Here is a 56668-nt window from a genome sequence, read left to right on the forward strand (position 1 = left end):
GGCCAGAAAGGCGCGTGAGAGGCCGGAAGCGATGTCGAGCACCTGGTCGAGCTCCGCGGACCGCAAGGCCGGGAGATCGGCGTTCAGCGCCGCTACGGCGGCTCCTGGGTGTTCCTCCCGGACCGCGCGCGCGGCGTGCGCGAGCGCCGCGTTCAGCCCGCTGCCCGGTGGGTCGGGCACGATCCGGGCGCCCAGCGCCGACAGCTCGCGCCCGGCGAGCGGGTCGTCGGTGACCACGGTCACCCCCCGCACCAGACCGGCCGCCAGCGCCGCCGCCACGGTGTCCAGCGCGAACGCCAGCGCCAGCCCCGGCCGCAGCGCGTCCCCGGCCGCCTCGGAGAGCCGGCTCTTGGCCCGTGCCAGCGGTTTCAGCGGCACCACCAGCGTCCATGCCACACGGGCTGCGTTTGTTCCCACGGGCCTCATTCTCACCCGGTGCCCGGCTCGCCCAGGACGTGCGGGGTTACGGTGTCCTCGACATACCGGGTACCTGGAGCGACACTTGTGCGGCTGCCCGGACGGCAGCAAGCGAGCAGGTCAGCAGGGTCAAAGAGGAGGATGTTCCGAGTGTCCGGCCGCAGAATCGGCATCTGGTACCGCATGGCAGCGGTCTTGGTCAAACCGCCGCTGGTGGTTCTGTTCAAGCGCGACTGGCACGGAATGGAGCACATTCCCGCCGACGGTGGATTTATCACCGCGATCAACCACAACTCGTATCTCGACCCGCTCTCCTACGCGCACTTCCAGTACAACACCGGACGGGTGCCGCGCTTCCTCGCCAAGGCCGCCCTCTTCCGGGGCAGCTTCGTCGGAACCTTCCTGCGCGGGACCGGCCAGATCCCGGTCTACCGCGAGTCCACCGACGCGGCCAACGCCTTCAGGGCCGCCGTGGACGCCATCAACAAGGGCGAGTGCGTGGCGTTCTATCCCGAGGGCACCCTCACCCGCGACCCCGAGATGTGGCCGATGCGGGGCAAGACCGGTGCGGCCCGCGTCGCGCTGCTCACCAAGGCGCCCGTGATCCCGGTCGCCCAGTGGGGCGCCAACGAGGCCGTACCGCCGTACGCCAAGCAGAAGAAGGTCCGCCTCTTCCCCCGCAAGACCCTCAAGGTGCACGCCGGACCGCCGGTGGACCTGTCCGCGTACTACGGCCAGGAGCCCACCGCCGAGGTGCTGCGGGCCGCCACCGAGGCCATCATGGCCGCCATCACCGACCTCCTCGCCGAAGTACGCGGAGAGGCAGTGCCCGTCCGCGCCAAGGACATCCCGGCCGCCCGCCCCCACTCCGCCGACCAGCCGCGCCCCGTGGCCGAAGAGGAGAGCAAGTGACGCGCTGCGCCGTCTTCGGCACCGGCTCCTGGGGCACCGCGTTCGCCATGGTGCTCGCCGACGCCGGGTGCGAGGTGACGCTGTGGGGCCGCCGTGCCGGGCTGGTGGACGCGATCAACACCGGTCGCACCAACCCCGACTATCTCCCCGGTACCGAGCTGCCGCGCGGCGTGCGGGCCACCACGGACCCCGCCGAGGCCGCCCGGGACGCTGAGTTCACCGTGCTCGCGGTGCCCTCCCAGACGCTGCGTGAGAACCTCGCCGGATGGGCCCCGCTGCTGCCCGCCGACACCGTGCTGGTCTCCCTGATGAAGGGCGTCGAACTCGGCACCGCCAAGCGGATGAGCGAGGTCATCGAGGAGGTCGTCGGCAAGGCGTCGCCCGGTGCCGGGGTGGCAGGGCGGGTGGCCGTGCTCACCGGCCCCAACCTGGCCCGGGAGATCGCCGCCCGGCAGCCCGCCGCGTCCGTCGTGGCCTGCCGTGACGAGGGTGTGGCCCGCCGCCTCCAGACCGCCTGCCACACCCCGTACTTCCGCCCGTACACCAACACCGACGTGGTCGGCTGTGAACTGGGCGGCGCCGTGAAGAACGTGATCGCGCTGGCCGTGGGGATCGCCGACGGCATGGGCCTGGGCGACAACGCCAAGGCGTCGCTGATCACCCGCGGACTGGCCGAGACGACCCGGCTCGGTCTGGCGATGGGCGCCGACGCCCACACCTTCGCGGGCCTGGCGGGCATGGGCGACCTGGTCGCCACCTGCTCCTCCCCGCTCTCCCGCAATCACACCTTCGGCACCAACCTGGGCCGCGGGATGACGCTGGAGGAGACCATCGCGGTCACCCGGCAGACCGCGGAGGGTGTCAAGTCGTGCGAGTCCGTGGCCGATCTCGCCCGGCGCCACGATGTCGACATGCCGCTCACCGAAACCGTGGTCGGCATCGTGCACGACGGCAAACAGCCGCTGGTCGCACTCAAAGAGCTGATGTCGCGCAGCGCCAAGGCCGAGCGGCACTGACGGCAAGGGAACCGCAAGGTAATCTCAACGCGATATGAGCAGCCAGACCCCTTCCCCCCGCCCTGTCCCGGCCACCTCCGAGGGTGAGCCGCGGAAGCCGCGCGTCGCCGTCGTCTTCGGCGGGCGCAGCTCCGAACACGCCATCTCCGTGGTCACCGCGGGCGCGGTGCTGCGGGCGATCGACCGTGAGAAGTACGACGTGCTGCCGATCGGCATCACCTCGGACGGCCGTTGGGCCCTGACCGCCGACGAGCCCGAGCGGATGGCCATCGCCAACCGCCGGCTGCCGACCGTCGCCGGGCTCGCCGAGTCGGCGGAAGGCTCGGTCGTGCTCCCCGTCGACCCGGGCAACCGCGAGGTCGTCTTCAGCGAGCCAGGCTCGGTGCCCAAGGCGCTGGGCGACGTCGATGTGGTCTTCCCCATGCTGCACGGCCCCTACGGCGAGGACGGCACCCTCCAGGGGCTGCTGGAGCTGTCCGGGGTGCCCTATGTGGGCGCGGGCGTGCTCGCCTCCGCCGTCGGCATGGACAAGGAGTACATGAAGCGGGTGTTCGTCTCCTTCGGGCTGCCGGTCGGCCCGTACGAGGTGATCCGCCCCCGCGAATGGGAGAAGGACCCCTCGGCCGCCCGCCGCAAGATCGTGGACTTCGCCGAGGAGCACGGCTGGCCGGTCTTCGTGAAGCCCTCCCGCGCCGGTTCGTCCATCGGCATCACCAAGGTCGACGACGCCGCCGGTCTTGACGCCGCGATCGAGGAGGCACGGGCCCACGACCCCAAGGTCCTCGTGGAGGCGCTGCTGCGCGGCCGCGAGATCGAATGCGGGGTGCTGGAGTTCGAGGACGGCCCGCGCGCCAGTGTGCCGGCCGAGATCCCGCCGGTCTCCACCCACGACTTCTACGACTTCGAGGCCAAGTACATCGACTCCGCCCCCGGTGTGGTGCCCGCACCGCTCACCGAGGAGGAGACCCTGCGGGTCCAGGAGCTCGCGGTGCGTGCGTTCGACGCGGTGTCCTGCGAGGGCCTGGTGCGCGCCGACTTCTTCCTGCTGGAGAACGGCGAGTTCGTGATCAACGAGGTGAACACCATGCCCGGGTTCACCCCGATCTCGATGTACCCGCGGATGTGGCAGGAGAGCGGCGTCGGCTACCCGGAGCTGGTCGACCGGCTGATCCAGGCGGCGCTGCGCCGCTCCACGGGGCTGCGCTGACCTCAGGCCACGCCCTCGGGCACGGTCTTCTTGACGGCGCTCGCGAGGTCGATCAGCGGGTCGACCTCCGGCGCGTACTTCTCCGGCACCGTCACCTCGACATACGCCCGGCGCAGTACGGTGGTGAAGCGATAGCCGCCGTCCCGCTTCTCGGGCAGCCACTCGACGCCGTTGACTCCGGCGGAGCGGGTCGCGGTCGTGGCCGCGGCGGGCCGGGAGACCCCGCAGCGCAGCTGCACGGCGGGGTCACCCCAGACGGCGGTGAAATCCGAAGCGGGTTCGGTGGTGCGCCGCTCCAGCCCGTTGACGGTGCCGGGGAGCTCCTTGTGCAGCGCCCGGCACAAGGCGGCCGCCTGCTTTGTCGGCTTGGGAACCGCTGGGGCTCCGGAGTCGTCGGAATCCTCGGTGAACGAGCATCCGGCCACCGAGAACATGACCAAGGCCGCGGTGGCCGCCAGCGGGGCGAACTTTCGGGTGGAACTACGGTGTGCGGAATTCACCGTTCGATGATACGGGGGCTACAGATGGACCACCGGGCAGGTGAGGGTACGCGTGATGCCCTCCACTTGCTGGACCTTGGCGACCACCATGCGTCCCAGCTCATCGACCGTGTCGGCCTGGGCGCGCACGATCACGTCGTACGGTCCGGTGACGTCCTCGGCCTGTATCACCCCCGGCAGCTTGGCGATCAGGTCGGCGACGGTCGACGCCTTGCCGACCTCGGTCTGGATCAGGATGTACGCCTGTACCACGGAACCTCCAGGGCGGCTACGAGGATCATGTGGGGAGAAGGGACGCCACGGTACCGCGTCGCCATGCGGCTCGGGGAGACCCGCGCTCGGTGCGCGGCGCGGCGGGCAACGAGCCATCAGTACGAAGGGGCAATGGGATGAAGGGCACCGTGGGCGAGTTGGGGGAGTTCGGGCTCATCAGGGAGCTCACTTCACGTCTCACCACTACCCCGGCGGTGAAGCTGGGGCCCGGTGACGACGCGGCGGTCGTGGCCGCACCCGACCGCAGGGTGGTGGCGAGCACCGATGTGCTGTTGGAGGGCAGCCACTTCCGCCGGGACTGGTCCACCGCCTATGACGTGGGCCGGAAGGCCGCGGCCCAGAACCTGGCCGATATCGCGGCGATGGGCGCGGTGCCGACGGCGCTGCTGCTCGGTCTGGTGGTGCCGGCCGATCTGCCGGTGACCTGGCCGACCGAGCTGATGGACGGCATCCGCGACGAATGCCAGGTGGCGGGCGCCGCGGTGGCCGGTGGCGATGTGGTGCGCGGTGACACCATCACCGTCGCGATCACCGCGCTGGGCGATCTGCGCAACCATGAGCCGGTCACCCGATCCGGTGCCCAGCCGGGGGATGTTGTCGCGGTCACCGGCTGGCTTGGCTGGTCGGCGGCCGGACATGCGGTGCTCTCCCGCGGTTTCCGCTCCCCGCGCGCCTTCGTGGAGGCGCACCGTCGCCCGGAACCGCCGTACCACGCGGGCCCCGCGGCCGCCGGGCTCGGCGCGACCGCCATGACCGATGTGAGCGACGGTCTGGTCGCCGACCTCGGGCATATCGCGGAGGCCAGCGGGGTGCGGATCGATCTGCGCGCGGGGGACATCGACATCCCCTCGCAGATGTCGGACATCGGACAGGCGGTGGGCGTCGATCCGTTGCAGTGGGTGCTCAGCGGGGGAGAGGACCACGCGATCGTGGCCACCTTCCCGCCCGATGTGAAACTGCCCGCCCGCTGGAAGGTGATCGGCGAGGTGCTCAACCCCTCGGCGCTGCCCCAGGTGACGGTGGACGGCGCCCCCTGGCTGCACGCGGGGTGGGACCACTTCGGGGAAGAGAAGAGCGCCGAGTAGATTCGGCCGTATGTCGCTCTCCTCTCGTCATCAGCCTCCCGCCCGTCCGCCGCGGCTGGCACGCACCGCCGCGGGTCCCGTACGGGTGCTCACCGTCGCCGGGTCCGACTCCGGCGGCGGTGCGGGTATCCAGGCCGATCTGAAGACGATGCTGGCCCTGGGCGCCCACGGGATGAGTGTGATCACCGCGGTGACCGCTCAGAACTCGCTGGGCGTACAGGGCGCCTGGGAACTGCCCGCGGACGCGGTCCGGGCCCAGTTCCGCAGTGTGGTCGACGACATCGGCGTCCAGGCGGTCAAGACCGGGATGCTGGCCACCGCCCCACTGGTCGAGACCGTCGCCGCGCTGCTGGCGGAGCTCACCGTTCCGGTGGTCGTCGACCCGGTGGGGGTCTCCAAACACGGTGACGCGCTGCTGGCCACCGACGCGCTCGACGCGGTGCGCACCAAACTGCTGCCGACCGCCACGGTGGCCACGCCCAACCTGGACGAGGTCGCCCAGCTCACCGGTGTGCGCGTGGAGTCGGAGGACGATCTGCGGCGCGCGGCCGCGGCGGTCCTGGCCCTCGGCCCGCGCTGGGCGCTGATCAAGGGCGGTCATCTGACGGGCGACGCGGTGGATCTGCTCACCGACGGCACCGAGGAGCACTGGCTGCGGGCGCCGCGCTATGACAACCGCCATACGCACGGCACGGGCTGCACCCTCGCGTCGGCAGTCGCCACCTATCTGGCGGGCGGCGAGGACGTGCCGCGGGCCGTCACGGCCGCCAAGCAGTACGTCACCGGCGCCATCGCGGAGGGGTTTCCGCTGGGCGGGGGCATCGGCCCGGTCGACCACGGCTGGCTGTGACCCCGGAAACCGGGCCGGAATCCGGGCGGAAGGCCGCCAAGGGTACGCCCCAGAGCACGCGAAAAGGCCGGTCCACGTCATCGGTGGACCGGCCTGAGCACCGGATCCCGCGTGAGCGGGGAGGCCGTGCGCCTAGCGCGAGACCTTGCCGGCCTTGATGCACGAGGTGCAGACGTTGAGCCGCTTCGGGGTACGACCGACCACAGCGCGCACCGTCTGGATGTTGGGGTTCCAACGACGGCGGGTGCGGCGGTGCGAGTGCGAGATGTTGTTGCCGAAGCCCGGCCCCTTGCCGCAGACGTCGCAGTTGGCAGCCACGGGTTACTCCAAAGACGGGTCAGCCTCGCTTCTCGCGAGGAGACAGACACTTACGGGAACCCCGGACGTTGCCAAGATCTTGGGAGATCGGCTGCGCCTGGGGGAATGGCCCGATTCGCATCGGGCAACCGGAGCAGCATACAACGGCCACTCCCGTACAACGAAACTATCATGGCTGCCCCGGCACCCGCCGAGGGCGGCGACTACCCTGCGATGACCTGATGACCGACCCCGCCCCAGCCCTCCCGAGGAGGACGTACGTGCCGCCCACGCTCGACGCCGATGCGGTACGGACCTGGTGCGGGCTGGCGCTGGACGCGCTGGGCCGGGCCCGCGAGGAGATCGACGCGATCAACGTCTATCCGGTCGCGGACGGGGACACCGGCACCAATCTGTATCTCACCGTCGAATCCGCGGCCCAGGCCGTCGACGCCGCCTTCAACGGCCACGCCGCCTCGTCCGTCGCCTCCCGCCCCACCCTCGCCGATGTGGTGCGCGCCATGGCCCACGGCGCCCTGATCGGTGCCCGGGGCAACTCCGGCACCATCCTGGCCCAGCTGCTGCGCGGCATGGCCGATGTGCTGGCCGACGGCGCCCCGGGGGAGGCCGCGGGCCCGGGCGGCGCGCACGACGAGGCCGACGGGCTGCGGCGGGCCCTGCGGCGCGCGGTCGACCTGGCCTATCTGGCCGTCGCGCACCCGGTGGAGGGCACCGTCCTGACCGTCGCCGTGGCCGCGGCCGAGGGCGCCGAACGGGCCACCGGCGACATCGGCACGGTGGCGCGGGCGGCGTACGAAGAGGCGCGCACGGCGCTCCAGGCCACCCCCGGACAGCTCGACGCGCTCGCCCGCGCGGGTGTCGTCGACGCCGGAGGCTACGGCCTGGTCACCGTTCTCGGCGGACTGGCCGAGGCGCTGTCGGGCGAGGCCCCGGCGGCCCCGGCGGCCCCCGCGGCCCCGGGACGTCCCCGCACCCCCACCACCCGCACCCCCACCACCCGCACCGCCGACACCGTGCCCGTCGCCGCCCCGCGGTCCTCCGGGTCCTCGGACTGCGCCGCCGGGGCGGCCCCCTCCGGCGGGCCCGGCTATGAGGTGATCTACCTGCTGGAGGCGGACGAGACGGCCGTGGCCCGGCTGCGCGAGCGGCTGGACGCGCTCGGTGACTCCCTCGTGGTCGTCGGCGGCGACGGGCTGTGGAACGTCCATGTCCATGTGGACGACGCGGGCGCGGCCGTGGAGGCGGGCATCCAGGCCGGACGGCCGTACCGGATCCGCATCACCCACTTCGGTGCCGCGGGTGCGGGTCAGCCGGAGCACCCGGCGGCGGACTCCGGCGGGCGCCGTCCCGAGGAGCCGCGAGACCAGGAGCCGTCCGCCGTCCCGCTCGTGCCCCGCGCCGTGGTCGCCGTCGTCCCCGGCGACGGGCTCGCCGCGCTGTGCGCCGGGGCCGGGGCCACCGTGGTCACCACCCGCCCCGGGGAACCGCCCGCCAGCGGGGAGCTGGCCGAGGCCGTCCGGCGGGCCCACGCACGCGAGGTCGTACTGCTGCCCAACGACGCCGAGCTGCGGTACCGCGCGGCGGCCGCCGCCGCGCAGGCGCGCACCGAGGGCGTACGGGTCGCCGTCATCCCCACCCGCTCCGCGGTCCAGGGCATCGCCGCGCTCGCCGTCCACGAGCCCGCCCGCAGCTTCGACGAGGACGTCGTCGCCATGACCTCCGCCGCGGGCGCCACCCGCTACGCCGAACTGGCCGTCGCCGAGCGCCAGTCCTGGACCATGGCCGGGGTCTGCCAGGCCGGGGACGTCCTGGGGCTGATCGACGGCGATGTGGCGGTGATCGGCTCCGAGCTGGCGGCCACCGCCGAGACCGTGCTCGACCGGATGCTCGCCGCGGGCGGCGAGATGGTGACGCTGGTGCTGGGCGAGGAGCTGCCCGACGAGCTCGCCGAGCGGCTGGAACGGCACGTCCGGGAGGTGCACTTCGCCGTCGACACGGTCGTCTACCGGGGCGGCCAGCCCTCCGTGCCGCTGATCATAGGCATCGAATGACCCCGTTGCCTGATCCCGTCTGTCGGTGCGGTGGTGTGCAATGGACCGCGTGCCCGTGCTCGAAGAACCCCTGAAGAAGGTCCTCGGCGGCAACACCGCGAAGGTGATGGCCGACCACCTCGGCCTGCACACCGTCGGCGATCTGCTCCATCACTACCCCCGGCGGTACGCGGAGCGCGGCGAGCTGACCCGTCTCGCCGATCTGCCCCTGGACGAGCATGTGACCGTCGTCGCGCAGGTCGCGGACGCCCGGGTGCTGAAGTTCAACGCGGGGCGCGGACAGCGCCTCGAGGTCACCATCACCGACGGCAGCGGCCGCCTCCAGCTCGTCTTCTTCGGCAAGGGCATCCACAAGCCACGGTCCCAGCTGGTCCCCGGGACCCGCGGGATGTTCGCGGGCAAGGTCACGGTCTTCAACCACAAGCGTCAGCTCGCCCATCCGGAGTTCAAGACGCTGGGCTCCGACAGCGGCGCGGACACCGTGGAGGCGTTCGCCAACCAGCTGCTGCCGCTGTATCCGGCGTGCAAGCAGATGGAGTCCTGGCAGATCCAGCAGGCCGTGGACACCGTGCTGGGCCCCTCGGGCACCGAGGACGCCGTCCTGGCCGACCTGGTGGACCCGCTGCCCGAGGCGCTGCGGGAGGGCCGGGGTCTGGCCACCCTGCCCGAGGCGCTGCGCAAGATCCACCGGCCGCGCACCAAGGGGGATATCGCCGCCGCCAAGGACCGCCTCAAATGGGACGAGGCGTTTGTCCTCCAGGTCGCCCTGGCCCGGCGCCGCCGGGCCGACGCCCAACTGCCCGCCGCCCCGCGCCGACCCGTCGAGGACGGTCTGCTCACCGCGTTCGACGCCCGGCTGCCGTTCACCCTCACCGACGGCCAGCGCCGGGTCAGCGAGCAGATCTTCGCCGACCTCGCCACCGAACACCCCATGCACCGGCTGCTCCAGGGCGAGGTGGGCTCGGGCAAGACGATGGTGGCGCTGCGGGCGATGCTGGGCGTGGTGGACGCCGGGGGACAGGCGGCGATGCTCGCGCCCACCGAGGTCCTCGCCCAGCAGCACCACCGCTCGATCACCGAGATGATGGGCGCGCTGGCCGAGGGCGGCATGCTGGGCGGCGCCGAGCGGGGCACCAAGGTGGTGCTGCTCACCGGCTCCATGGGCGCCGCGGCCCGCCGTCAGGCGCTGCTGGACCTGGTCACCGGTGAGGCCGGGATCGTGATCGGCACCCATGCGCTGATCGAGGACAAGGTCCGGTTCCACGATCTGGGTCTTGTGGTCGTCGACGAGCAGCACCGCTTCGGCGTCGAGCAGCGGGACGCGCTGCGCTCCAAGGGCAAGCAGCCTCCGCATCTGCTGGTGATGACGGCCACCCCCATCCCGCGCACCGTGGCCATGACCGTCTTCGGCGATCTGGAGACCTCCGTCCTGGACCAGCTGCCCGCCGGGCGCTCCCCGATCGCCTCCCATGTGGTGCCCGCCAAGGACAAGCCGCACTTCCTGGCCCGCGCCTGGGAGCGGGTGCGCGAGGAGGTGGCGGGCGGCCACCAGGCGTATGTGGTCTGCCCGCGGATCGGGGACGAGGAGGACGAGACCAAGGCCGCCCGGCAGAAGAAATCCGGGGAGGCCGGTGAGAAGGGCGACGAGGGGGACGACGCCGAGAAGCGGCCCGCGCTGGCCGTGCTGGACGTCGCCGAGCAGCTCGGCACGGGCCCGCTGGGCGATCTGCGGGTGGAGGTGCTGCACGGCCGGATGCAGCCGGAGGCCAAGGACGAGGTGATGCGCCGCTTCGCCGCGGGCGCGGTCGACGTCCTGGTCGCCACCACCGTCATCGAGGTCGGCGTCAACGTCCCCAACGCCACCGCCATGGTGATCATGGACGCCGACCGGTTCGGCGTCTCCCAGCTCCACCAGCTGCGCGGCCGGGTCGGCCGTGGCTCCGCCCCCGGGCTGTGTCTGCTGGTCACCGAGATGCCCGAGGCCAGCCCCGCGCGGACGCGGCTCGGCGCCGTCGCCGCCACCCTGGACGGCTTCGAGCTGTCCCGGATCGACCTGGAGCAGCGCCGTGAGGGCGATGTGCTCGGCCAGGCCCAGTCCGGGGCCCGCTCCTCGCTGCGGGTGCTCGCGGTCATCGACGACGAGGAGGTCATCGCCGCGGCCCGGGAGGAGGCCACCGCCATCGTCGCGGCCGATCCGGAGCTGACCGGCTATCCGGAGCTGCGCATCGCGCTCGCCGCACTGCTGGACGAGGAGCGGGAGGAGTTCCTCGACAAGGGCTGACCGCGGCCGGAGGGGGCGGACCGGGTCCGACCGGCCGGGAGCGCGGCGGCCCCGTTGGCCCGGGACGCCATATCGTGGAGGGGCGGCGGCCCGTGACCGTACGGGCCACCGCAGCCCCGACCACCGTGAAGGACTGCCTCATCCATGACCCGCGTGATCGCCGGAGCGGCCGGCGGCCGACGGCTGGCCGTGCCCCCCGGAAACGGCACCCGACCCACTTCGGACCGGGCGCGCGAGGGCCTGTTCTCCACCTGGGAGTCGCTGCTCGGCTCCCTCGACGGCGTCCGGGTCCTCGATCCGTACGGCGGTTCCGGCGCGGTCGGGCTGGAGGCGCTGTCCCGGGGCGCGGCCCATGTGCTGCTGATGGAATCCGATCCGCGGGCCGCCCGCACCATCCGGGAGAACATCCGCGCGCTCGCCCTGCCCGGGGCGGAGCTGCGCACCGCCAAGGCCGAACAGGCGCTGGCCGGACCGGCGCCCGCCACCGGCCCGTACGACGTGGTCTTCCTGGACCCGCCGTACGCCCTGACCGACGAAGATCTCCGCGAGATCCTGCTCACACTCCTCCGCAAGGACTGGCTCGCGCCCGGCGCGCTGGCCACCGTGGAGCGGAGCACACGAGGCGGGGAGTTCGGGTGGCCGGACGGTTACGAGGGGCTGCGGGCCCGTCGTTACGGCGAGGGCACGCTTTGGTACGGTCGCGCCGCCTCGACGTGCGACAACGCGTCATGACCGGACCCGAGAGCGAGGAACCACTGTTGCGCCGCGCAGTCTGTCCGGGGTCCTTCGACCCCGTCACCAACGGACACCTCGACATCATCGGACGCGCCTCGAAGCTCTATGACGAGGTGTACGTCGCCGTGATGATCAACAAGTCCAAGCAGGGTCTGTTCACGGTGGAGGAGCGTATGGACCTCCTCCGCCGGACCACGGCGGAGTACGGAAACGTCTCCGTGGAGGCGTTCCACGGGCTGTTGGTCGACTTCTGCAAGCAGCGTGAGATCCCCGCGATCGTCAAGGGGCTGCGGGCCGTCAGCGACTTCGACTACGAGTTGCAGATGGCGCAGATGAACAACGGCCTGTCGGGCGTGGAGACGCTGTTCGTCCCCACCAACCCCACCTACAGCTTCCTCTCCTCCAGCCTGGTCAAGGAGGTCGCGGCCTGGGGCGGCGACGTCTCCCACCTGGTACCCCCGCTGGTCCTGGAGTCCCTGGCCGACCGGCTCGGACGGAAGTAGCCGCTGACGGGGCGTCAGCGGGTGTCCGGGAGGGGCCCGCTGGCCGTACAGTCGTCCCGTTCCTGTCCATCCGCATCCGATCAGTCTGCGAGCAGTCACAGTGGACGTGCAGAAGAAGCTCGACGAGATCGTCAAGGCCGTCGGCAGCGCCCGGTCCATGCCCATGTCGGCCTCGTGCGTGGTCAACCGGGCCGAGCTGCTCGCCCAGCTCGAAGAGGTGCGGGCGGCGCTCCCGGACTCCCTCGCCCATGCGCAGGAGCTGATCGGCGGCCGTGACCAGATGGTCGAGGAGGCCCGCCGGGAGGCCGAGCGGATCATCGAGGCGGCGCACGCCCAGCGCACCTCGCTGATCTCCGGTACCGAGGTGGCCCGGCAGTCCCAGGACGAGGCGGACCGGATCCTGGGGGAGGCCCGCCGGGAGGCCGAGGAGATCCGCGCCGAGGCCGACGACTACGTCGACAGCAAGCTGGCCAACTTCGAGGTCGTGCTCACCAAGACCATCGGCTCGGTGGACCGCGGCCGGGAGAAGCTGCTCGGCCGTGCCCCCGCGGACCCCTACGGCGCCGGGATGACCGACGCCGCCGGGCAGCCCGAGGAGGCGCCCGAGCGCAGCGCCGATCCGCACACCCTGCGGCAGCGGGCGGACGAGTACGTGGACACCAAGCTGGGCGCCGTCTCGGCGGTCCTCGGCAAGACGCTGGAGGCGGTCGGCCGCGGGCGTCAGAAGCTGCTGGGCGCGCGTCCGGCCGATGAGCTGGGTGCCCATATGGCGGCCCAGGACGCGGCCGCCGCCGGTCTGCACACCAGTGACGACGACTACCTCGCGGACCTCGCCCAGTCCGGGATGGGGCTCGCCCCGGACCTCCCGGCGGCCGCGGCCGTCCCGGGAGCGCCCGGGGCGCCTTCCGGGGTCCCTGTCGCGCAGCCCGAGCACGCCACGGCCGACGCCGGGTACTACGCGGCCGCCGCGGGCTATCCGCAGCAGCCTCAGCCGGACGCGTACGGCTACCAGCAGCAGTACGCGCCGCCCATGCCCCAGCAGGACCCGTACGCCGCGGCCGCGCAGACCGGCTATCCGCAGCAGGACGCCTACGGCTGGCCGCAGCAGGGCCAGCAGCCGGTCCAGGGCTACGACCCGGCGGCCGGGTACGCCGCCCCGGAGCACCAGCAGCACCAGCACCCTCAGCAGCACCAGCACCCCGCGCAGACGCAGCAGGGGGCCGCGCTCGACGAGACCAGCCTGTTCGATACGAGCATGATCGACCTCGATCAGCTCCGTCAGTACGAGCAGGGGCGCTAGACCGTCCCGGCCGTGGCCCCTCACCGGGCGGATTGGGTCTACGGCGGGCCGTCCAGTATCCTGGCTCTTCGGTCGCGAGTACGTCCGCGATCTCGGCTGCCCGCATCGCATCAGCGGGGGCGGCCCGCCGCAGCGTAGAAAGCAGGAAGCCCTGAACGCCCGCCTCGACCACCGTGCCCCCCTCGTGTTCGATACGCGCGAGCTGGGCCGTCGTCCCGGTGCGCTGAAGAGGATCTCCCGCTCCGTGGCGGCACCCAAGGACCTCGGTATCGAGGTCATCGGGGTGCGGGAGGGCGCGACCGTGGAGCTCGACCTCCGCCTTGAGTCGGTCATGGAAGGGGTGCTTGTCACAGGCACCGCCCGTGCGCCGCTCACGGGGGAGTGCGTAAGGTGTCTGGAGCCGCTGGAGCGAGAGCTCGAAGTGGATTTCCAGGAGATGTTCTCCTACCCCGACGCCGACGACCGGAGCCGCGACGCGGACACCGGCGACGACGCCGAGGAAGAGGAGACGCTCTTCCTCGAGGCCGACCTGTTCGACCTCGAGCCCGTGCTGCGGGACGCGGTGGTGCTCGCACTGCCGTTGCAGCCGGTGTGCCGGGAGGACTGCCCGGGGCTGTGTGCCGAATGCGGTGCGCTGCTCGCGGACGACCCGGACCACCATCACGACGTCGCCGACATCCGTTGGGCGACGTTGCAAGGACTCGCCGACACCATGAGGGACGGCGAGAAGGACAACGCACCCCGCCCGCGCGGGGATGACTCACAGGAGAAGTAGCCGTGGCTGTTCCGAAGCGGAAGATGTCGCGCAGCAACACGCGCCACCGCCGGTCGCAGTGGAAGGCTGCGGTCCCCACCCTGGTGGCGTGCGAGCGCTGCCACGAGCCGAAGCAGCAGCACATCGCGTGCCCGAGCTGCGGCACCTACAACCGCCGCCAGGTCCTCGAGGTCTGATCGGCGGGTGACAGGCTCTATGTCAGACGCCACTACGCCTCCCCGCAAGCGCGGGGGTGAACCTCGCGGGGGTCATCCGCGCGGCGGTGAAGCGGTCCAGGCGGACACGGCCTCGTCCCACACGATCCTGGAAGGGCGGCTCGGGTACCAACTCGAGTCCGCCCTTCTGGTGCGTGCGCTCACCCACCGCTCCTTCGCCTACGAGAACGGCGGGCTGCCCACCAACGAGCGGCTGGAGTTCCTCGGGGACTCCGTGCTCGGCCTGGTGGTCACGGACACGCTGTACCGCATCCACCCGGACCTGCCCGAAGGCCAGCTGGCCAAGTTGCGGGCCGCGGTGGTCAACTCGCGTGCGCTGGCCGAGGTGGGCCGGGGACTGGACCTCGGCGCCTTCATCCGGCTCGGCCGGGGCGAAGAGGGCACCGGGGGCAGGGACAAGGCATCCATCCTCGCCGACACCCTCGAAGCGGTGATCGGTGCGGTCTATCTCGACCAGGGGCTCGACGCCGCCGGTGAACTGGTGCACCGGCTCTTCGACCCGCTGATCGAGAAGTCCTCGAATCTCGGCGCCGGCCTGGACTGGAAGACCAGCCTCCAGGAGCTGACCGCCACCGAGGGCCTCGGGGTTCCCGAATACCTGGTCTCCGAGACCGGGCCCGACCACGAGAAGACCTTCACGGCTGCCGCCCGCGTCGGTGGTGTCGCGTACGGCACCGGCACCGGCCGCAGCAAGAAGGAAGCCGAGCAGCAGGCGGCCGAGGCCGCCTGGCGCGCCATCCGCGCCGCTGCCGACGAGGCCCAGGCGAAGGCCGAAGCCTCAGCGAAGGCCGAAGCCTCGGCCAAGGCCGAAGTCGAGGCGGACGCAGGGACCGCCGCCACGGCGGACGGCTCGGCCGCCGCCGACACGGCCTCCACGGCACGCTGATCTCCTTCCGCACCATCCGTACTGTCCCTACGGCTTCTCCCGCCCCGCGGTGGACGGCTCCGGCCGTTCCCCCGCGGGGCGGGAGGGCTTGAGGCCAAGGAGGCCCCTCTTGCCCGAGCTGCCCGAGGTCGAGGTGGTCCGTCGCGGACTGGAGCGCTGGATCAGCGGCCGTACGGTCGCCGAGGTCCAGGTGCTGCACCCCCGTGCGGTCCGTCGCCACCTCGGCGGCGCCGAGGACTTCGCGGCCCGGCTGACCGGCCGTACCGCCGGAGTGGCCCGTCGCCGCGGCAAGTACCTGTGGCTGCCCTTCGAGGACGCCTCCGAGTCGGTACTCGCCCATCTCGGGATGAGCGGACAGCTGCTGGTCCAGCCGCACGCCGCCGCGGACGAGAAGCATCTGCGGGTCCGGGTGCGGTTCGCCGATGACACCGGCACCGAGCTGCGCTTCGTCGACCAGCGCACCTTCGGCGGTCTCTCCCTGCACCACACCGTGCCCGGCGCCGCGGACGGACTGCCCGACGCCATCGCGCATATCGCCCTGGACCCGCTGGACCCCGCCTTCGACGAGGCGGCCTTCCACACCGCGCTGCGCCGACGCCGGACCACCGTCAAGCGGGCCCTGCTCGACCAGTCGCTGATCAGCGGGGTCGGCAACATCTACGCCGACGAGGCGCTGTGGCGCTCCAAGCTGCACTACGACCGGCCCACCGCGGCCCTCACCCGCCCGCGCAGCGCCGAACTCCTCGGCCATGTGCGTGAGGTGATGACCGAGGCGCTCGCGGTCGGCGGCACCAGCTTCGACAGCCTCTACGTCAATGTGAACGGCGAGTCCGGCTACTTCGAACGCTCACTGGACGCCTACGGCCGGGAGAACGAACCCTGCCGCCGCTGCGGGGCCCCGATGCGCCGCCGCCCCTGGATGAACCGCTCCAGCTACTTCTGCCCGCGCTGTCAGCGCCCGCCGCGGCCGGCCGCGGTCCCGCCGCTGTCCGTACGCGTCCCGTCGTAGGCCGCCCGGGCCTCGAGCACCTCCGGCATCCGCTCCTCGACCAGGTCGATCAGGGCGAGCAGCCGTTCCGCGACCGTGCTGCCCAGCGGGGTGAGCCGGTAGTCCACGCGCGGCGGGTTGGTCGGCTGCGCCTCACGGTGCACCAGTCCGTCGCGCTCCAGCGCGTGCAGCGTCTGGGACAGCATCTTCTCGCTGACGCCGTCGACCCGGCGGCGCAGCTCGTTGAAGCGCAGGGTGCTTTCGTGCAGCGCGCCCAGGGTGAGGCTGCCCCACCGCCCGGTGACGTGCTCCAGCGTGCCCCGTGACGGGCAGGCGCGGGCGAACACGTCGAAGGCCAGGTCCTCGGTCCCCGTCGCGGAATCTGCCGTACAGCTGCTTTCACGGTGCATGCGACCACCATACTCCCATGCAGCGCTAACTCAGAGGTTGCGCTTTCTGAAAGTTAGTGCTTCTCTGTGTCATGTCAGCCACCGTGTTCACGACGTCTGAGGAGCGCGCCACCGTGACCACCCCTGTTGTCTCCATCGCCTACCACTCCGGCTTCGGCCACACCGCCGTACTCGCCGAGGCCGTCCGTGAGGGCGCGGCCACCGCCGGAGCCACCGTTCACTTGATCAAGGTCGACACCCTCACCGAGGAGGACTGGGAGCTGCTGGACGCCTCGGACGCGATCATCTTCGGCTCACCGACCTATATGGGCACCGCGTCCGGTGCCTTCCACGCCTTCGCCGAGTCGACCTCGAAGCGCTTCTTCAGTCAGGGGTGGCAGGACAAGCTGGCCGCCGGATTCACCAACTCCGCCTCCAAGAGCGGGGACAAGCTGCACACCCTCCAGTACTTCACGGTCCTCGCGGCCCAGCTGGGCATGCACTGGGTGAACCTGGGGCTCCAGCCGGGCTGGAACGCCAGCACCGCCTCCGAGAACGACCTCAACCGGCTCGGCTTCTCCCTCGGGGCGGCCGCCCAGTCCAACGCCGACCAGGGTGTGGAGGGTGTGCACAAGGCGGATGTCGAGACCGCCGCACACCTCGGGCGCCGGGTGGCCGAGACCGCGCGCGCCTTCGTGGCGGGCCGGTCCGTCGCGGCCTGAACCGGCGGCGACGGCACGGCGGACGGAGGCCCGGGGCGCAGTGGACGCGCCCCGGGCCGCCGGGTCGTGAGGCCGGATCCAGGAAGGGCTACGGCCGAAGGTCTACGGCCTCAGAAGCCGAAGTCCTGGGTCCACCAGGGGCCGTCGCCGTCGAAGTGCGCGCCGACGCCCATGGTCGTGTACTCGCAGTTGAGGATGTTGGCACGGTGGCTGGAGCTGTCCATCCACGTGTCCATCACCTCCCGGGCGGTCGACTGGCCGCGGGCGATGTTCTCGCCGCCCAGGTCGAGGATGCCCGCCCGCTCGGCGCGCTCCCACGGGCTCTCGCCGTCCGGGTTGATGTGGTCGAAGAAGTCCCGCAGCGCCATGTCGTCGCTGAAGTCATCGGCCAGCTGGGAGAGTTTCGGATCGGCGGTCACCGGTGAACAGCCGACCTTCGCCCGCTCCTTGTTGACCAGCGAGAGCACCTGCTTCTCGGCCGCGCCCTCCTTGCCGCCGCCCCTGCCCGGAACGCTGGTGTCGGCCGGGGGGTTCTTGGGCTTGCCCGGCGGACGGGTGTCCCGGTCGTGGTCCGCGGACCCCTTGCCGCTGCCGCCGCCCTTGCCATCACCCTTGTCCCCGTCGTCCTCCTGGGAACCGTGCGAGCCCGACCGGTCGGACGGCGGGGTGGACGGTGTGGAGGGCTTGGACGGCCGGGTGGGCTTGGAGGGGGTGGTGGACGGGGCGTGCGGGCGGTCATCGGTCTGGCCCGCGGGAGCCTGCCCGGGCAGTGAGGGGGACGGCGACTGGGTGCCCTGGGGTCCCAGACCGGAGTCGACCGGGCTGCTTCCCGCCTGCACCTGACCGGCGGAGTCATTGCCCCCGCCGATCTGCTCACCGCCGCCGGGGAGCAGCCCGGAGGCCATCGCCACCGCGCCCACCGCGACGGCGGCGGACACGCTCAGCAGCCCGGTCCGCACCGGCGCGAAGGCGCTGCGATGCGCCCCTCGGTGCCGTCCGGCACGCGGGGGAACTACCGCGGGACCGGGGGCAGATCGTCGATGGCGGCCCATCTCCTGCCTTCCTTATGTGCTTGGTATGTGCTCGGCGGCAATTGTGTCACTCGTGTGGGCGACTCATGAACCACTCGTGTGGGTGAGTGTTGTTGACGCCGGACTGTACGCCATGAGGCCCCTATCTGGCGTGCTGACCGGCTAATTGGCCCGCTAGCGTGCAGTCATGAACGAAAGATTCCGTCTCACCGTGTGGGTCCGCGGCCAGGTCCAGGGAGTGGGGTTCCGCTGGTACACCCGGGCCAACGTACTGCGCATCGGGGACCTCGTCGGCTTCGCCTCCAACCTCTCCGACGGGCGGGTGCAGATCGTCGCGGAGGGCCCGCGAGCGGAGTGCGAACAGTTGCTCGACTGGCTGCGGGACGGCGACACGCCCGGCCGGGTCGACGGTGTGACGGAGATCTGGGACACACCGCGAGGCGGTTACGAGACCTTCGAGATCCGCTGACGGACCCATCGCAATGATCCTCTTCGGGGCCCTCCGGCCCCACCCTCCGCGCCAGCTGTGAGCAGAAATCGGCTGATGGTTGCCAACGGCGCCGCTCCGTGGAAGGCTGCGGAGTCACGGAAGATCTTCCTCACCGCGGGGCTCTTCCGGGGAGGCCGGCGTGACGTTCCGCCGTTGTGCTCCCGCCCCCCGCGGCCTGGGCAGCGTGTGATCGTGTTGACCCTCAAACCAATTGGTGAGACGCTGGAAGTCCCCGCGCACCTTAACTTGTCCGCCAGGCAGCACGGTAGTACGGGCAGACATCGCGGGTGCGATCCCTCACGACCCACACCGCTTCGGTCGGTCACTCATTGTGGAGGACCATCCATCATGGCAAAGGCGCTTCTCGGTTACGTCGGCGGCTCCGACCCCCGAGTCCTCGCCGAGATGCGACGGCTTCAGCAGCGCGTTCAGGATCTTGAATCCGAGATTATTCGGATCCAGGCCGAAAACGACGCTCTGTCCGCCGCCGCTCGTCACGGCGACTCGCTGCTCGAAGGCATCGACGTACCCCAGGCGGAGCCTGCGCTGGCCTGACCCGGCCCCAGGGCCGGTCGGGCTGCATCGTCAGCCGCTTGAGAATCTTCAAGGGACGCCTCGGCGTCCCTTCGTCGTGTCCCCCGCGTTTCTCCAGTTTTCCTTACCGACTGATGTGCCCCTCCCTCTCATCGGTGAAACCGATCTTTCCTGAAACCCGGAAAAAGCCCGGACGCGCCCGCGGCGCCCCGTGCCGGGGACGGTGCCGGTCGGAAGTCGGCAGGTAGAGTCCAACGGCGTGCACCTGAAGAGCCTGACCCTCAGAGGCTTCAAATCCTTCGCCTCCGCCACGACGCTCCGTTTCGAGCCGGGTATCACCTGCGTCGTCGGCCCCAATGGCTCGGGCAAGTCCAATGTCGTGGACGCCCTTTCCTGGGTCATGGGCGAACAAGGTGCGAAGTCGCTGCGCGGCGGCAAGATGGAGGACGTCATCTTCGCCGGGACCACCGGCCGCCCGCCGCTGGGCCGTGCCGAGGTCTCCCTCACCATCGACAACGCCGACGGTGCGCTCCCCATCGACTACGCCGAAGTGACGATCACGCGGATCATGTTCCGCAACGGCGGCAGTGAGTACCAGATCAACGGCGACACCTGCCGACTGCTGGATATCCAGGAGCTGCTGTCCGATTCCGGTATCGGCCGTGAGATGCATGTCATCGTCGGCCAGGGCCAGCTCGACGGTGTGCTGCACGCCGACCCCACCGGCCGTCGCGCCTTCATCGAGGAGGCCGCGGGCGTCCTCAAGCACCGCAAGCGCAAGGAGAAGGCGCTGCGGAAACTGGACGCGATGCAGGCCAATCTCGCCCGCGTCCAGGACCTCACCGACGAGCTGCGGCGCCAGCTCAAACCGCTCGGCCGGCAGGCCGCCGTCGCCCGCCGGGCCGCCGTCATCCAGGCCGATCTGCGCGACGCCAGGCTGCGGCTGCTCGCCGACGACCTGGTGACCCTGCGCGAGGCGCTGCGCGCCGAGGTCGCCGACGAGGCGGCCCTCAAACAGCGCAAGGAGGCCGCCGAGGCCGAGCTGCGGGCCGCGCAGGCGCGCGAGGCGGCGCTCGAGGAGCAGGTGCGCCGACTCGCGCCGCGGCTGCGCGACGCCCAGCAGACCTGGTACGAGCTCTCCCAGCTGGCCGAGCGGGTGCGCGGCACGATCAGCCTCGCCGACGCCCGTGTCACCAGCGCGACCTCCGCCCCCGCCGAGGAGCGGCGCGGCCGCGACCCGGAGGACATGGAGCGCGAGGCGGCCCGGATCCGGGAGCAGGAGGCCGAGCTCGAAGCCGCACTGGAGGCGGCCAGCCGGGCACTGGAGGACACCGTCTCCCACCGCGCCGAGCTGGAGCGCGCCCTGGCCCACGAGGAGCGCCGTCTCAAGGACGTGGCCCGTGCCATCGCCGACCGCCGCGAAGGGCTCGCCCGGCTCCAGGGCCAGGTGAACGCCGCCCGCGGCCGGGCCGGTTCCGCCCGGGCCGAGATCGAACGGCTGGCCGCCTCCCGGGACGAGGCCCAGGCCCGGGCCGTCGCCGCGCAGGAGGACTACGAACAGCTCAAGGCCGAGGTGGACGGACTCGACGCGGGCGACGCGGAACTGGCGGAGCGCCATGAGGCGGCCAAGCGGGAGCTGGCCGACGCGGAGACGGCCCTGAGCGCGGCCCGCGAGGCCGCCACCACCGCCGAGCGTGAACGCGCGGCCACCACGGCCCGCCGCGACGCGCTGGCGCTCGGGCTGCGCCGGAAGGACGGCACCGGCGCGCTGCTGGCCGCCTCCGACCGGCTCACCGGTCTGCTCGGTCCCGCCGCGGAACTGCTCACCGTCGCCCCGGGCTTCGAGGTTCCGGTCGCCGCGGCCCTGGGCGCCGCCGCCGATGCCCTCGCCGTCACCGACCCGGCCGCCGCGGCCGACGCCCTGCGGCTGCTGCGTACCCAGGACGCGGGCCGCGCTGCCCTCCTTCTGGGGGCGCCCCCGGCCGACCGGGCCCCCTTGGCCGCCGCCGCCCGAGAGGGTCACGGTGCGTCCGCGGTGACGGACGGCACCCAGGCGGCGGCTCCGGGAGCCGGGCACGGGCCGTCCGCCCCGAACTCCCCCCGTACCGGCGCCGATGCGGCGGTTCCGGCCCCGCAGGCGCCGTCCGCCCAGGGTTCGGGCGCTGCGTCCGTCCCTGCTGCCGGGTCGGCGCCGGGGGCGTCCGCTCCCTCGGCCGGTCCCGGCCGACCGGCCGTTCCGGCTCCGCAGGGGCCGTCCGCCCAGGGTTCCGCTGGGCCGTCCTCCCCTCCGGCCGGATCTTCGGCCGGATCTTCGGGCGGATCTTCGGGCGGGTCTTCGGACGGGCCGAACCCGGCGTCGTCCGCCCACGGTTCCGTCGGCGTCGGGGGCGCACCCGGCCCTGGCGGTCCCGGCGCGGCGTCCGGGGCCGGTCATCCGGCGGGGCCGGTCCGGTCCGGGGCGGGCGGGACCGTCGTACCCGGGACCCGGTCCGGGGCCGACGGCGGACGGGACGAGCCCGTACGGGTGCCGCATCCCGCCGAGCGCACCGGCGGTAGCGGGGGCGAGGTCAGCGTTCCCGGGGCGCGGACCGGGCCGGGAGGTGCCGACGGTCCGCCGCGGGTGGTGGATCTGGTGGGCGGGCCCGAGGAGCTGCTGCCCGCCCTGCGGCGGCTGCTCGACGGCATGGTCGTCGTCCCCGCCCTGGAGGACGCCGAGGAACTGGTCGGGCGCAGGCCGGAATTGACGGCGGTCACCGCCGAGGGCGATCTGCTCGGGGCGCACTTCGCGCAGGGCGGTGCCGCCGGGGCGCCCAGCCTGCTCGAGGTGCAGGCCTCCGTCGACGAGGCCGCGGCGGAGCTCGAGGAGCTCGCCGTACGGTGCGAGGAGCTGGCCGGGGCACAGCGCTCGGCGGGGGAGCGGCGCACCGCGTGCGTGGCCCTCGTCGAGGAGCTGGCGGCGCGGCGCAGTGCGGCCGACCGGGAGAAGTCGAAGGTCGCGCAGTCCCTCGGGCGGCTGGGCGGTCAGGCGCGCGGGGCCGCGGGGGAGGCCGAGCGGATGACCGCGGCCGCCGCCCGGGCCGAAGAGGCGCTTCAGCGGGCGGTCGAGGAGGCCGAGGAGCTCGCCGAGCGGCTTGCGGTGGCCGAGGAGGAGCCGGGTGAGGAGGAGCCGGACACCTCGGTGCGGGACCGGCTCGCGGCGGACGGGGCCAACGCCCGGCAGACCGAGATGGAGGCGCGGCTCCAGGTCCGTACCCATGAGGAGCGTGTGAAGGGGCTCGCGGGGCGGGCGGACGCGCTCGACCGGGGCGCGCGCGCCGAGCGCGAGGCACGGGCGCGCGCCGAGCAGCGCCGTGCCCGGCTGCGCCGGGAGGCGGAGGTGGCCTCGGCCGTGGCGGCCGGTGCGCGTCAGCTGCTGGCCCATGTCGAGGTGTCGCTGGTGCGGGCCGCGGAGGAGCGGGACGCGGCGGAGCGCGCCAAGGCCGAACGTGAGCGGGAGCTGGTCGCCGAGCGCAACCAGGGCCGCGATCTGAAGGGCGAGCTGGACAAGCTGACGGACTCGGTGCACCGGGGCGAGGTGCTGGGCGCCGAGAAGCGGCTGCGGATCGAGCAGCTGGAGTCCAAGGCGCTGGAGGAGCTGGGCGTCGAACCGGCCGGGCTGATCGCCGAGTACGGCCCGGACCAGCTGGTGCCGCCGTCGCCGCCCGCCGAGGGGGAGGAGCTGCCGGAGGATCCGGAGCACCCGCGCAACCAGCCGGTGCGGTACGTCCGGGGGCAGCAGGAGAAGCGGCTGAGGGCCGCGGAGCGCGCGTACCAGCAGCTGGGCAAGGTCAATCCGCTGGCGCTGGAGGAGTTCGCGGCGCTGGAGGAGCGGCACCAGTTCCTCAGTGAGCAGCTGGAAGACCTGAAGAAGACCCGGGCCGATCTGCTCCAGGTGGTCAAGGAGGTCGACGAGCGGGTCGAGCAGGTCTTCACCGAGGCGTACCGGGACACCGCCCGTGAGTTCGAGGGCGTCTTCTCCCGGCTGTTCCCGGGCGGGGAGGGGCGGCTGATCCTGACCGACCCCGAGAACATGCTGACCACGGGTGTGGATGTGGAGGCCAGACCGCCGGGCAAGAAGGTCAAGCGGCTGTCCCTGCTGTCCGGCGGAGAGCGGTCGCTGACCGCGGTGGCGCTGCTGGTGTCGATCTTCAAGGCGCGGCCGAGCCCGTTCTATGTGATGGACGAGGTCGAGGCGGCGCTGGACGACACCAATCTCCAGCGGCTGATCCGGATCATGGAGGAGCTCCAGGAGTCCTCCCAGCTGATCGTGATCACGCACCAGAAGCGGACGATGGAGGTCGCCGACGCCCTGTACGGCGTCTCGATGCAGGGCGACGGTGTGTCGAAGGTCATCAGCCAGCGCCTGCGGTGAGCGCTTCAACACTTGAAGTCAAGGCCCCATAAGCCGTGGCATCGCATGGCATCAGGCGGAGTGGATTTCTTCGTCACACCCTATTGACTTCGAAACTTGAAGGAATAGTCTCTGCAACGTTCCTTTTACCTTCAAGTGGTGGCCGACCCCTCGGCTCGCCTCCGCTGGAAGGGCCAGCCAGCCCCGACGGTCCGGCAGCGTTGCCGGGCGGGCCACAGGAGTTCACGTTGACCACCACCGCGCAGGCACAGAAGGGGTCCGAGGGCCGCAAGGCCCAGCCGGACCACCTCGGCCACGTCATCTTCATCACCGCCGCCGCCGCGATGGGCGGCTTCCTCTTCGGTTACGACAGCTCGGTGATCAACGGAGCGGTCGAAGCCATCCGCGGCAAGTACGACATCGGTTCCGCGGCCCTGGCCCAGGTCGTCGCCATCGCCCTGATCGGCTCGGCGATCGGCGCGGCCACCGCCGGCCGGATAGCCGACCGCATCGGCCGGATCCGCGTCATGCAGATCGCCGCCCTGCTCTTCACCGTCAGCGCGGTCGGCTCGGCCCTGCCGTTCTCGCTGTGGGACCTCGCCATGTGGCGGGTGCTCGGTGGTATGGGCATCGGCATGGCCTCCGTGATCGGCCCGGCCTATATCGCCGAGGTCGCCCCGCCCGCGTACCGCGGTCGCCTCGCCTCGTTCCAGCAGGCGGCGATCGTCGTCGGCATCGCCCTGTCCCAGCTCGTCAACTGGGGCATCCTCAATCTCGCCGACGGTGACCAGCGCGGCACCATCGCCGGTCTCGAGGCGTGGCAGTGGATGCTCGGCGTCATGGTCATCCCGGCCGTCCTCTACGGGCTGCTGTCCTTCGCGATCCCCGAGTCGCCCCGCTTCCTGATCTCCGTGGGCCGCCTCGACCGCGCCAAGGAGGTCCTGAGGGAGGTCGAGGGCAAGACTGTCGACCTCGACGTCCGGGCCGGCGAGATCGAGCAGGCGATGCGCAGCGAGCACAAGTCGACCTTCAAGGACCTGATGGGCGGCCGCTTCGGTCTGCTCCCGGTGGTCTGGATCGGTGTCGGCCTCTCGGTGTTCCAGCAGCTCGTCGGCATCAACGTGGCGTTCTACTACTCCTCGACGCTGTGGCAGTCCGTCGGCGTCGACCCGAGCGGCTCGTTCTTCTACTCCTTCACCACGTCGATCATCAACATCCTCGGCACCGTGATCGCGATGATCTTCGTCGACCGGATCGGCCGTAAGCCGCTCGCGCTCATCGGCTCCATCGGTATGGCGGTTTCGCTGGGCCTGGTCGCCTGGTCCTTCTCGGCAAGCCTCGTGGACGGCAAGCTGCCGCACACCGAGGGCGTGGTGGCCCTGATCGCCGCCCATGCGTTCGTGCTCTTCTTCGCCCTCTCGTGGGGTGTGGTGGTCTGGGTGCTGCTCGGCGAGATGTTCCCGAACAAGATCCGCGCCGCGGGCCTCGGTGTGGCCGCCTCCGCCCAGTGGATCGCCAACTGGGCGATCACCGCCAGCTTCCCGAGCCTTTCGGACTGGAACCTGTCCGCGACGTACGTCATGTACACGGCCTTCGCTCTGCTCTCGATCCCGTTCATCCTCAAGTGGGTGCCGGAGACCAAGGGCAAGGCGTTGGAGGAGATGGGCTGACCCCCCCCGCCGCCCGCTCCTCGCACAGGAGAGCTGCCCCGCCTCACGCATCGAGGCGGGGCAGTACTCGTTCCGCGAACAGCCGCAGCGAACGCCACCCCTCCTCCACCGGCATCCCGCCGCACAGCGGATGGAGCACCAGGCTGGTACGGCCGCCGCCCGCCGCCGCGTACGCCACGCACTCCTCCGGTGTGACCACGCGGTAGACGCCCTCCTCGCGCAGTGCCGCGGTGTCCCCGGCCCGCGAGCGCACCGCCGAACGCATCCCGTCCGGCTGCCAGGACGCGTACGTCCGCGCCTCGTGGAGCAGATGGTGCCCGTACTCCGCCCAGACCCGGTCCGGATCCTCCGCCACATGCAGCAGTGGTGTGGCCTCCGGTGGCAGCAGGCACCAGCCCTCGGTGCCGTACTCGGCCCGCCGCGCGTGGTAGTACGCCTCCAGCTCCGGCAGATGGGCGCTGGGGAAGAACGGCAGCCCCAGCCGGGCCGCCCGGCGTGCCGCGACCCGGGAGCCGCCGCCCACCAGCAGTGGCGGATGCGGCCGGGTGGACGGCCGCGGCGTCACCCGCACCGTGCGGCCCCGGTAGTCGAACGGCTCGCCCGTCCAGGCCGCGAGCAGCGTCTCCAGCGCCTCGTCCTGGAGCGCGCCGCGCCCCGCCCAGTCCTGGCCGTGTGCCGCGTACTCCTCCGGCCGGTAGCCGATTCCGGCCACCGTCACCAGCCGTCCGCCGCTCACCAGGTCCAGCACCGCGATGTCCTCGGCCAGCCGCAGCGGGTCGTAGAGCGGGGTGATCAGCGCGGTCACCGTCACGGTGATCCGCCGGGTCGCGCCCAGCACCGCGCCCGCGAAGACCAGCGGCGCGGGCAGCCAGCCGTCCGCGGACCCGTGGTGCTCCTCGGTCTGGACGGTGCTGATGCCCCGCTCGTCCGCGTAGGCCGCCATCTCCACGGCGGCCCGGTAACGGCCGGACAGGGAGTCGGGGGTGGCGGCGGGATCGACGAGATTGAGCCGTACGACCGTGATGGGCATGGCGGATCTCCCCTTCGTCCTGGGCGGGCCCCCCGGGGGAGTGCGACCGTAGCTGACGATCCGTCAAATTTCCATCGCCGTACGGCGGGCAGGGGCGGCGGACCGGAGCCGCCCGCGACCGCCCCCGCATACGGGCAGGCCGGGGCGGATGACTCATGCGCCTGGGACGCGGGGCGGCCCATCGTGGGACGCGGCCCGCTCCGCGGGCCGTGGTCCGCATATCCCGAACCCAAGGAGCGGCGCGTGATGATCAGCACGGGGGAACCACACCTCATCACCGGACCCGACATCGACGATCTTGTGATCCGGGTCCGGCTCAACGGCACCGGCGGCCCGGAGCGTGACGCGGCGCTCGAAGCCGAACTGGAAGCCGCACGGGCCTTCCTCTGCTCTCCCGGAGACCCCGACCCCGCCGTCGCCCGGCTGGTCCGGCAGCGACTGGTGGTGATCGCCCTGCGCCATGGCGGCGCGCTGCTGGCCAAACTGCTCGCCCGGCTCAGCGCCCGGGAGACGGCCATGGTCCGCCGGTACGCCCACCGGCTCGCCAACTTCCTGGACTCGCTGGAGACCTGGGCCGCCCAGCCGATCATGCTCCAGCTGATGCGGATCGGCCTGTGCTACGCGGAGGCGGAGGACATCGCCGTCGCCGTCCTGATGTTTGTGTGGTGACCCCCCTGATGTTCGTGTGGTGAACCCTCCCCGCCCCCAACTCCCGCCGCCCTGAACGGAACGCGGGTGCTAGGAGGTCACCGGTTCGGGTGGGCCGGGGCGTCCTCGCACTTCAGCGCCGTGGTGGCGGGTAGTGCACGGGACGAGAACAAGGAGATCGACCATGCGCCCTTTCCCGACCCGTACGACCCTCGCGCTCGGCCTGCTCGCGGGAGCCCTCCTGTGGAACGCCGCCGCCTCCCCGGCCACCGCGTCCGGCAGCGCCTCCTGGCGCGAAGAGGGGCACTTCGACACCGGCGGGGCCTGTCAGCGCGCGGGCAGGGAAGGGATCCGTAAGAACAAGTGGGACGAGTACAAGTGCCGCCCCGGACGCGGCGACGCGTACGTCACGCTGTGGGTCCGGGGCGGCCGGTCCCGCGCGGCCGCCGCGCACCACACGCCCGCGCGCTGATATGAGGCGTGCCGCACTGCCCAAGGACCGGGCGGTCCAGGCCGCGGGCGGGGTGTCGGCGCTGTTCGTGGTGGTGGCGGCTGGCTGGCTCGCCGGGCTGCTGCGCGTCAACGACGAGTGGCTCTCGCTGACGTACCCGCGTCCGCGGGGCGCCGCCGTGCTCACCCGCGTCGCCGTCGGCATCCCCGTCCTCGGCGTGGGGGTGCTGCTGCTCGCCGAGCGGTCGGCCCGGCGCTACGGCAGCGTGCTGCTGGTGGCCGGAGCGCTGTGGCTGCTGCCGTCGGCCGTCGCCGAACTGCTGGGCATCGCCGACCTCGGCGTCACCGGCGCCGTGGTCTCCCTGCTGCTCGCCGCGGGCAAGATGGCCTGCCGCCCGCTGACCGTGCTGCTGCTGCCGCTCTGGCTGTTCCCGCGCGGCACGCGGCGCAGATGGCAGTGGTGGGCCATGAGCGTGGGCGCCTCCGCCTACTGGCTGGGCTACGCGGTGCTGTGGGTCATCAGCGAACCCCTGGTGGGCACCGTCCCCAACCCCGCCTTCGGCACCGCCTGCGGACAGTGGGCCTTCGACCACCTGGGCACCTACGCCGAGGCCGAACCCTGGGTGCTGCGCACCGTGGCCGTCGCCGTGACCGCCGCCCTGTGCTGGCACGCCGCAGTCTCCCGCGGCGCCGAGCGCCGCGACTGGGCGCTGCTCGCCGCCGCCTACCCCGCCTGTGTCTCCCTCCTGCTCACCGAGTGGGGCGAGGGCGTGCCCACCATCGTCGCCCGCACCGTGGGCAGCGCGGTCTGGGCCGCCGCCATCTGCCTGGGCGTCGCCCGCACCGGCATATGGCGGCTGGACCGCTCCACCAGCCACCGCCTCGCCCGCGCCTTCGTGCTCACCTCCCTCGCCGCCGTGGTCGTCTGCGCCGTCGTCGCCGTCCAGGCCGGAATCCCCTCCGTGCGCAGCGGCGCCACCACCCTCACCGCGGGCTGCGCCCTGATGCTGGGCTGGGCCCTGCGGCCCGGCGCCCGCTGGCTCACCCTCCGCGTCGAGCGCGCCTTCTACGGTCCGCGCGCCCGCCCGCACGAGGCCGTCAGCGCCCTGGCCGTACGCCTCCAACAGGCCCCGCACCCGGGCGAGGTGCCCCAGCAGATCTGCCGCAGTGCCGTGGAGGACCTCGGCGTCTGGGGCGCCGCCGTCAGCGTCGACACCCGCGCCGGGCCGCGGCGGCTGGCCGCCGCCGGAGCGCCGCTCACCGGCCCGGTCCAGACGTTCATCCTGCGTCACCACGGCCGTCCCGTCGGCCGACTCGAAGTCTCCCGCGACGCGTCCGGCACCCCCGCCGAACGCGACAGCGGGCTGCTCTCGATCCTCGCCGACCAGGCCGCGCCCGCACTCGCCGCGCTGCGTCTGGCCGAGGAGGCCCAGGCGGCCCGCGAACGGCTGGTGCTCGCCCGGGAACAGGAGCGCCGACGACTGCGCCGCGAGATCCACGACGGCCTCGGCCCCCAACTGGCCGCCGTACGGCTGCGCCTGGACATCGCCCACACCTCCTGCGCCCCCGGCCACCCCGCCCGCGCCCAGCTCTGCGAGGCGGCCGAGACGCTCGCCGAGGCCCTGGTCGAGGTGCGCCGGATCACCTCCGGGCTCGCCCCGGCCGCGCTGGCCGACCGCGGACTGGCCGGGGCGGTACGGGACTTGGGGCACCGGCTGGGCGTCGACGGACTGCGGGTCGGCGTGGCCAGCCGGCCCCTCGTCCTGCCGCCGCTGTCGCCCGGTGTCGAGACGGCGGCCTACCGCATCGCCGCCGAATCGCTCACCAACGCGGTACGGCACGCCCGGGCGCGCCAGGTGCGCGTCGAACTGACCGCGGGCCCGGACACCCTCCAGGTCAAGGTGACCGACGACGGCAGCGGTCTGCGCGAGACCGCGGTCCCCGGCGTCGGCCTCGCCTCGGTGACCGAGCGCGCCGAGGAGATCGGCGGCTCCTGCACGATCACCGGCTCGGCCACGGGCACGGTGGTCCACGCCGTCCTCCCGCTGGCCGGTCCCGGGGAACAGGGCAACCCCGAGGTCCACCGCAAGAAGTCCACGGGCCACGAAACCTGCGGAGCCCCGCCCGGTGCGCCCGTCACGCCGCCCGCCTCGGCCGCCTGGCGGCTCCCGCCCGGAGGCCCACCGCCGCCGACGGAGCCCCCGGCGCCCGTCGCGCCGGTGTCACCGCCAGCCGCCCCCGCGCCGCGGGGGGTCGGGCCGCCCGGCGCGGAGGTGGCATCGGGGGAGCCTGCCGTCGCGGATGCGCCCCGCCGCACGCCTGTGCTTCCGACGGCCGCCGACGCGGAGGCGGAGGCGGAGCGTCCGGGTGGGCATCCCTGGGAGTCCATGAGTCCGTACCACTCGGAGAGAGGACGCCGGGACGGTGACAGCTGAGGTGCGGGGGCCGCAGTGGCGGGTTCTGTTGGTGGATGACCATCCGCTGTTTCGGGAGGGGCTGGCGGCGGCCGTCAACCTCGATGACGCGTTCAGCGTCGTCGGGCAGGCGGCCTGCGCGGACGAGGCCGTCGCCGAGGCGGCGCGGACCGGGCCCGATCTGGTGGTGATGGACCTCGGGCTGCCCGGCCGGTCCGGGCTGGAGGCGACGCGGCGGATCCTGTGCGGCAGACCCGAGGCGCGGGTGATGGTCATGACGATGTCCGAGGACGACGACAGTCTGCTGGCCGCCGTGCGCGCCGGGGCGCGGGGCTATCTCCTCAAGGGCGCGGGGCGTGACGAGATCCTCAGGGCGCTGCACACCGTGGCGCGCGGCGGCGCGGTGTTCAGCCCGCGGATGGCGGAGCGGCTCGGGGCGCTGCTCGGCGCCTCCGCCTCGGCGTCCGCGAAGGAGGCGTTCCCCACCCTCACCGCGCGGGAGCGCGAGGTCCTGGACCTGCTCGCGCGCGGGCTCGGCTATCGCCAGATCGCCCAGCGGCTGGTGGTCACCGACAAGACCGTGCGCAATCACGTCGGGTCCATCTTCGCCAAGCTCCAGGTGCGTGATCGCGCGCAGGCGATCGTACGCGCCCGGGAAGCCGGGCTCGGGGGCGAATGACTTCGCGGGCTCGTGGCTGATACTGGGTGGGTTATGGAATTCGTCATCCTTGCCGTAGTCATCGCTGTGATCGCGGTCGCCGCGATCAGCGGGTTCGTGGTCACCAGCCGCAAGAAGAAGCGGCTCCCCACGGCCCCGCCGAGCAGCCCGTCCGTCACCGCGCCGCCCGCCGAACCGCATGTCGGCGAGGAGGCCGAAACCCCGCGCGAGGAACCGCGCAGGACCATCGAGGAGGTGGACCTGCCGGGGTCCGGCGCCCCGGCCGCGACGGCGGAGGCGCCCGCGCCCGCCGCGCCCGAGGTCCCGCCGGTCGAGGTCCCGGAGCCGACCGCCGGACGGCTGGTCCGGCTGCGCGCCCGGCTGTCCCGCTCCCAGAACACGCTGGGCAAGGGGCTGCTGACGCTGCTGTCCCGGGAGCACCTCGACGACGACACCTGGGAGGAGATCGAGGACACCCTGCTGACCGCCGACGTCGGGGTCACCCCGACCCAGGAGCTGGTCGAGCGGCTGCGCGAGCGCGTCAAGGTGCTCGGCACCCGTACCCCCGAGGAGCTGCGCGGTCTGCTGCGCGAGGAGCTGCTGCGCCTCATCGGCACCGACGCGGACCGCACCGTGCACACCGAGAGCGGCGTGGGGCCGAACGGCGAGGAGAAGCCGGGCGTCGTCATGGTCGTCGGCGTCAACGGCACCGGCAAGACCACCACCACCGGCAAGCTGGCGCGGGTGCTGGTCGCCGACGGCAAGTCGGTCGTGCTGGGCGCCGCCGACACCTTCCGCGCGGCCGCCGCCGATCAGCTCCAGACCTGGGGCGAGCGGGTCGGCGCCCGGACCGTCCGCGGTCCCGAGGCCGGCGACCCGGCGTCGGTCGCCTTCGACGCCGTGAAGGAGGGCATCGCCGAGACCGCGGACGTCGTCCTGATCGACACCGCGGGCCGGCTGCACACCAAGACCGGTCTCATGGACGAGCTGGGCAAGGTCAAGCGGGTCGTGGAGAAGCACGGCGCGGTGGACGAGGTGCTGCTGGTGCTCGACGCCACCACCGGGCAGAACGGCCTGGTGCAGGCGCGGGTGTTCGCGGAGGTCGTGGACATCACCGGCATCGTGCTGACCAAGCTGGACGGCACCGCCAAGGGCGGCATCGTGGTGGCGGTCCAGCGTGAGCTGGGCGTACCGGTCAAGCTGGTGGGCCTGGGCGAGGGAGCGGACGATCTCGCGCCGTTCGAGCCGGAGGCGTTCGTCGATGCGCTGATCGGCGACTGATCGGCGGACGCTCAGCGGCCGCGCCGCCACGGGGTGGCCCCGGCGCACTCCCGAGGGGTTCCCATGAGCGCGGGGCGGACCGGAGAGATCCGGTCCGCCCCGCGCTCATGGGCTCTGATACCCGGGCCGGGAGGGACGGCTCAGCCACCCGCGCGATGGCTCAGATAGGCGAGCGTGCCCAGGACCAGCCTGGCGTGCGGTGGGCAGCCCGCGGTGTCCAGGGTCGGCGGGCGCAGCCAGCGGACGGGGCCGAGTCCGCCGAAGTCGGAGGGCGGGGCGGTGATGTGGTCGCCCGGCCCCAGACAGCGCAGATCCAGATCGGCGTCGTCCCAGCCCATCCGGTAGAGCAGCTCGGGGAGTTCACGGGCGGCACCGGGGGCCACGAAGAATTGGGCACGGGCGTGCGGGGTGACGGTCACCGGCCCCAGCGGCAGCCCCATCCGCTCCAGCCGGACCAGCGCGTGGCGCCCCGCGTACTCCGAGACCTCCAGCACGTCGAACGCGCGCCCCACGGGCAGCAGCACGGCGGCGCCCGGGATCTCCTCCCACGCCGCGGCGGCGGAGCCGAGGGTCGCGCCCGCCGGGACGGGGGAGGCGAAGGAGAGCGGATGAGCGCCGGGGGAGGCACAGTCGCCCGCTCCGCAGGAGCATTCGTTTCTGCCGGCGTGCGAACCCCGCGCCGCCCGTGCGCCCGGCACCACGTCCCAGCCCCACAGACCGGTGTACTCCGCCACCGTCGTGGACTCGGACATGCGGCCGCGGCGCCGTGAGCCGGACCGCATGTCCCGGATGCCGCCGATCGTGAAGCCCATGCCCCCTCCAACGGGTCGCGCTCTCGATGGTTACGAGCCGGAACACGGTGATGACGCTCCGTCATCCGTGGGGGCGTGACGACGGTGCGCTCCGAGGTGACGGGGGTGGTGTGGTGCGCCTCATGCGCCCCGGTGCGCACCCCTTCACCGTCTTCGGTCGCCCCGGTGTCAAGTGAATCGTGTGAATCGGTAAAGGGGTTCATTCGAAGGGGTGGCGAATGGTGGCGTTTTCATGAACCGCCTCGCCGGAGGCGTGATCGTAGGATTACTTTGAGTGCATGAACCCTGGGCCCGGTGCTCGGTGGAGCACGGCCTGAGCATGGGCGGAGTGCGGATCGGTACATGCCAGAGGCATGAAGCGGTTCGCGTCCCCGACGGTTGATGTGCCGTATCGAGGGGACAACTGACCGTGACAGAAGGCATTCTGGTGGCGGTTCGGGCAGAGATGTGGGATGGGGGCCTTCCAGTGGGCGACAGCGGCGGCGGTGCTGAGAAGCGCCCCAACGCACAGTTGGGGTCGTGGTTCGTGCGCAGCGGCTGGTCGAAGGGGGAGCTGGCGCGCCAAGTCAACCGCAGAGCGCGCCAGTTAGGTGCTCATCACATCAGCACCGACACCTCCCGGGTGCGCCGCTGGCTCGATGGCGAGCAGCCGCGCGAGCCGATCCCGCAGATCCTCTCCGAGCTGTTCTCCGAGCGTTTCGGCTGTGTGGTGGGTATCGAGGACCTCGGTCTGCGCGCCGCCCACCGGTCACCGTCCGTGTCCGGAGTGGATCTTCCCTGGGCCGGGCCCGAGACGGTCGCGCTGATCGGTGAGTTCTCCCGCAGCGATCTGATGCTCGCCCGCCGCGGCTTCCTCGGCACCTCCCTCGCCCTCTCCGCGGGCCCCGCCCTGATCGAGCCGATGCAGCGCTGGCTGGTGCCCTCGCCCGGCGGGCCGGGCGGTGGGGCGCATCCGGCGGACAAGGGGCGCTCGCGGCGCGTCTCCCGGCTCTCCGAACCGGAGCTGGAGCTGCTGGAGTCCACGATCACCATGTTCCGCGCCTGGGACGCCCAGTGCGGCGGCGGACTGCGCCGTAAGGCGGTGGTCGGCCAGCTTCACGAGGTCACCGACCTCTTACAGGAGTCGCATCCGGAGGCGGTGTCCAAGCGGCTGTTCAAGGTCGCCGGGGAACTGGCCGAGCTGGCCGGGTGGATGAGCTATGACATCGGGCTCCAGCCCACCGCCCAGAAGTACTTCGTGCTCGCGCTGCACGCCGCCAAGGAATCCGGGGACCGCCCGCTGGGCTCGTACATCCTCTCCAGCATGAGCCGTCAGATGATCCATGTCGGGCGGCCCGATGACGCGCTCGAGCTGATCCACCTCGCGCAGTACGGCAGCCGGGAGAGCGCCACCCCGCGCACCCAGGCCATGCTGTATGCGATGGAGGCCCGTGCCTACGCCAATATGGGCCAGCCCAGTAAGTGCCACCGCGCCGTGAAGATGGCCGAGGACACCTTCGCCGACTGCCTCTCGGGCGATGGCGACCCGGACTGGATCGGCTTCTTCTCCGAGGCCGAGCTCAACGCGGAGAACGCCCACTCCTATCGTGACCTCGCCTATGTGGCCGGGCGCAGCCCCACCTACGCACAGCTCGCCGATCCGGTGATGCGCCGGGCCGTGCAGCTTTTCGGCCAGGAGACCGGCCATGGCGAGGGCGGCGGCCACCAGCGTTCGTATGCGCTCAATCTGATCGGTATGGCCACCGTCCACCTCCTCCAGAAGGAGCCCGAGCAGTGCGCGGCGCTCGCGGACAAGGCGCTGCCGCTGGCCAAGCGGGTCCGCTCGGAGCGGGTGAACAACAGGCTGCGCAAGACCGTGGACACCGCGGTGCGCCAGTTCGGCGAGGTGCCGGAGATCATCGCGCTCGGTGACCGGCTGGTGACCATGCTGCCGGACAGCCCCGAGGGAGCGGGCGCCGCCCAGGCCGTCTGAGCCGCCGGTCGCGGGTGGCCGGGGTGGTAACGGAGCGATCGGACCCGTAGGCCGCAGTTCATCGGCGCGTAACACTCCCGCGCCCTTCGTCACTGCGTCGAAACATCGAGTGGCATCGGCTGAAACGGCGCTGCGCCAATCTCGTGGCGCATAACCGGCCCACTTGATGGTCTGCCCGCACGGGCCGTTGCTTCGAGGAGACGTCCACATTGAATGGCGCAAATACCGCATTCGTATTGATCAGCGCCGCGCTCGTGATGCTGATGACACCTGGCCTGGCCTTCTTCTACGGCGGCATGGTGCGGGTGAAAAGCACCCTCAACATGCTGATGATGTCCTTCATCTCGCTGGGCGTCGTCTCCCTGCTGTGGGTGCTGTTCGGCTACTCGCTCGCCTTCGGCGATGACCTGGGCGGCGGTCTGCTGGGCAATCTCGACCACGTCGGCTTCAAGGGCATCGATCCGACGTCGCTGTGGGGTGAGAAGCCCGACGCCGTGCCGGTCCTGGCCTTCGCGCTCTTCCAGCTGATGTTCGCGGTGATCACCCCCGCGCTGATCAGCGGCGCCGTGGCCGACCGCGTCAAGTTCGGGGCATGGACGCTGTTCATCACCCTGTGGGTCACCGTCGTCTACTTCCCGGTCGCCCACTGGGTGTGGCAGGCCGACGGCTGGCTGTTCAAGCAGGAGGTCATCGACTTCGCGGGCGGCACGGCCGTCCACATCAACGCGGGCGCCGCCGGACTCGCCCTCGCCCTGGTGCTCGGCAAGCGCATCGGCTTCAAGAGGGACCCGATGCGGCCGCACAGCCTGCCGCTGGTGATGCTGGGCTCCGGTCTGCTGTGGTTCGGCTGGTTCGGCTTCAACGCGGGCTCGGCCCTCGCCGCCAACGGGACCGCCGCCAACATGGCCTTCAACACCCAGATCGCCACCGGGGTCGCGATGCTCGGCTGGCTCGCCTACGAGCGCGTCCGGCACGGCGCGTTCACCACACTGGGCGCCGCCTCCGGAGCCGTCGCGGGCCTGGTCGCCATCACCCCCTCGGGTGCGGCGGTCGACCCCTGGGGCGCGATCGTGATCGGCCTCGTGGCGGGCGTGGTCTGCTCCTGGGCCGTCAGCCTCAAGTACAAGCTGGGCTTCGACGACTCGCTCGACGTGGTGGGCGTCCACCTGGTCGGCGGCATCGTCGGCACCCTCCTGGTCGGCGTCCTCGCCACCGACGGCGTCGGCGGTATGACCCAGCTGGGCAAGCAGGCGCTGGGCGCCTTCACCGTGCTCGGCTACTCCTTCGTCGTCTCCTATGTCCTCGCCAAGCTCATCCACGCGACCATGGGATTCCGGGCCGATGAGGACGACGAGGTCAGCGGCATCGACCAGGCGTTCCACGCCGAGACCGCGTACGACTTCAGCGGCGTCGGCAGTTCGCCCCGCAGTACGGTGCCCGCCGTCAGCCACGCCATGACCGGCGGCGCCGCGTCGCAGGACAAGAAGTCGCAGGCCAAGCAGGACACGAAGGCCGAGCAGGACAAGAAGGTGGACGCGTGAAGCTCATCACCGCAGTGGTCAAGCCGCACCGGCTCGACGAGATCAAGGAAGCGCTCCAGGCGTTCGGCGTCCAGGGCCTGACCGTCACCGAGGCCAGCGGCTACGGCCGCCAGCGCGGCCACACCGAGGTCTACCGGGGCGCGGAGTACACCGTCGACCTGGTGCCCAAGGTCCGTATCGAGGTGCTGGCCGAGGACGAGGACGCCGACGATCTCATCGAGGTCGTGGTCAAGGCCGCCCACACCGGAAAGATCGGGGACGGAAAGGTCTGGAGCGTCCCCGTCGAGACCGCGGTCCGGGTCCGTACCGGAGAACGCGGCCCGGACGCCCTCTGAGGGGCCCGAACCGCCCTCCTCAGGGCCCGTACCGATCGGACGCAGCGCACAGGGAGCCGAGTTGACGGACAGCGTCGAGACCACGACGGACCGCGCCGGAACCACGGCAGGCACCGTCGAGAACACGACCGGGACCGGCGGCTCGCTGCCCGGCGGCTACGCGGCGGCCCGGCTGCGGCTCCTCCAGGAGGAGTCGCGGTCCGGGCCGCCGCGCCGTTCCGCCCTCGCCGATCTCACCGACGAATGGCTCGCCGCGCTGCTCACCGCGGGAGCACGGGCCGCCGGGATCGGCGCCGGTGTCAGTCTGGTCGCGGTCGGCGGCTATGGACGCGGGGAACTGTCCCCGCGCAGCGACCTCGATGTGCTGCTGCTCCATGACGGCACCGCGGACCGCGGCGCCCTCGCCGCCCTCGCCGACCAGGTCTGGTACCCGGTCTGGGACCTGGGGCTCGCCCTCGACCACTCCGTCCGCACCCCCGGCGAGGCGCGGCGGACGGCGGGCGAGGACCTCAAGGTGCAGCTCGGACTGCTCGACGCGCGGCATATCGCGGGCGACGCGGCGCTCACCGCGGGCCTGCGCACCGCTGTCCTCGCCGACTGGCGGGCCCAGGCCCCCCGGCGCCTGCCCGAGCTGCGGGAACTGTGCCAGGAGCGGGCCGAGCGCCACGGCGAGCTCCAGTTCCTGCTGGAACCCGATCTGAAGGAGGCGCGCGGCGGACTGCGCGACGCCACCGCCCTGCGCGCCATCGCCGCCTCCTGGCTCGCCGACGCCCCCCGCGAGGGGCTCGCCGACGCGCGGCGGCGGCTGCTGGACGCCCGTGACGCACTCCATCTGGCCACCGGCCGCGCCACCGACCGGCTCGCGCTCCAGGAACAGGACCAGGTCGCCGCCGCCCTCGGACTGCTCGACGCCGACACCCTGCTGCGCCAGGTCTACGAGTCGGCGCGGACCATCGGCTACGCCAGCGAGGTCACCTGGCGCGAGGTCGAGCGGGTGCTGCGCGCCCGCTCCGCGCCCCGGCCCCGGCTGCGCGGACTCCTCGGCGGACGTGGTGGCAGGGCCGCCGGTGCGGGGGTGGACGCGGGGGAGCGCAGTCCGCTCGCCGAAGGCGTCGTCGAACAGGACGGCGAGGTGGTGCTCGCCCGCACCGCACGCCCCGAGCGCGATCCCGTGCTCCCTCTGCGGGCCGCCGCGGCCGCCGCCCAGGCCGGGCTTCCGCTGTCGCTGCACGCCGTACGGCGGCTGGCCGCCGCCGCGCGCCCGCTGCCGGTGCCATGGCCGCCCGAGGCCCGGGAGCAGCTGGTCACGCTGCTGGGCGCGGGCGAGTCCACGGTCGCGGTCTGGGAGGCGCTGGAGGCCGAGGGCCTGATCACCCAGCTGCTGCCCGACTGGGAGCGGGTGCGCTGCCGTCCGCAGCGCAACCCCGTGCACCGCTGGACCGTCGACCGGCATCTGGTCGAGACGGCCGTCCGGGCCAGCGCGCTCAGCCGCCGGGTCGGCCGCCCCGATCTGCTGCTGGTCGCCGCGCTGCTGCATGACATCGGCAAGGGCTGGCCCGGCGATCACTCGGTGGCCGGGGAGACCATCGTGCGGGACGTGGCGGCCCGGATCGGCTTCGAGCGCGCGGACGTCACCGTGCTCGCCAGGCTCGTCCGTCACCATCTGCTGCTGGTGGAGACCGCCACCCGCCGTGACCTGGACGACCCGGCCACGGTGCGGTCGGTCGCCGACGCCGTCGGCGGCCCGGTCACGCTGGAGCTGCTGCACGCCCTCACCGAGGCGGACGCGCTGGCCACCGGCCCCGCGGCCTGGAGCGCCTGGCGCGGTTCGCTCGTCGCCGACCTGGTCAAGCGGGTGGCGGCGGTGCTGGCGGGCGAGCCCGCCGCGGACCAGACCGCGCCGCAGGAGACCACGGCCGAACAGGAGCGGCTGGCGATCGAGGCATGGCGCACCGGCGGCCCCGTACTGGCGCTGCACGCCCGGGCCGAGGCGCCGCCGGACCAGGCCGCCGCCGATGCCGACGCGGGTGATCGGCCCGAGCCGGAGCCGATCGGTGTCGAGCTGCTGATCGCCGTCCCCGACCAGTCCGGGGCGCTGGCCACGGCGGCCGGGGTGCTGGCCCTGCACCGGCTCACGGTGCGCGCGGCGGATCTGCGCACCGTGGAGCTGCCGCCGGAACTGGACGTCGCCGACGGCACCAACGGCGAGAACGCCACGGACGGCGGGGGCGGCCCGGCGGTGGACGGTTCCGGCCGCGGCGGTGACGTCCTGCTGCTGAGCTGGCGGGTGGCGGCCGAGTACGGTTCGTTGCCCCAGGCCGCCCGGCTGCGCAACGATCTGATGCGGGCGCTGGACGGTTCGCTGGACATCGTCTCCCGGCTCGCCGAGCGCGAGGCCGCGTACCGCAAGTACCCGCGCCGCCGCGGAGTCCACGCCCCGCCGCCGCGCGTCACCGTCGCGCCCGGCAGCTCCCAGCTCGCCACGGTGATCGAGGTCCGCGCCCAGGACGCGCCCGGTCTGCTGCACCGCATCGGCCGCGGCCTGGAGGACGCGGGGGTGACGGTCCGTAGCGCCCATGTCAGTACGCTCGGCGCCAACGCGGTGGACGCGTTCTACATCACCGATGCGTCCGGAGCGCCGTTGCAGCCCATGCGCGCGGCGGAGGTGGCGCAAGAGGTCCAGCGCGCCCTGGGGTGACGGCCCGACGCGGCCACGGCCCGAGGTCCGGTGGTCGGGATGCGGGCGGCTCGTGGCGCCCTGTGAAGGGACCGGTGGCGGCGGGAGGCCCCTGGCGCAGCGGCCACGGCCCGGGGGCAGACCGTTAGCGTGGCGGGCGGATACCCTGGGAGGCCGACCGCCGACCCGACAGCCGACCGAAGGATTCGCGACCACCGTGTTCGATACCCTCTCCGATCGCCTCGCAGCGACTTTCAAGAACCTCCGGGGCAAGGGCCGCCTCTCCGAGGCGGACATCGACGCCACGGCGCGCGAGATCCGCATCGCCCTGCTCGAAGCGGACGTCGCTCTTCCAGTCGTCCGGGCCTTCATCAAGCAGGTCAAGGAGAGGGGGCTGGGCGCCGAGGTCTCCCAGGCGCTGAACCCCGCCCAGCAGGTCATCAAGATCGTCAACGAGGAGCTGATCGGCATCCTCGGCGGCGAGACCCGCCGTCTCCGCTTCGCCAAGCAGCCGCCGACCGTGATCATGCTGGCGGGTCTCCAGGGCGCAGGTAAGACCACCCTCGCCGGAAAGCTGGGCCGCTGGCTGAAGGGGCAGGGCCATGCGCCGCTGCTGGTCGCCTGTGACCTTCAGCGCCCCAACGCCGTCAACCAGCTCTCGGTGGTCGCCGAGCGCGCGGAGGTCGCCGTCTTCGCGCCGGAACCGGGCAACGGTGTCGGCGACCCGGTCAAGGTGGCCAAGGACTCGATCGAGTTCGCGCGCACCAAACAGCATGACGTGGTGATCGTCGACACCGCCGGCCGTCTCGGTATCGACGAGGAGCTGATGCGGCAGGCGGCGGACATCCGCGACGCGGTCCGCCCGGACGAGGTCCTGTTCGTCGTCGACGCGATGATCGGCCAGGACGCGGTCAACACCGCCGAGGCGTTCCGCGACGGCGTCGGCTTCGACGGTGTGGTCCTCTCCAAGCTGGACGGCGACGCGCGCGGTGGTGCCGCGCTGTCCATCGCGCATGTCACCGGCCGCCAGATCATGTTCGCCTCCAACGGCGAGAAGCTGGACGACTTCGACGCGTTCCACCCGGACCGCATGGCGTCCCGCATCCTCGGCATGGGCGACATGCTCAGCCTGATCGAGAAGGCCGAGCAGACCTTCAGCCAGCAAGAGGCCGAGAAGATGGCGGCCAAGCTGGCGAAGGGGCCGAAGGAGTTCACCCTCGACGACTTCCTGGCCCAGATGGAGCAGGTCCGCAAGATGGGCTCCATCTCCAAGCTGCTCGGCATGCTGCCGGGCATGGGCCAGATGAAGGAGCAGATCAACAACCTGGACGAGCGGGACGTGGACCGCACCGCGGCCATCATCAAGTCGATGACCCCCGGCGAGCGCCATGACCCGAACATCATCAACGGCTCGCGCCGCGCCCGTATCGCGCGTGGTTCGGGCGTTGAGGTGAGCGCGGTGAAGAACCTGGTGGAGCGGTTCTTCGAGGCCCGCAAGATGATGTCGAAGATGGCCCAGGGCGGCATGCCGGGGATGCCCGGGATGCCGGGCATGCCGGGCATCGGTGGCGGTCAGAAGCGCAAGGGCAAGCCGCAGAAGAAGGCCAAGGGCAAGCAGCGCAGCGGCAACCCCATGAAGCGCAAGGCCGATGAGCAGGCGGCCGCGGCCCGGCGTGAGCAGGCGGCCCAGCAGGGCGGCGCCTTCGGTATGCCGGGCGATCAGAACGGCCAGGACTTCGAACTCCCCGACGAGTTCAAGAAGTTCATGGGCTGAAGTCCCCGGGGCGGAGCGCCGCCCCCCGCCGGGCCCCTGCGTGGACGTCAGGGGCCCGGCGCGTTTCCCGGCCGGAGGCAGAGGGTCAGACGCGGGCGATCAGATAGCGGAACACATTCGGCATCCACACCGTCCCGTCCGACCGCTGATGCGGATGCAGCGCCTCGGCTATCTCCTTGGCGACCTGCGGCGGATCCGTGGCCCGCTCCGCCGCGTCGAACAGTCCTGTCGACAGCAGCCCGCGGACCGCGCTGTCCAGGTCCGCGTATCCGAACGGGCAGGCCACCCGGCCCGAGCCGTCGGGCCGCAGCCCGGCGCGCTCGGCCAGCCGCTCCAGATCGTCCCGGCCGCACGGCCGCCAGCGGGCCGGGGCGCACATCGGATCGGCGAGTCGTGCGCCCACCCGCAGGACGGACGAGGTGGCGCACCGCTCCGGCGGGCCCCATCCGGCCAGCACCACGGCGCCGCCGCGCTCGGTGAGCGCCGTGGCCGCCGTGAGCGCGGACACCGCGGCTGCCATCGCGGCCCCCGGCGCCGTGCCCAGGGCGGGCAGTGGCGCGAAGGCGGTCACGACGGTGAACCCCGCCGTCGCCCTCGCGTCCGCCGCCGCCTCCGCGGCCTCCCGCACCCAGGCGCTGTCGGGGGCGCCGAGCCCCAGCCGGGCCGGGGGCGCGCCCCCGGCCGATGCGCCCGCGGCCGTCAGCCGCTCCCGGGCCAGTTCCAGACGGGTCGGGTCGGTGTCGGTTCCGCAGACCGCCGCACCGCGCGTGGCCGCCATGAGGAGGCCGAGCCCCGAGCCGCAGCCCAGGCCCAGCAGCCGGGTCCCGGCGCCGACGTCCAGCCGTTCGTACACGGCCTCGTACAACGGCACCAGCATCCGCTCCTGGATCTCCGCCCAGTCGCGGGTGCGGGTGCCGGGATCCGCGGGGTGCGACCAGGAGGGATGCGGGCGGTGCCGCCGGACGAGCGTAGATGTCATCGAAAGGGCCCCAATCAGCGAAGAGCGAGTGCCGTCGTCAGATCCGGTTTCCGTCCGCCGTCGTGCGCTCCGGCGGCCCACCCCCGTATGCCAGGGAACTCCCCATCCGCGCCCGCGTCCAGAGGTTTCACGGCCGTGCTTGCGTGCCCCTTTTGTGCGCCCCCGCACTCCCGTGCGTCCGCCCTGCTCCCGGGGCCGCCCCCGGAACGGCGTCCGCGCCAGCCGGATCCTTTTGGCCCGATTCACGGTTCCGTGCGCCGCCGCCGTACGATCGGCGCCATGGCGAAAGCTCCCGTACTCACCCCGCGGGCCGAGGACTTCCCCCGCTGGTACCAGGACGTCATCAACAAGGCCGAGCTGGCCGACAACGGCCCGGTGCGCGGCACCATGGTCATCCGACCGTACGGGTACGGGCTCTGGGAGCGGATGCAGGCGGACATGGACGCCCGGATCAAGGCGACCGGCACGCAGAACGCGTACTTTCCGCTCTTCATCCCGCAGTCGTACCTGACGAAGGAAGCCGATCACGTCGAGGGGTTCGCGCCCGAACTCGCCGTGGTCACCCATGGCGGCGGCAAGGAGCTGGAGGAGCCGGTCATCGTCCGGCCCACCTCCGAGACGATCGTCAACGAGTACTTCTCCAAGTGGGTGCAGAGCTACCGCGATCTGCCGCTGCTGATCAACCAGTGGGCCAATGTGGTCCGTTGGGAGCTGCGGCCGCGGCTGTTCCTGCGGACGACCGAATTCCTCTGGCAGGAGGGCCACACCGCCCACGCCACCTACGAGGACGCCCGGGACTTCGCGGCCCGCATCCACCGTCACGTCTACGCGGACTTCATGGAGAACGTGCTCGCCATGGATGTCGTGCTGGGCCGGAAGACCGCCGCGGAGCGGTTCGCCGGAGCGCTCAACACCCTCACCCTGGAAGGGATGATGGGCGACGGCAAGGCGCTGCAACTGGGCACCAGCCATGAGCTCGGCCAGAACTTCTCCCGCGCCTTCCACACCAGTTACCTGTCCCGGGACGGTGAGCAGGAGCTGGTCTGGCAGACCTCCTGGGGCAGCACCACCCGCATGATCGGCGCGCTGGTGATGATGCACGGTGACGACCGGGGCTTGCGGATCCCGCCCCGGCTGGCCCCGGTGCAGGCCGTCGTGATGGCCGTCAAGGGCGATGACGCGGTGGTCGCCCGGGTCCGCGAGATCGGCGACCGGCTGACGGCGGCCGGGGTGCGGGTACGGGTCGACGACCGTACGGACACACCCTTCGGCCGCCGCGCGGTCGACTGGGAGCTCAAGGGCGTACCGGTCCGGGTCGAGGTCGGGCCGCGGGACCTGGAGAGCGGCACCGCGATGCTCGTGCGCCGGATCCCGGGCGGCAAGGAGCCGGTGCCCGTGGACCGGCTGGCCGAGTTGGTGCCGGGGATGCTCGAGGAGGACCAGGCGCTGCTGCTGCGCCAGGCGCGGGACCGCCGCGAGGCGCGGACCACCGATGTGGCGACGATCGCGGAGGCGGCCGAGGCCGCGACCGCGGGCGGCTGGGCCCGGATCCCATGGGCCGACCTGGGGCCGGAGGGTGAGGCGGCGCTCGGCGCGCAGGCGGTCTCCGTACGGTGCCTGGTGGCCGAGGACGGGTCGGTGCCGGAAACGGACGACGCGCCGGGTAACGTCGCCTACGTCGCGCGGGCCTACTGACACCGGGCGCCACGGCGGAACCGGTACGTACCGGCTTGAGGCGCCGTGGGCGGCTCCTCCGCACATCGGCGCACCCGCCCTCGTCGTGACACATCAGCGTGAACTGACTGGTACGTGCAAATTATTTGGGATGGCCCGGAATCGGAACACCGGGACGCTCCTGCTCGTTAGCACGACGTGAGCACGACACCACCTGTTCTCGCCGCAGAGCTGGCGCAGGCGTGGGCCGATATTCAACGGCACCACTCCGAGCTGCCGGATCTCGCCGCGCCCGAATCGCTGATCGGAGAGTCGTCGTCCGCATGTGGCGCCGAGCTCTCCTTCGAACGGCTGCTGCACGAGGCAGTCCATGGCATCGCCGCCGCCCGCGGTGTCCGTGACACCTCGCGCGCCGGCCGCTACCACAACCGCCGGTTCCTGGCGATCGCCGAGGAGCTCGGGCTGGACCATCCCGAGGAGCCACATCCCAGCAGTGGCTTCTCCCTGGTCACGCTCAGCCCCGAGGCGAGAAAGCGCTACCGGAACACCATCGAGAGACTTCAGCGCGCCCTCAAGGCGCACACCGTCGCGACCACCGCCGACACCTCCCGCACCTTCCGCGGGCCCGCCGCGCGGCATGGATCGTCCGGCGGCGGCGTCCGGGTCAAGGCCGTGTGCGACTGCGGGCGCAATGTCCGCGTCGTCCCGTCGGTGCTGGCGCAGGCGCCGATCATGTGCGGTGGCTGCGGCAAGCCGTTCCGTATCCCGGAGGCGGTGGCCGCGGTCGGCTGACCGGCGGCGGTGTGGCACAATGGTCCGCTGTACTCGACAGTCGACCAGGACCCCTCTCTCCTCCGGCTGGCGCGTCCATCGGGCACTCGGGTACCACAACCCCACGTGGCACTTCGCGTGCTCAACCACGTCAAGACCAGGAGACACCACTTCCGTGGCAGTCAAGATCAAGCTGAAGCGTCTGGGCAAGATCCGTTCGCCTCACTACCGCATCGTCATCGCCGACTCCCGTACCCGCCGTGACGGCCGGGCCATCGAGGAGATCGGCCTGTACCACCCGGTGCAGAACCCGTCGCGCATCGAGGTCGACTCGGAGCGCGCCCAGTACTGGCTGAAGGTCGGCGCGCAGCCGACCGAGCCGGTGCTGGCCATCCTGAAGGTCACCGGTGACTGGCAGAAGTTCAAGGGCCTGCCCGCCCCGGCCCCGATGAAGGTCGCCGAGCCGAAGGCCGACAAGCGCGCCCTGTTCGAGGCAGCCGCCAAGGAGGCCGGTGACGAGCCGAAGGGTGAGGCCATCACCCAGAAGGCGAAGAAGGCCGAGAAGAAGTCGGATGAGGCGGCCGAGGCCGCTGAGTCCACCGCGTCGACCGAGGCCTGAGGATGCTCGAGGAAGCCCTCGAGCACCTGGTGAAGGGCATCGTCGACAACCCCGACGACGTGCAGGTGGCCTCGCGCACCCTGCGTCGTGGGCGCGTGCTGGAGGTCCGGGTGCACCCCGATGACCTCGGCAAGGTGATCGGCCGTAACGGCCGGACCGCGCGTGCCCTGCGGACCGTCGTGGGCGCCATCGGCGGGCGTGGGATCCGCGTCGACCTGGTCGACGTGGACCAGATCCACTGAGGCGATCAAAGAGAGCACCGGCACGGGCCGGGGAGGGCCATGGGCCGTCCCCGGCCCGTGTGTGTGAAGGGACATCGGACACGTGCAGTTGGTTGTGGCGAGGATCGGCCGTGCCCATGGCATCAAGGGTGAGGTCACCGTCGAGGTGCGTACGGACGAGCCGGAGCTGCGGCTCGCCCCGGGAGCGGTGCTGGCCACCGAACCCGCCTCGGCCGGACCGCTGACCATCGAGACCGGCCGGGTCCACAGCGGCCGGCTGCTGCTGCGCTTCGAGGGCGTCCGGGACCGTACGGGCGCGGAGGCGCTGCGCAATATCCTGCTGATCGCGGAGGTCGACCCGGAGGAAGTCCCCGAGGACCCCGAGGAGTTCTACGACCACCAGCTGATCGACCTCGATGTGGTCACCGTGGACGGGACCGAGGTCGGCCGGATCTCCGAGATCTCCCATCTGCCCTACCACGATCTGCTGATCGTCCGGCGTCCGGACGGCGGTGAGGTGATGATCCCCTTCGTCTCCGAGGTGGTGCCGGAGATCGATCTCGAGGCGCAGCGCGCGGTGATCGATCCGCCTCCGGGGCTGCTGAACGAGACCGACGCCGAGATCGCCGGAAGCCGCGCGGAGGTCTCGAAGGACGAAGGCGCGTCGTCATGAGGCTCGATGTCGTCACGATCTTCCCGGAGTATTTGGAGCCGCTGAACGTCTCGCTGGTCGGCAAGGCCCGCGCCCGGGGCCAGCTGGACGTCCGCGTCCACGATCTGCGCTCCTTCACCCACGACCGGCACAACACGGTGGACGACACCCCCTACGGCGGCGGTCCGGGCATGGTCATGAAGCCCGAGCCCTGGGGTGAGGCACTCGACTCCGTCCTCGCCTCGGGGGAGGCCGAGGGGCTGGCCGGGCCGGTGCTGGTGGTGCCGACGCCGAGCGGCCGCCCCTTCACCCAGGCGCTGGCCGTCGAGCTGGCCGAGCGCCCCTGGCTGGTTTTCGCGCCCGCCCGCTACGAGGGCATCGACCGGCGGGTGATCGAGGAGTACGGCGAGCACCTGGAGGTCCATGAGGTCTCCATCGGTGACTACGTCCTGGCCGGTGGCGAGGCCGCGGTTCTGGTGATCACGGAAGCGGTCGCCCGGCTGCTGCCCGGGGTGCTGGGCAACGCCGAATCGCACCGCGACGACTCCTTCGCACCCGGCGCCATGGCCGATCTGCTGGAGGGGCCGGTCTACACCAAGCCCCCCGAGTGGCGTGGCCGCGATATCCCGGAGGTGCTGGTCAGCGGGCACCACGGCAAGATCGCGCGCTGGCGGCGGGACGAGGCGTTCCGCCGCACCAGCGTCAACCGGCCCGATCTGATCGAGCGCTGCGACCCCGCGGCGCTGGACAAGCAGGACCGGACCACCCTGGCCGAGCTGGGCTGGGAGGAGCTGCCCGAGGGCGGATTTGGGCGCTCGCACCGCGCCGTGGAAGAATAGGCCGCTGCCGTACGTCCGGGCGCGGCGCCCCTGCCACAGGGGGATCGACGCCCACCCGATGAGGGCGGCACTCCGAATCAGCATCCGATATGCCGCTGATGACCTGTGGCATCAGCGAGGAAAGCAGACGATCATGTCTCACCTGCTCGACACCGTCGACAACGCGTCGCTGCGCGGCGACATCCCCACCTTCCGCCCCGGTGACACGGTCAACGTGCACGTGCGCGTCATCGAGGGCAACCGCTCCCGTGTGCAGCAGTTCAAGGGCGTTGTCATCCGCCGCCAGGGTTCCGGCGTGCGGGAGACCTTCACCGTCCGCAAGGTGAGCTTCAGCGTCGGCGTCGAGCGCACCTTCCCGGTGCACACCCCGATCGTGGAGAAGATCGAGGTCGTCACCCGCGGTGATGTGCGCCGTGCGAAGCTGTACTACCTGCGCGACCTCCGCGGCAAGGCCGCCAAGATCAAGGAAAAGCGCGAGAACTGAGTTTTGCGCGACTACTGAGCTACCGCCGGATCGTCCGGCCGGGGCGGATAGGCTCTGGCCCGATGGACACCGAAGGACAGCTCGCGGAGCGCGATCGCTCCTCCCGCTCCACGACGGAGCCGGAGGAGCGGTCGCGCTCTTCGCATGCGCCGGGCGTGGGCGACGCCGCGGAGGAGACCGCCGAGCGAGAGGCCGCGGAGGAGACCGCCGAGCCGGAGACCGCCGGGGAAGGGACCGCCGCCGTGGACCGGCCCGCCCGGCGTGCGCGGGGGTGGCTGACCGGCGGCGGGCCCTGGCGGCGGGCCGGAGTGCTCACGGCCGTCAGCGCCGTGCTGGTCCTGCTGGTGAGCGGCTGGGTGGTCCAGCCGTTCCTGATTCCCAGCGGCTCGATGGAGAACACCCTGCGGCCCGGGGACCGGGTCCTGGTGAACAAGCTCGCCTACCGATTCGGGGACGATCCGCGCCGCGGCGACGTTGTGGTGTTCGACGGAACCGGTTCCTTTGCCGGTGAGCGGTCGTCGGGGAACCCTGTGACCGGAGTGCTCCGTAAGGCGGCCGCCGCGGTCGGACTGGCCGCCCCGGCCGAGTCCGACTACGTCAAGCGTGTGGTGGGCGTCGGCGGTGACCGGGTCACCTGCTGCGATAAGCGGGGGAGGATCGAGGTGAACGGTCAACCGGTGGACGAGCACTATCTGCGCCCGGGGGACAGCCCCTCGCGTGTGCCGTTCGACATCGTGGTGCCGCAGGGGCGGCTGTGGGTGATGGGGGATCACCGCTCCGCCTCCAGCGACTCACGGGACCATCTCGGTGCGCCCGGCGGGGGCACCGTCCCCGTCGGCCAGGTCATCGGCCGTGCCGACTGGATCGCCTGGCCGGCCGGCCGCTGGTCCCGGGTGGAGCGGCCGGAGAGCTTCGCCGGAGTGCCCGATCCCGGCGCGGGACGCGGCGGCGCGCATGGGTAACCGCGGACGACCCCGGTACGGAAAGCGCCGAGCGGGCGCGCCGCCGGAGGAGGAGATGTCGCGCCCCGGCGAGCGGCCGCTGGGCGGCCGGGCCGAGCGGCGCAAGATCCAGCGCCGTATCAAGCGCAGGCGCCGCCGCTCCAAGGTCAAGGAGATACCGATCCTGGTCGGTGTGGCGCTGGTGATCGCGCTGGTGCTGAAGACCTTCCTGGTGCAGGCGTTCGTGATCCCGTCCGGGTCGATGGAGCAGACGATCCGCATCGGCGACCGGGTGCTGGTGGACAAATTCACCCCGTGGTTCGGCTCGAAGCCGGCGCGCGGCGATGTGGTGGTGTTCAAGGACCCCGGAGGCTGGCTGGAGGACGAGCGCAAGCCGCCCAAGGACGATCCGCCGGTCATCAAGCAGGGCAAGCAGTTCCTGACCTTCATCGGTCTGCTGCCGTCGGACGACGAACAGGACCTGATCAAGCGGGTGGTCGGGGTCGGCGGGGACACGGTGGCGTGCTGTGACTCCGGCGGCAAGGTCACCGTCAATGGAACGCCGCTGAACGAACCGTATCTGCACCCGGGGAACGAGCCCTCGCAGCGCCAGTTCAAGGTGACCGTCCCCCAGGGGCGGATCTTTGTGATGGGTGATCACCGCTCCAACTCGGCGGACTCCCGCGTCCATCTGGACGAGCCGGGTCAGGGCACCGTCTCGGACGACATGGTGGTCGGCCGCGCCATGGTGATCGCGTGGCCGTTCGGCCATATGCGTCAGCTGGAAGAGCCCGGAACGTACGCCACGGTGAAGGACGCGCCGAGCGGGGAGACACGGGCACTGGGCTCGCCGCATAGGCTGTCCCCCATGGATCAGCAAGGAATGGTCCAGCTCCCGACCCCTGCGGAACTCCCGCTCGTTATGGGAGTGGTGGTCCTGCGCCGTTCGTGGAGCAGGCGGCAGTCAGGCGTGAGGAGTGGATGTGGGGGATTTGGCGGTCGGCGCACGGTCCGGTCACGAAGAGCCCGAGCGGCGACCCGGAGCAAGGGGAGAATCCTCTGTGAGCGGGGACGGGACGGACATGGCGCCGCAGACCGGCGCACCCACGGACCGGGCCTCCGGCGCCCAGGGCGGACCGGGCGGCGCGGAGCGTGCGACCGCGGCGGCTCCCTCGGACCGCTCGGGATCCACCGATCCCCAGGGTTCCGCGGAGGGCGGGGAGCCGGAGGCTTCCTCCGGGGCGTCCGGCCCTTCCGGCGGGCGGACCGCGCCGGGAGCGAAGCGGAGCACCGGTGACCGGAAGAAGGCGCGCTCCTTCTGGAAGGAGCTGCCGATCCTGGTCGGCATCGCGCTGCTGCTGGCGCTGCTGATCAAGACCTTCCTGGTGCAGGCGTTCTCCATCCCGTCCGACTCGATGCAGAACACCCTGCAACGGGGCGACCGGGTGCTGGTGGACAAGCTCACCCCGTGGTTCGGCTCGGAGCCCCAGCGGGGTGAGGTGGTCGTCTTCCACGACCCGGGCGGCTGGCTCGGCGAAAGCGAGCAGAGCGACTCCGGCCCGGTCGCCGAGGGCATCCAGAAGGCGCTGAGCTTTATCGGCCTGATGCCGTCGGCCGAGGAGAAGGACCTGATCAAGCGCGTCATCGCGGTCGGCGGGGACACCGTCTCGTGCAAGCGCGGCGACAAGGTCATGGTGAACGGCAAGCCGCTGGACGAGCCGTACATCTTCCCCGGGAACACGCCCTGTGACGAGAAGCCGTTCGGCCCGATCAAGGTGCCCGAGGGACGGATCTGGGTGATGGGCGACCACCGTCAGGACTCGCTGGACTCGCGCTACCACCAGAACCTCCACCAGGGCACGGTCTCCGTCGACGATGTCGTCGGGCGCGCGATCGTCGTCGCCTGGCCGCTCGACCGCTGGAGCACCCTGTCGGTGCCGGGCACCTTCGACCAGCCGGGGCTGGCCGCGGCGGCCTCCCTGGCGCCGACGGCGGGCGGTCTCGCGGGCGCGCTGCCGATCGTGCTGTGGCGGCGGCGCAGGATGATCGCCAAGGTGCGGCAGAGCGGCTGACCTGGCGCTCCACCGCCGCCCCGGTGCCTGCCTGCCGCATCCCGCTGCTGACGCCGGACACATACCGCGGGTAAGGTGCGGTCCCGTGCCCCCGGGCACGGGACCTGATCTTCTGACGTCGGTGGCGCAAGGCGGGAGCACGGGAATGAGCGGACCGGTGGGGGAGGGCAGGGTCGGCAGCCTGCTGTCCGGTGTGGCGGTGGCCCTCGGCTGTGTGCTGTTCCTGGGCGGATTCGCCTGGGGCGCGGTGATCTACAAGCCGTACACCGTCCCGACCGACTCCATGGCGCCCACCATCGGCAAGGACGACCGGGTGCTGGCGCAGCGGATCGACGGCGACGAGGTCCGCCGCGGTGATGTGGTGGTCTTCCAGGACGCCGTCTGGGGCGCGATGCCCATGGTCAAGCGGGTGATCGGGGTCGGCGGCGACAAGGTCGTGTGCTGCGACAAGCAGGGGCGGCTGAGTGTGGACGGCACGACGCTCGAGGAGCCGTACCTGGAGAAGAAGGACCAGGCGTCCCTGACCGGTTTCTCCACCACGGTGCCCAAGGGGCGGCTGTTCCTGATGGGCGACCACCGGAGCGATTCGCTCGACTCGCGGGTGCATCTCAGCGACAGCGGCCACGGGGCCGTCCCGCGGAGCGCGGTCAGCGCCCGGGTCGACGCCACCGCCTGGCCGATGAGCGGCTTCGGCATGCTCGAGCGGCCGCGGACGTTCGAGGCGCTGCCGGGCGGGATCTCGCAGCCCGGCCCGCTGCGGCTGATGGTGATCGCGGTGGTCAGCGGCGCCGTGCTCATCCTGGCGGGGGCGGCGTACGGGCCGATCGCCCGCCGCAGGCGGGCCGGTGCCGCGCGGCGCGAGGAGGCGCGGGAGACGGTGACGGCGAGTGGCTGACGGGGCGGCCGGACGGTCTTCGGGGGCCGGTGCGGAGGGCTCTCCACAGGCCGATGCGGGACGCTCTCCGGGGGCCGGTGCGGACGAGCGGCCGCTGCGGCGGGTCGCCCGGGTGGTGCTGCTGGACCCGCGGGACCGGATTCTGCTGCTGCAGGGCTATGAACCGGACGATCCGTCGCGTACCTGGTGGTTCACGCCCGGCGGTGGTCTGGAGGGCGAGGAGAGCCGGGAGGAGGCCGCCCGGCGGGAGCTGGCCGAGGAGACCGGCATCACCGATGTGCGGCTCGGCCCGCTGCTGTGGCGGCGGATCTGCTCGTTCCCCTTCGCGGGGCAGCGCTGGGACCAGGACGAGTGGTACTTCCTGGGGCGTACCGAGCAGACCGGGTCCCTCGCGGGCGAGGGGCTGACGGAGCTGGAGCGGCGCAGCGTCGCCGGGCTGCGGTGGTGGGCCGCGGAGGAGCTGGCGAGGGTGGACGAACCGGTATACCCCACCCGCCTGCCGGAACTGTTGCGTACGCTGCTCGTCGAGGGACCTCCGAGTGCACCGGTGATCCTGGAGACTGAGCGCGTCTGACGCACAATGGGGGGACGCACGGCTGAAGGGGAACATGCCATGAGCGCCGAGGACCTCGAGAAGTACGAGACCGAGATGGAGCTGAAGCTCTACCGGGAGTACCGCGATGTCGTCGGTCTGTTCAAATACGTGATCGAGACCGAGCGTCGCTTCTATCTCACCAATCAGTACGAGATGCAGGTGCACTCGGTGCAGGGTGAGGTCTTCTTCGAGGTGTCGATGGCCGACGCCTGGGTCTGGGACATGTACCGCCCGGCCCGCTTCGTGAAGCAGGTCCGTGTTCTGACGTTCAAGGACGTGAACATCGAGGAGCTCAACAAGAGTGACCTCGACCTGCCGAGTGGCTGAGTTATCCACAAGCGATCCTCGGTCCACAGAAATCCTCCAAGATCCCACAGTGTGTGACCTGGGCGTCACAGTCGGTACCGGAGGTGGTGCCGATGAACGCCCGAGGGGCACTGGGCCGCTATGGCGAGAACGTGGCGGTGCGGCGGCTGGCCGCGGCCGGGATGATCGTCCTGGAGCGCAATTGGCGATGCCGGGACGGTGAGATCGACATCGTCGCGCTCGACGGAGGCGCGCTGGTGGTGTGCGAGGTCAAGACACGCCGCGGTGGGAGCTATGAGCATCCGATGGCGGCCGTCAGAGCGGGCAAGGCCGAGCGGCTGAGGCTGCTGGCGGAGCGCTGGCTGGAGCGGCACGGCGGTCCGCCGCCGGGCGGGGTGCGGATCGATCTGGTCGGTGTGGTGCTGCCGGACCGGGGCGCGCCCGTCGTCGAGCATGTGCGGGGGGTGGCCTGATGGGGTTCGCCCGCACCTGTTCGGTGGCGCTGGTCGGCGTCGAGGGCGTCGTGGTCGAGGTCCAGGCCGATCTGGAGCCCGGGGTGGCCGCCTTCACCCTGGTCGGGCTGCCGGACAAGAGCCTGGTGGAGAGCCGGGACCGGGTCCGGGCCGCCGTGGTGAACGCGGGGGTTCCCTGGCCGCAGAAGAAGCTCACGGTGGGACTGAGCCCCGCCTCCGTCCCCAAGGGCGGCAGCGGCTTCGACCTGGCCGTGGCCTGTGCGGTGCTGGGCGCCGCCGAGCGGATCGACCCTCGGCAGATCGCCGATTTGATGATGATCGGCGAGCTGGGGCTGGACGGCCGGGTCCGCCCGGTGCGCGGGGTGCTGCCCGCGGTGCTCGCGGCCTCCGAAGCGGGCTATCAGCAAGTCGTCGTCCCGGAGCAGACGGCGGCCGAGGCGGCGCTCGTCCCCGGGGTCTCCGTGCTCGGGGTGCGCAGCCTGCGGCAGTTGATCGCGGTGCTCACGGATGAGCCGGTGCCCGAGGAGGAGCAGGAGCCGCCGGGGCCGGGGCGGCCCGATCCGCTGCTGGCGGGGCTCACCGTGCCGGGCGCGGGCATGGGCACGGGGGTGACCGCGGGGCCCGCGAGCGGGGCGGGCGGCTCCGATCTGGCGGATGTGGCCGGACAGCGGGCCGCGCGCGGCGCCCTGGAGGTCGCGGCCGCGGGAGGGCACCACCTGTTCCTGATCGGACCGCCGGGCGCGGGCAAGACGATGCTCGCCGAGCGGCTTCCCGGGCTGTTGCCGCCGCTCACCCGGCAGGAGGCGCTGGAGGTCACCGCGGTCCACTCGGTGGCCGGGGTGCTGCCCCCGGGGCAGCCCCTGGTGGACACCCCGCCGTACTGCGCCCCGCACCATTCGGCGACCATGGCCGCCCTCGTCGGCGGGGGCAATGGCCTGCCCCGGCCCGGCGCGGTCTCGCTGGCCCACCGCGGGGTGCTCTTCCTGGACGAGGCACCGGAATTCAGCGGGCGGGCGCTGGACGCGCTGCGGCAGCCCCTGGAATCGGGCCATGTGGTGGTGGCCCGCTCCGGAGGCATGATGCGGATGCCCGCCCGCTTCCTGCTGTTGCTGGCCGCCAACCCCTGCCCTTGTGGGCGCCACGCCCTGATGGGCGAGGGCTGTGAGTGCACCCCCGTGATGGTCCGCCGCTACCAGGCGCGGCTGTCCGGGCCGCTGCTGGACCGAGTGGACCTGCGGGTCCATGTCGAGGCGGTCACCCGGGCCGAGCTGACCGGCGCGAGCGGCCCGCCCGAGAGCACGGCGTCGGTCGCCGCCCGGGTGCACGAGGCCCGGGAGCGCGCCGCTGCCCGGCTCGCCGACACCCCCTGGCGGCTCAACAGCGAGGTCCCGGGGCATGAGCTGCGCACCCGCTGGCAGCCCTGCTCCGGGGCGCTCCGCGCGGCGGAGCGGGATATGGAGCGCGGGCTGCTCACCGCCCGGGGGCTGGACCGGGTGCTGCGGGTCGCCTGGACCGTCGCCGATCTGGTCGGGCACGACCGGCCGCTGGCGCCGGATGTCGCCCAGGCGCTTCAGCTGCGCACCGGGATCAGCCGGGGGGTGCCGGTCGGGGTGGGGGAGCGCTGATGGCAGGGTGCCCGGCTCCGGGCCGTCCGCCCGTGCCGGGAGGGAGGCAGGGCCCTGAGCGCGGGGGCCGGGCGGCGGCGGAGGGCGGCCGGGGGGTGGATGACGAGGAGCGGCTGGCACGCGCCGCGCTCACCCGGCTGGTGGAACCGGGCGATGAGACGGTGGGGCGCTGGCTGCGCCGGATGGGGCCGGTGGCCCTGCGCCGGGCGCTCAGCGGCCAGGGCCCGCCGCCGCCTCGGGCGAGCCGGGAGCGGATGGCCGGATGTGCGCTGCGGGCCGCCGCACTGGACCCGGAGGCGGACCTCGCCGGGGCCGCCGCGCGCGGCGGGCGGCTCCTGTGCCCCGGCGACCCGGAGTGGCCCGGTCAGCTCGACGACCTCGGAGACGCTCGCCCGGTCGGGTTATGGGTGCGCGGCCCCGCGTCACTGCGGATGTGGGCGCTGCGCTCGGTCGCCGTGGTGGGCGCGCGGGCCTGTAGCGATTACGGCACCCATGTCGCCGCCACGCTGTCCGCCGGACTGAGCGAGCGCGGCTGGGTGGTGGCCTCCGGGGCGGCCCATGGGGTGGACGGCGCCGCGCACCGGGGGGCGCTCGCCGCGGGCGGGGCCACCATCGCCGTGCTGGCCTCCGGGGTGGACGTGCCCTATCCGCGTGGCCACACCGAGTTGATCGAGCGCATCGCGGAACAGGGGCTGGTGGTGGCCGAGTTGCCGCCCGGAGCGCATCCGACCCGCAGCCGCTTCGTGCTCCGCAACCGGGTCATCGCCGCGCTGACCCGCGGCACGGTGGTCGTCGAGGCCGAGTACCGCAGCGGATCGCTGGTCACCGCGCGCCGGGCCCAGGCCCTCGGCCGCCTGACCATGGGCGTACCCGGGCCGGTCACCAGCGGGCTCTCCGCCGGAGTGCATGAACTGCTGCGCGGCGAGGCCATGGTGGTCACCGACGCCGATGAAGTGGCCGAGCTGATCGGCGGCATCGGAGAGCTCGCCCCGGAGCGGCGGGGGCCGCTCGTCGAGCGGGACCTGCTCGATCCCGTGACGGCGCGGGTGCTGGAAGCGTTGTCGGCACAGAGGGGCAACGACCTGCGGGAGGTGGCCCGGGAATCCGGGTCCGGCTGCGACGAGACCCTGAGCCGGCTCTACGAGCTGCTCGCCCTGGGATTCGTCGAACGCCGTGGCGATCGCTGGGAGTTGGTCCCTCCGGCGCGCCGGAGCGGCAGCGCACGGCGAGGCGGTCCCCCGAATCGGGGCAATCGGGTGAAAGGGTTGGGGCGATGACCGTATCCGCACACCGCCGAGCCGACGCCCTTCGCATACCGCGATGGTCCGATCACGCTACGCTCACAGGGTTTCCGGCGGAAGCGTACGTCCTCACCCATGTCATGGCAGAACGGCTCAAGGCGACGAATGCCCCAGCACATCTCCGGGTCTGACCGCGCGGCGCCGACCGCTGCCCACGGCGCGCTGCGGCCGGCCGCGCCGTCTTCGCTCGACGAGCTGTGGCGGTCGTACAAGACCACGGGCGACGGCCGGCTGCGGGAGCAGCTGATCCTGCACTACTCACCCCTGGTGAAATACGTGGCCGGGCGGGTCAGCGTGGGGCTGCCCTCCAATGTCGAGCAGGCGGACTTCGTCTCGTCCGGCGTCTTCGGACTCATCGACGCCATCGAGAAGTTCGACCCCGAGCGGTCCATCAAGTTCGAGACCTATGCGATCACCCGGATCCGGGGCGCGATGATCGACGAGTTGAGGGCGCTGGACTGGATCCCGCGATCGGTCCGCCAGAAGGCCAGGGCGGTCGAACGGGCCTACGCCACCCTGGAGGCGGCGCTGCGGCGCACCCCCTCGGAGGCCGAGGTGGCCGCCGAGATGGAGATCGGCCTGGATGAACTGCACGGGGTCTTCAGCCAGTTGTCCCTGGCCAACGTGGTCGCCCTGGAAGAGCTGTTGCACGTCGGCGGCGAAGGCGGCGACCGGCTCAGCCTCATGGACACCCTGGAGGACACCGCCGCGGACAATCCGGTCGAGGTGGCCGAGGACCGTGAGCTGCGCAGACTGCTCGCCCGCGCCATCAACACCCTCCCCGAGCGGGAGAAGACCGTGGTCACCCTCTACTACTACGAAGGGCTCACCCTCGCCGAGATCGGCCAGGTCCTCGGCGTCACCGAGAGCCGGGTCAGCCAGATCCACACCAAGTCGGTGCTCCAGTTGCGGGCGAAACTGGCCGACGTCGGACGCTGAATCGTCCCTCCACCATCGCCTCCGCGGCGGCCTTTTTCGTACAGTGGTCGGGTGCCCAGGATTCGAGCGGCCTCAGTGGCCGAGCACCGGACGATGCAGCGCGGCGCCCTGCTGGAGGCCGCCCGCTCCCTGCTGTCCGAGGGCGGTACGGA

At 72.1% G+C, this 56668-nt stretch carries 55 protein-coding genes and 1 pseudogene (2 of these 56 only partly in view); 47 read left to right on the forward strand and 9 right to left on the reverse strand.

Annotated features, from left to right (window positions below; translation table 11 throughout):
- Positions 1-426 carry the 5' portion of a 2-phospho-L-lactate guanylyltransferase gene (cofC, locus tag AB0C66_RS05195; RefSeq protein ID WP_362432963.1) on the reverse strand. It extends 309 nt beyond the left edge of the window, so only the first 426 of its 735 coding nucleotides appear in the window; the start codon lies at positions 424-426; the stop codon falls past the left edge of the window.
- A 141-nt stretch (positions 427-567) separates the two neighbouring features.
- Between cofC and AB0C66_RS05200 the strand changes: the two genes are divergently transcribed.
- Genes AB0C66_RS05200 through AB0C66_RS05210 form a run of 3 tightly spaced genes read left to right on the forward strand, consistent with a single transcriptional unit; the run spans position 568 to position 3552 of the window.
- Positions 568-1329, forward strand: a complete 762-nt coding sequence (locus tag AB0C66_RS05200) for a lysophospholipid acyltransferase family protein (RefSeq protein ID WP_362432966.1) — start codon at positions 568-570, stop codon at positions 1327-1329.
- A complete protein-coding gene (locus tag AB0C66_RS05205) occupies positions 1326-2345 on the forward strand; it encodes an NAD(P)H-dependent glycerol-3-phosphate dehydrogenase (protein WP_362432969.1) in 1020 nt (339 codons plus the stop codon). Before AB0C66_RS05200 ends, AB0C66_RS05205 begins: the two co-directional genes overlap by 4 nt.
- A 34-nt stretch (positions 2346-2379) precedes the next feature.
- Positions 2380-3552, forward strand: coding sequence for a D-alanine--D-alanine ligase family protein (locus AB0C66_RS05210; protein ID WP_362432972.1), 1173 nt, complete (start codon positions 2380-2382; stop codon positions 3550-3552).
- A gap of 2 nt (positions 3553-3554) precedes the next feature.
- On the opposite strand, the gene AB0C66_RS05215 is transcribed toward AB0C66_RS05210, so the two are convergent.
- Positions 3555-3986 carry a DUF3515 domain-containing protein gene (locus AB0C66_RS05215; protein ID WP_362433395.1) on the reverse strand — a complete coding sequence of 144 codons (432 nt, stop codon included), beginning with the start codon at positions 3984-3986 and terminating at the stop codon, positions 3555-3557.
- Positions 3987-4070: 84 nt separating this feature from the next.
- Entirely contained in the window at positions 4071-4304 is a 234-nt protein-coding gene (locus AB0C66_RS05220) for an Lrp/AsnC ligand binding domain-containing protein (RefSeq protein WP_362432974.1), read from the reverse strand.
- Positions 4305-4441: 137 nt separating this feature from the next.
- On the opposite strand from AB0C66_RS05220, the gene AB0C66_RS05225 reads away from it, so the two are divergent.
- Both AB0C66_RS05225 and thiD read left to right on the forward strand, forming a co-directional pair.
- A complete protein-coding gene (locus tag AB0C66_RS05225; protein ID WP_362432976.1) occupies positions 4442-5410 on the forward strand; it encodes a thiamine-phosphate kinase in 969 nt (322 codons plus the stop codon).
- 55 nt (positions 5411-5465) lie between these two features.
- On the forward strand, positions 5466-6260 hold the full coding sequence (gene thiD / locus AB0C66_RS05230; RefSeq protein ID WP_362433397.1) for a bifunctional hydroxymethylpyrimidine kinase/phosphomethylpyrimidine kinase: 795 nt from the start codon (positions 5466-5468) through the stop codon (positions 6258-6260).
- A gap of 132 nt (positions 6261-6392) precedes the next feature.
- Here the strand turns inward: thiD and rpmB are convergent, their stop codons facing one another.
- Positions 6393-6578, reverse strand: coding sequence for a 50S ribosomal protein L28 (rpmB, locus tag AB0C66_RS05235; protein WP_009714771.1), 186 nt, complete (start codon positions 6576-6578; stop codon positions 6393-6395).
- Positions 6579-6799: 221 nt separating this feature from the next.
- On the opposite strand from rpmB, the gene AB0C66_RS05240 reads away from it, so the two are divergent.
- The 9 genes from AB0C66_RS05240 to mutM all read left to right on the forward strand — a co-directional run bounded on the left by AB0C66_RS05240 (position 6800) and on the right by mutM (position 16333).
- A complete protein-coding gene (locus AB0C66_RS05240; RefSeq protein ID WP_362432980.1) occupies positions 6800-8629 on the forward strand; it encodes a DAK2 domain-containing protein in 1830 nt (609 codons plus the stop codon).
- 40 nt (positions 8630-8669) lie between these two features.
- The gene (gene recG / locus AB0C66_RS05245; RefSeq protein WP_362432982.1) at positions 8670-10910 is read left to right on the forward strand and encodes an ATP-dependent DNA helicase RecG; all 2241 of its coding nucleotides are present in this window, start codon (positions 8670-8672) and stop codon (positions 10908-10910) included.
- A 144-nt stretch (positions 10911-11054) separates the two neighbouring features.
- A complete protein-coding gene (rsmD, locus tag AB0C66_RS05250) occupies positions 11055-11642 on the forward strand; it encodes a 16S rRNA (guanine(966)-N(2))-methyltransferase RsmD (RefSeq protein ID WP_362432985.1) in 588 nt (195 codons plus the stop codon).
- Positions 11639-12148: a pantetheine-phosphate adenylyltransferase gene (gene coaD / locus AB0C66_RS05255; RefSeq protein ID WP_362432987.1), complete on the forward strand. Its 510-nt coding sequence runs from the start codon at positions 11639-11641 to the stop codon at positions 12146-12148. Before rsmD ends, coaD begins: the two co-directional genes overlap by 4 nt.
- Positions 12149-12248: 100 nt before the next feature.
- The gene (locus AB0C66_RS05260; RefSeq protein ID WP_362432989.1) at positions 12249-13448 is read left to right on the forward strand and encodes a cell division initiation protein; all 1200 of its coding nucleotides are present in this window, start codon (positions 12249-12251) and stop codon (positions 13446-13448) included.
- Positions 13449-13632: 184 nt separating this feature from the next.
- Positions 13633-14223, forward strand: coding sequence for a YceD family protein (locus AB0C66_RS05265; RefSeq protein ID WP_362432992.1), 591 nt, complete (start codon positions 13633-13635; stop codon positions 14221-14223).
- A gap of 2 nt (positions 14224-14225) precedes the next feature.
- Positions 14226-14399: a 50S ribosomal protein L32 gene (gene rpmF, locus AB0C66_RS05270; RefSeq protein WP_009714764.1), complete on the forward strand. Its 174-nt coding sequence runs from the start codon at positions 14226-14228 to the stop codon at positions 14397-14399.
- Between the two features lie 19 nt (positions 14400-14418).
- Entirely contained in the window at positions 14419-15324 is a 906-nt protein-coding gene (rnc, locus tag AB0C66_RS05275; protein ID WP_362432996.1) for a ribonuclease III, read from the forward strand.
- A gap of 109 nt (positions 15325-15433) precedes the next feature.
- Positions 15434-16333, forward strand: a complete 900-nt coding sequence (gene mutM, locus AB0C66_RS05280) for a bifunctional DNA-formamidopyrimidine glycosylase/DNA-(apurinic or apyrimidinic site) lyase (RefSeq protein ID WP_362432999.1) — start codon at positions 15434-15436, stop codon at positions 16331-16333.
- On the opposite strand, the gene AB0C66_RS05285 is transcribed toward mutM, so the two are convergent.
- Positions 16276-16722, reverse strand: coding sequence for a helix-turn-helix domain-containing protein (locus tag AB0C66_RS05285; protein WP_362433002.1), 447 nt, complete (start codon positions 16720-16722; stop codon positions 16276-16278). The genes mutM and AB0C66_RS05285 overlap by 58 nt on opposite strands.
- 113 nt (positions 16723-16835) lie before the next feature.
- Here AB0C66_RS05285 and AB0C66_RS05290 point away from each other — a divergent pair, with 113 nt between their 5' ends.
- A complete protein-coding gene (locus tag AB0C66_RS05290) occupies positions 16836-17423 on the forward strand; it encodes a flavodoxin family protein (protein WP_362433004.1) in 588 nt (195 codons plus the stop codon).
- Between the two features lie 110 nt (positions 17424-17533).
- Here AB0C66_RS05290 and AB0C66_RS05295 read toward each other — a convergent pair whose 3' ends face one another.
- Positions 17534-18361, reverse strand: a complete 828-nt coding sequence (locus AB0C66_RS05295; protein ID WP_362433007.1) for a CAP domain-containing protein — start codon at positions 18359-18361, stop codon at positions 17534-17536.
- Between the two features lie 280 nt (positions 18362-18641).
- Between AB0C66_RS05295 and AB0C66_RS05300 the strand changes: the two genes are divergently transcribed.
- From AB0C66_RS05300 to AB0C66_RS05315, 4 genes are all read left to right on the forward strand, one after another.
- A complete protein-coding gene (locus tag AB0C66_RS05300; RefSeq protein ID WP_362433009.1) occupies positions 18642-18923 on the forward strand; it encodes an acylphosphatase in 282 nt (93 codons plus the stop codon).
- Between the two features lie 369 nt (positions 18924-19292).
- A complete protein-coding gene (locus tag AB0C66_RS05305) occupies positions 19293-19499 on the forward strand; it encodes a hypothetical protein (protein WP_362433011.1) in 207 nt (68 codons plus the stop codon).
- A gap of 238 nt (positions 19500-19737) precedes the next feature.
- Positions 19738-23889 (forward strand): AAA family ATPase, encoded by a 4152-nt coding sequence (locus AB0C66_RS05310; RefSeq protein WP_362433013.1) that lies wholly within the window; start codon positions 19738-19740, stop codon positions 23887-23889.
- Between the two features lie 227 nt (positions 23890-24116).
- On the forward strand, positions 24117-25538 hold the full coding sequence (locus tag AB0C66_RS05315; RefSeq protein ID WP_362433016.1) for a sugar porter family MFS transporter: 1422 nt from the start codon (positions 24117-24119) through the stop codon (positions 25536-25538).
- Positions 25539-25581: 43 nt separating this feature from the next.
- On the opposite strand, the gene AB0C66_RS05320 is transcribed toward AB0C66_RS05315, so the two are convergent.
- A complete protein-coding gene (locus AB0C66_RS05320) occupies positions 25582-26568 on the reverse strand; it encodes an LLM class flavin-dependent oxidoreductase (protein ID WP_362433018.1) in 987 nt (328 codons plus the stop codon).
- A gap of 246 nt (positions 26569-26814) precedes the next feature.
- Between AB0C66_RS05320 and AB0C66_RS05325 the strand changes: the two genes are divergently transcribed.
- From AB0C66_RS05325 to ftsY, 5 genes are all read left to right on the forward strand, one after another.
- Positions 26815-27237, forward strand: a complete 423-nt coding sequence (locus AB0C66_RS05325; protein ID WP_362433021.1) for a hypothetical protein — start codon at positions 26815-26817, stop codon at positions 27235-27237.
- Positions 27238-27400: 163 nt separating this feature from the next.
- The gene (locus tag AB0C66_RS05330; protein WP_362433023.1) at positions 27401-27688 is read left to right on the forward strand and encodes a hypothetical protein; all 288 of its coding nucleotides are present in this window, start codon (positions 27401-27403) and stop codon (positions 27686-27688) included.
- A 1-nt stretch (position 27689) separates the two neighbouring features.
- Complete coding sequence (locus tag AB0C66_RS05335) at positions 27690-30101, forward strand: histidine kinase (RefSeq protein ID WP_362433025.1); 2412 nt, start codon at positions 27690-27692, stop codon at positions 30099-30101.
- The gene (locus AB0C66_RS05340) at positions 30091-30759 is read left to right on the forward strand and encodes a response regulator transcription factor (protein ID WP_362433027.1); all 669 of its coding nucleotides are present in this window, start codon (positions 30091-30093) and stop codon (positions 30757-30759) included. Before AB0C66_RS05335 ends, AB0C66_RS05340 begins: the two co-directional genes overlap by 11 nt.
- 33 nt (positions 30760-30792) lie before the next feature.
- Complete coding sequence (gene ftsY, locus AB0C66_RS05345; protein ID WP_362433029.1) at positions 30793-32019, forward strand: signal recognition particle-docking protein FtsY; 1227 nt, start codon at positions 30793-30795, stop codon at positions 32017-32019.
- A gap of 140 nt (positions 32020-32159) precedes the next feature.
- On the opposite strand, the gene AB0C66_RS05350 is transcribed toward ftsY, so the two are convergent.
- Entirely contained in the window at positions 32160-32831 is a 672-nt protein-coding gene (locus tag AB0C66_RS05350; protein WP_362433031.1) for a bifunctional DNA primase/polymerase, read from the reverse strand.
- Between the two features lie 445 nt (positions 32832-33276).
- Between AB0C66_RS05350 and AB0C66_RS05355 the strand changes: the two genes are divergently transcribed.
- The 5 genes from AB0C66_RS05355 (at position 33277) to ffh (ending at position 41130) form a co-directional block, all read left to right on the forward strand.
- On the forward strand, positions 33277-34803 hold the full coding sequence (locus AB0C66_RS05355; protein ID WP_362433399.1) for a hypothetical protein: 1527 nt from the start codon (positions 33277-33279) through the stop codon (positions 34801-34803).
- Positions 34804-35012: 209 nt separating this feature from the next.
- Positions 35013-36344 carry an ammonium transporter gene (locus tag AB0C66_RS05360; protein ID WP_362433033.1) on the forward strand — a complete coding sequence of 444 codons (1332 nt, stop codon included), beginning with the start codon at positions 35013-35015 and terminating at the stop codon, positions 36342-36344.
- The gene (locus AB0C66_RS05365) at positions 36341-36679 is read left to right on the forward strand and encodes a P-II family nitrogen regulator (RefSeq protein WP_362433035.1); all 339 of its coding nucleotides are present in this window, start codon (positions 36341-36343) and stop codon (positions 36677-36679) included. The genes AB0C66_RS05360 and AB0C66_RS05365 overlap by 4 nt, the downstream gene beginning before the upstream one ends.
- A 145-nt stretch (positions 36680-36824) precedes the next feature.
- Complete coding sequence (locus AB0C66_RS05370; RefSeq protein ID WP_362433401.1) at positions 36825-39377, forward strand: [protein-PII] uridylyltransferase; 2553 nt, start codon at positions 36825-36827, stop codon at positions 39375-39377.
- A gap of 196 nt (positions 39378-39573) precedes the next feature.
- Entirely contained in the window at positions 39574-41130 is a 1557-nt protein-coding gene (gene ffh / locus AB0C66_RS05375) for a signal recognition particle protein (protein ID WP_362433038.1), read from the forward strand.
- Between the two features lie 85 nt (positions 41131-41215).
- Here the strand turns inward: ffh and AB0C66_RS05380 are convergent, their stop codons facing one another.
- Positions 41216-42109 (reverse strand): SAM-dependent methyltransferase, encoded by an 894-nt coding sequence (locus AB0C66_RS05380; protein WP_362433040.1) that lies wholly within the window; start codon positions 42107-42109, stop codon positions 41216-41218.
- A gap of 279 nt (positions 42110-42388) precedes the next feature.
- Between AB0C66_RS05380 and proS the strand changes: the two genes are divergently transcribed.
- From proS to AB0C66_RS05470, 18 genes and pseudogenes are all read left to right on the forward strand, one after another.
- Entirely contained in the window at positions 42389-43804 is a 1416-nt protein-coding gene (gene proS, locus AB0C66_RS05385) for a proline--tRNA ligase (protein ID WP_362433043.1), read from the forward strand.
- 177 nt (positions 43805-43981) lie between these two features.
- The gene (locus AB0C66_RS05390) at positions 43982-44575 is read left to right on the forward strand and encodes a hypothetical protein (RefSeq protein WP_254745168.1); all 594 of its coding nucleotides are present in this window, start codon (positions 43982-43984) and stop codon (positions 44573-44575) included.
- 154 nt (positions 44576-44729) lie between these two features.
- The gene (gene rpsP / locus AB0C66_RS05395; protein ID WP_362433045.1) at positions 44730-45173 is read left to right on the forward strand and encodes a 30S ribosomal protein S16; all 444 of its coding nucleotides are present in this window, start codon (positions 44730-44732) and stop codon (positions 45171-45173) included.
- Between the two features lie 2 nt (positions 45174-45175).
- Positions 45176-45415 carry an RNA-binding protein gene (locus AB0C66_RS05400; protein ID WP_362433048.1) on the forward strand — a complete coding sequence of 80 codons (240 nt, stop codon included), beginning with the start codon at positions 45176-45178 and terminating at the stop codon, positions 45413-45415.
- A gap of 82 nt (positions 45416-45497) precedes the next feature.
- Entirely contained in the window at positions 45498-46067 is a 570-nt protein-coding gene (rimM, locus tag AB0C66_RS05405) for a ribosome maturation factor RimM (protein ID WP_362433050.1), read from the forward strand.
- Positions 46064-46885, forward strand: coding sequence for a tRNA (guanosine(37)-N1)-methyltransferase TrmD (trmD, locus tag AB0C66_RS05410; protein ID WP_362433052.1), 822 nt, complete (start codon positions 46064-46066; stop codon positions 46883-46885). The genes rimM and trmD overlap by 4 nt, the downstream gene beginning before the upstream one ends.
- Positions 46886-47018: 133 nt before the next feature.
- On the forward strand, positions 47019-47369 hold the full coding sequence (gene rplS, locus AB0C66_RS05415) for a 50S ribosomal protein L19 (RefSeq protein ID WP_362433054.1): 351 nt from the start codon (positions 47019-47021) through the stop codon (positions 47367-47369).
- Between the two features lie 62 nt (positions 47370-47431).
- Positions 47432-48331, forward strand: coding sequence for a signal peptidase I (lepB, locus tag AB0C66_RS05420; protein WP_362433056.1), 900 nt, complete (start codon positions 47432-47434; stop codon positions 48329-48331).
- A pseudogene (lepB, locus tag AB0C66_RS05425) lies at positions 48324-49355 on the forward strand (signal peptidase I); the annotation flags it as partial. The gene lepB (AB0C66_RS05420) and the pseudogene lepB (AB0C66_RS05425), both read left to right, overlap by 8 nt.
- Complete coding sequence (lepB, locus tag AB0C66_RS05430) at positions 49288-50382, forward strand: signal peptidase I (RefSeq protein WP_362433059.1); 1095 nt, start codon at positions 49288-49290, stop codon at positions 50380-50382. The pseudogene lepB (AB0C66_RS05425) and the gene lepB (AB0C66_RS05430), both read left to right, overlap by 68 nt.
- Positions 50383-50527: 145 nt before the next feature.
- A complete protein-coding gene (gene lepB, locus AB0C66_RS05435; RefSeq protein ID WP_362433061.1) occupies positions 50528-51277 on the forward strand; it encodes a signal peptidase I in 750 nt (249 codons plus the stop codon).
- 94 nt (positions 51278-51371) lie between these two features.
- Positions 51372-51851, forward strand: a complete 480-nt coding sequence (locus tag AB0C66_RS05440) for an NUDIX hydrolase (RefSeq protein WP_362433403.1) — start codon at positions 51372-51374, stop codon at positions 51849-51851.
- Positions 51852-51890: 39 nt separating this feature from the next.
- Positions 51891-52199, forward strand: coding sequence for a DUF2469 domain-containing protein (locus tag AB0C66_RS05445; RefSeq protein WP_176180398.1), 309 nt, complete (start codon positions 51891-51893; stop codon positions 52197-52199).
- A gap of 92 nt (positions 52200-52291) precedes the next feature.
- The gene (locus tag AB0C66_RS05450) at positions 52292-52651 is read left to right on the forward strand and encodes a YraN family protein (protein ID WP_362433063.1); all 360 of its coding nucleotides are present in this window, start codon (positions 52292-52294) and stop codon (positions 52649-52651) included.
- A complete protein-coding gene (locus tag AB0C66_RS05455; RefSeq protein ID WP_362433066.1) occupies positions 52651-54276 on the forward strand; it encodes a YifB family Mg chelatase-like AAA ATPase in 1626 nt (541 codons plus the stop codon). The genes AB0C66_RS05450 and AB0C66_RS05455 overlap by 1 nt, the downstream gene beginning before the upstream one ends.
- On the forward strand, positions 54276-55553 hold the full coding sequence (gene dprA / locus AB0C66_RS05460) for a DNA-processing protein DprA (RefSeq protein WP_362433070.1): 1278 nt from the start codon (positions 54276-54278) through the stop codon (positions 55551-55553). Before AB0C66_RS05455 ends, dprA begins: the two co-directional genes overlap by 1 nt.
- A 129-nt stretch (positions 55554-55682) precedes the next feature.
- Entirely contained in the window at positions 55683-56516 is an 834-nt protein-coding gene (gene whiG, locus AB0C66_RS05465) for an RNA polymerase sigma factor WhiG (RefSeq protein WP_362433072.1), read from the forward strand.
- Positions 56517-56609: 93 nt separating this feature from the next.
- A protein-coding gene (locus AB0C66_RS05470; RefSeq protein ID WP_362433405.1) for a helix-turn-helix domain-containing protein crosses the window boundary here: on the forward strand, positions 56610-56668 show its 5' end (the start). The gene runs 484 nt beyond the window's last position; only the first 59 of its 543 coding nucleotides appear in the window; the start codon lies at positions 56610-56612; its stop codon lies off the right edge, out of view.

It is taken from the genome of Streptomyces sp. NPDC048636 (assembly GCF_040650655.1).
Taxonomy (GTDB): Bacteria; Actinomycetota; Actinomycetes; order Streptomycetales; family Streptomycetaceae; genus Streptomyces.

What these genes read in the sequence shown, in the direction of transcription:
- AB0C66_RS05210 (WP_362432972.1), top strand. Translation starts at nt 2,380, where the DNA reads ATGAGCAGCCAGACCCCTTCCCCCCGCCCTGTCCCGGCCACCTCCGAG.
- AB0C66_RS05215 (WP_362433395.1), bottom strand. Translation starts at nt 3,986, where the DNA reads ATGTTCTCGGTGGCCGGATGCTCGTTCACCGAGGATTCCGACGACTCC.
- AB0C66_RS05225 (WP_362432976.1), top strand. Translation starts at nt 4,442, where the DNA reads ATGAAGGGCACCGTGGGCGAGTTGGGGGAGTTCGGGCTCATCAGGGAG.
- AB0C66_RS05240 (WP_362432980.1), top strand. Translation starts at nt 6,800, where the DNA reads ATGACCGACCCCGCCCCAGCCCTCCCGAGGAGGACGTACGTGCCGCCC.
- recG (WP_362432982.1), top strand. Translation starts at nt 8,670, where the DNA reads ATGGACCGCGTGCCCGTGCTCGAAGAACCCCTGAAGAAGGTCCTCGGC.
- rsmD (WP_362432985.1), top strand. Translation starts at nt 11,055, where the DNA reads ATGACCCGCGTGATCGCCGGAGCGGCCGGCGGCCGACGGCTGGCCGTG.
- coaD (WP_362432987.1), top strand. Translation starts at nt 11,639, where the DNA reads ATGACCGGACCCGAGAGCGAGGAACCACTGTTGCGCCGCGCAGTCTGT.
- rnc (WP_362432996.1), top strand. Translation starts at nt 14,419, where the DNA reads ATGTCAGACGCCACTACGCCTCCCCGCAAGCGCGGGGGTGAACCTCGC.
- AB0C66_RS05285 (WP_362433002.1), bottom strand. Translation starts at nt 16,722, where the DNA reads ATGCACCGTGAAAGCAGCTGTACGGCAGATTCCGCGACGGGGACCGAG.
- AB0C66_RS05300 (WP_362433009.1), top strand. Translation starts at nt 18,642, where the DNA reads ATGAACGAAAGATTCCGTCTCACCGTGTGGGTCCGCGGCCAGGTCCAG.
- AB0C66_RS05305 (WP_362433011.1), top strand. Translation starts at nt 19,293, where the DNA reads ATGGCAAAGGCGCTTCTCGGTTACGTCGGCGGCTCCGACCCCCGAGTC.
- AB0C66_RS05320 (WP_362433018.1), bottom strand. Translation starts at nt 26,568, where the DNA reads ATGCCCATCACGGTCGTACGGCTCAATCTCGTCGATCCCGCCGCCACC.
- AB0C66_RS05325 (WP_362433021.1), top strand. Translation starts at nt 26,815, where the DNA reads ATGATCAGCACGGGGGAACCACACCTCATCACCGGACCCGACATCGAC.
- AB0C66_RS05330 (WP_362433023.1), top strand. Translation starts at nt 27,401, where the DNA reads ATGCGCCCTTTCCCGACCCGTACGACCCTCGCGCTCGGCCTGCTCGCG.
- AB0C66_RS05335 (WP_362433025.1), top strand. Translation starts at nt 27,690, where the DNA reads ATGAGGCGTGCCGCACTGCCCAAGGACCGGGCGGTCCAGGCCGCGGGC.
- ftsY (WP_362433029.1), top strand. Translation starts at nt 30,793, where the DNA reads ATGGAATTCGTCATCCTTGCCGTAGTCATCGCTGTGATCGCGGTCGCC.
- AB0C66_RS05350 (WP_362433031.1), bottom strand. Translation starts at nt 32,831, where the DNA reads ATGGGCTTCACGATCGGCGGCATCCGGGACATGCGGTCCGGCTCACGG.
- AB0C66_RS05355 (WP_362433399.1), top strand. Translation starts at nt 33,277, where the DNA reads ATGTGGGATGGGGGCCTTCCAGTGGGCGACAGCGGCGGCGGTGCTGAG.
- AB0C66_RS05380 (WP_362433040.1), bottom strand. Translation starts at nt 42,109, where the DNA reads ATGACATCTACGCTCGTCCGGCGGCACCGCCCGCATCCCTCCTGGTCG.
- proS (WP_362433043.1), top strand. Translation starts at nt 42,389, where the DNA reads ATGGCGAAAGCTCCCGTACTCACCCCGCGGGCCGAGGACTTCCCCCGC.
- AB0C66_RS05400 (WP_362433048.1), top strand. Translation starts at nt 45,176, where the DNA reads ATGCTCGAGGAAGCCCTCGAGCACCTGGTGAAGGGCATCGTCGACAAC.
- trmD (WP_362433052.1), top strand. Translation starts at nt 46,064, where the DNA reads ATGAGGCTCGATGTCGTCACGATCTTCCCGGAGTATTTGGAGCCGCTG.
- rplS (WP_362433054.1), top strand. Translation starts at nt 47,019, where the DNA reads ATGTCTCACCTGCTCGACACCGTCGACAACGCGTCGCTGCGCGGCGAC.
- lepB (WP_362433056.1), top strand. Translation starts at nt 47,432, where the DNA reads ATGGACACCGAAGGACAGCTCGCGGAGCGCGATCGCTCCTCCCGCTCC.
- lepB (WP_362433061.1), top strand. Translation starts at nt 50,528, where the DNA reads ATGAGCGGACCGGTGGGGGAGGGCAGGGTCGGCAGCCTGCTGTCCGGT.
- AB0C66_RS05445 (WP_176180398.1), top strand. Translation starts at nt 51,891, where the DNA reads ATGAGCGCCGAGGACCTCGAGAAGTACGAGACCGAGATGGAGCTGAAG.
- AB0C66_RS05450 (WP_362433063.1), top strand. Translation starts at nt 52,292, where the DNA reads ATGAACGCCCGAGGGGCACTGGGCCGCTATGGCGAGAACGTGGCGGTG.
- AB0C66_RS05455 (WP_362433066.1), top strand. Translation starts at nt 52,651, where the DNA reads ATGGGGTTCGCCCGCACCTGTTCGGTGGCGCTGGTCGGCGTCGAGGGC.
- dprA (WP_362433070.1), top strand. Translation starts at nt 54,276, where the DNA reads ATGGCAGGGTGCCCGGCTCCGGGCCGTCCGCCCGTGCCGGGAGGGAGG.
- whiG (WP_362433072.1), top strand. Translation starts at nt 55,683, where the DNA reads ATGCCCCAGCACATCTCCGGGTCTGACCGCGCGGCGCCGACCGCTGCC.